This is a genomic window from Pseudomonas sp. ok266 (genome assembly GCF_900110195.1).
Lineage (GTDB): Bacteria > Pseudomonadota > Gammaproteobacteria > Pseudomonadales > Pseudomonadaceae > Aquipseudomonas > Aquipseudomonas neuropathica.
This window is the reverse complement of the sequence record NZ_FOCU01000003.1, coordinates 228,051-284,848: the sequence shown is the minus strand read 5'-3', so window position 1 is coordinate 284,848 and position 56,798 is coordinate 228,051. Positions and strand designations below refer to the sequence as shown.

Below are 56,798 nucleotides of genomic sequence, written 5' to 3'. Positions count from 1 at the left end.
CGGGTCCAGGTCTGCAGCATTTGCTGAAAGTCTGGCAGTTTGAAGAAGAAATGCTGGGAATCCTTGAGCACCGGCGTGGCGCCGGAGATCGCCGACTTCGGATCCTTCAGATCGGTTGGAGCGTAGGTTGCACCGCATTTTTCGCAGTTGTCGCCGTACTGGTCTTCAGTGCCGCATTTCGGGCAGGTGCCCTTGATGAAGCGGTCGGCCAGGAACATTTTCTTTTCCGGGTCGAAATACTGGGTGATCGAGCGCTGGGCAATGTGCCCGGCGTCACGCAGCTTGATGTAGATCTGGCTCGACAGCTCACGGTTTTCTTCGGCGTGAGTAGAGTGGAAGTTGTCGAAATCGACCAGGAACTCGGCAAAGTCGGCGCTGTGTTCAGCCTGTACATTGGCGATCAGTTGTTCCGGGGTGATGCCTTCCTTTTCCGCGCGCAGCATGATCGCCGAACCGTGGGCGTCGTCGGCGCAGACATAAATGCACTGGTTGCCGCGATGCTTCTGGAAGCGCACCCACATATCGGTCTGGATATATTCCAGCATATGGCCAAGGTGAATCGAACCGTTGGCGTAGGGCAGGGCGCTGGTGACGAGGATCTTGCGTGGTTCGGACATGTGGGGCTTCGCTACTTGATGAAACGGAGGTCGGCCACTATAAAGCGCTGGCGCATATTTTTCACCCTGTGCGCCTGTTTCATTGGATGAGCAGACGGAAAAAATCCCAGCCTGCGGCAGCTCCTGCAGATGTACGTCGATCTCCTGCAGGAGCTGCCGAAGGCTGCGATCTTTTTCAGGTACGATACCCGGCATCTATTCCCAGTCTTGTTATCGGAGTTGCCCATGAGCGCCGTCACTCGCGCAGCGGTGGAAGCCGTCCTCAGCCAATACACCGACCCTTACCTGAACCAGGATCCGGTCAGCGCCGGTTGCGTGAAGCACATCGAGATCGTCGGTGACCGCGTCAACGTGCAGCTGGAAATCGGATACGCCGCCGGTCTGTTCAAGAGCGGCTGGGCGCAATTGCTGCAACTGGCCATCGAAAACCTCGACGGCGTGGTAATCGCCAAGGTCGAGGTCAACACGGTGATTGCCGCGCACAAGGCCCAGGCGCAGATTCCCGGGCTGGCCAACGTCAAGAACGTGGTCGCCGTGGCATCCGGCAAGGGCGGTGTGGGCAAGTCGACCACCGCCGCCAACCTCGCCCTGGCCCTGGCCCGTGAAGGCGCCAAGGTCGGCATTCTCGACGCCGATATCTACGGCCCGAGCCAAGGCATCATGTTCGGCATTCCCGAGCGCACCCGCCCGGAGGTCAAGGATCAGAAGTGGTTTGTGCCGCTCAAGGCGCACGGCGTGGAAGTCATGTCGATGGCGTTCCTGACCGACGACAACACGCCGATGGTCTGGCGTGGGCCGATGGTTTCCGGGGCGTTGCTGCAATTGGTCACGCAAACCGCGTGGGGCGATCTGGATTATCTGGTCATCGACATGCCGCCCGGCACCGGCGATATCCAGCTGACCCTGGCGCAGAAAGTCCCGGTGGCTGGCGCGGTAATCGTCACCACACCACAGGATCTGGCTTTGCTCGACGCGCGCAAAGGCGTGGAAATGTTCCGCAAGGTCAACATTCCGGTGCTGGGCGTGGTGGAAAACATGGCCGTGCACATCTGCTCGAACTGCGGGCATGCCGAGCATCTGTTCGGTGAGGGCGGTGGTGAGAAGCTGGCGACTCAGTACGGCGTCGAACTGCTGGCTTCGCTGCCGCTGTCGATGCTGATTCGCGAGCAGGCCGATGGCGGCAAGCCAACGGTGATTGCTGAGCCGGACAGCCAGATTGCCATGGTCTATCAGGAACTGGCCCGCCATGTCGGCGCGCGGATTGTGTTGCAGGAAGCGGCTACCCCGGCGATGCCGAACATCACCATCAGCGACGATTAAATCTATCTGTAAACGCCGGGCAAAACTGTGGGAGCGACGGTGCGACGATTCGACCTGCTCGCGAAAGCGGAGTGTCATTCAACTCATTAGTTGGCTGATCCACCGCATTCGCGAGCAGGTCGAATCGTCGCACCGTCGCTCCCACATTTGGTTTTGTAGTGGGGGTTAGATGCGCAGCCCGCCATCCATCTCCAGAATCCGCCCGGTGTAGTAGTCGTTTTCGAAGATGTACGCCGCCGAATGGGCGATCTCTTCCGGCTTGCCCATGCGCTTGAGCGGGATCCCCGAAGTCATCTTCTCCAGCGCTTCCGGCTTCATGCCCAGGGTCATCTCGGTTTCGATGAAGCCCGGCGCGATACCCGCCACACGAATGCCATAACGCGCCAGCTCTTTGGCCCAAGTCACCGTGGCTGCTGCCACGCCAGCTTTGGCCGCCGAATAGTTGGTCTGGCCAACGTTGCCCGCACGCGAGATCGACGAGATATTGATGATCGCGCCGCTGGTCTTCAGCTCAACCATTTTTGCCGCCACTTCACGGGTGCAGAGGAACACGCCGGTCAGGTTGACGTCGATGACGGCCTGCCACTGTGCCAGGCTCATCTTGGTCATTTCGCCGTCCTTGACCTTGAGCAGCAGGCCATCACGGAGGATCCCGGCGTTGTTGATCAGGCCGTGGATCGCGCCGAAGTCGGCGGCGACCTGGGCGACCATGTGCTCGACCTGCTCTTCATTGGCCACGTTGCACAGATAGCTGCGCGCCTCGACGCCCTTGGCTTTGCAGGCCGCGACCGCGTCGTCGAGTTTTTCCTGATTGAGGTCGACCAACGCGAGCTTGGCGCCTTTGCCGGCGAAATACTCGGCCATCGAACGGCCCAAACCCTGGCAACCGCCGGTGATAATGATTACTTTGTCGTTGAGTTGCATTCGCATGCCCCGATAGCAGTCTGAGTCGTTTTTGTTTTCAGCGACTCCCGATCTGCACCGGCCGTGGCTGGGTTGCACATGAGAGTTGCCCGCCGGCGTGACTGGGACTTGATCCCGGGCGCCTGTCCGTTTTTTCGACGGATTCTATTTAAGGAGTCATAAATTGAGCGTTGAAGTGGCGAAGAATGCCCGAGAATTGCTTCTCAAGGAATACCGTGGAGTGCTGTCGACCCACTCCAAATCGATGCCCGGTTTTCCTTTTGGCTCCGTGGTGCCGTACTGCCTGGACGAGCAGGGCCGGCCGCTGATCCTGATCAGCCGCATCGCCCAGCACACCCACAACCTCCAAAAAGACCCGAAATGCTCGATGCTCGTCGGCGAGCGCGAGGCAGATGATGTGCAAGCCGTTGGTCGCCTGACCTATCTGGCGGAGGCGCAAAAGCTCGAAGACGTTGCCGCGATCGAAGCCGCCGCCGAGCGTTACTACCGTTATTTCCCCGATTCGCAGAACTATCACAAGGCCCATGATTTTGACTTCTGGGTGCTGAACCCGGTACGTCACCGCTACATCGGCGGTTTCGGCGCGATTCACTGGGTCGACCAACTGACCCTGGCCAATCCGTTTGCCGGCAAGGCTGAAATCAGCATGGTCGAACACATGAACAGCGACCACGCCAAAGCCATCGCGCACTACGTCGACCTGGCCGGTCTGCCGAAAACCGTGCCGGCGCAACTGGCCGGGATCGACACCGAGGGCATGCACCTGCGCATCGGTCAGGCGTTGTTCTGGCTGCCGTTCCCGGCACCTTGTAATACGCCGACACAAGTGCGCGAAGCCTTGGTTTCTCTGGCTCACGCCGAGGTCTGGCCAAAAAATGAGGTGGCTGGTGCTTGAATTCACGAAAGGGCGACGTCATCTAAGGCTTACTGCAAGGCATTTCTTGCGTTGAGGAAACTTTGATGCGCCCTTTTCTGTTGCTCTTTCTGCTGTTTCCGGTGCTGGAGCTGTTCGTATTCGTCAAAGTGGCAGGGGCTATCGGGTTTTTCCCGGCCCTGCTGCTGATCATTGTCGGCTCGATGTTCGGCATTTTCGTGCTGCGCGTCGCCGGTCTGGCCACTGCATTGCGTGCCCGTGAAAGCCTGAACCGCGGCGAACTGCCCGCGCAAACCATGCTGGAAGGTTTGATGCTGGCATTGGCCGGTGGCTTGTTGATTCTGCCGGGCTTCATCAGCGACGTGGTCGGTCTGGTCATGTTGTTGCCAGTCAGCCGTCGATTGCTGGCGAACAAAATGCGCCAGCGCGCTGAAGAACAGGCCATGCGCCAGCGTGCGTTCGCCGATGACCTGCAACCCCGTGGCGGTCCTGCACCGCGCCAGCCTCTGGGCCGCGAGGGTGATGTGATCGAAGGCGAGTTCGAACACCGCGACAACAAGTAACTGCTCTATCTACACGGCACCTTCGGGTGCCGTGTTCGTTTATGGGCTGCTTTTGTGCAACACATCGGTGAAAAATTTTTCGCCTCGCCCTTGTAATCAGCTTATGCGCCCTTATGTATCGGTCACCGAAAGGTTTCCGGTATTTGAACCGGACAGACTTCCGCGGTTCGCTCGACGAATCGCAACCGGCGCAGGCCGGATTTGTTAAACCCGCCGGGACTACACCGGCCGATGAAAACCACAATTAGGAGAGATCGACAATGAAGCTTCGTCCTCTGCATGACCGCGTCGTAATCCGTCGCAGCGAAGAAGAAAAGAAAACCGCTGGCGGTATCGTCCTGCCAGGTTCGGCTGCTGAAAAAGCCAACCACGGTGTGATTCTCGCTGTAGGCCCGGGCAAAGCTCTGGAAAACGGCGAAGTGCGTGCACTGTCCGTGAAAGAAGGCGACAAGGTTGTGTTCGGTCCTTACTCCGGCAGCAACACAGTGAAAGTCGACGGCGAAGACCTGCTGGTAATGAGCGAGAACGAAATCCTCGCTGTTATCGAAGGCTGATAACCCCGTTCATTTTCCCGCTACTACAAAGTATTTAAGGAATATCGATCATGGCTGCTAAAGAAGTTCTGTTTGGCGATTCCGCCCGTAAAAAAATGCTCAAGGGCGTCAACGTCCTGGCTGACGCTGTAAAAGCGACCCTGGGCCCGAAAGGCCGTAACGTGATCATCGAGAAGAGCTTCGGCGCTCCGACCATCACCAAGGACGGCGTTTCCGTCGCCAAAGAAATCGAACTCGAAGATCGCTTCGAAAACATGGGCGCGCAGCTGGTCAAAGACGTTGCCTCCCGTGCCAACGATGACGCTGGTGACGGTACTACCACCGCTACCGTTCTGGCTCAGTCGATCGTCAACGAAGGCCTGAAAGCCGTCGCTGCCGGCATGAACCCGATGGACCTGAAGCGCGGTATCGACAAAGCGACCATCGCTATCGTCAAAGAGCTGAAGAACCTGTCCAAACCATGCGCTGACACCAAGGCAATCGCTCAGGTAGGCACCATCTCCGCCAACTCCGACAACTCCATCGGCGACATCATTGCCGAAGCCATGGAAAAAGTCGGTAAAGAAGGCGTGATCACCGTTGAAGAAGGCACTGGCCTGGAAAACGAACTGTCGGTTGTTGAAGGCATGCAGTTCGACCGTGGCTACCTGTCCCCGTACTTCGTCAACAAGCCAGAGACCATGGTTGCCGAGCTGGACAGCCCGCTGATCCTGCTGGTCGACAAAAAGATCTCGAACATCCGTGAAATGCTGCCAGTGCTGGAAGCCGTTGCCAAAGCCGGCCGTCCACTGCTGATCGTTTCCGAAGACGTTGAAGGCGAAGCCCTGGCGACTCTGGTTGTGAACAACATGCGTGGCATCGTCAAAGTCGCAGCCGTCAAGGCGCCAGGCTTCGGCGACCGTCGCAAGGCCATGCTGCAGGACATCGCAGTTTTGACCGGCGGTACCGTTATCTCCGAAGAGATCGGCCTGAGCCTGGAAGCCGCTACCCTGGAAAACCTGGGCAGCGCCAAGCGTGTGACCATTTCCAAGGAAAACACCATCATCGTTGACGGTGCCGGTGCAGATTCCGACATCCAGGCGCGTATCGCTCAGATCCGTGCTCAGGTTGCTGAAACTTCCTCGGACTACGACCGTGAAAAACTGCAAGAGCGTCTGGCCAAGCTGTCCGGCGGCGTTGCAGTGATCAAGGTTGGCGCTGGTTCCGAAGTTGAAATGAAAGAGAAGAAGGCCCGCGTTGAAGACGCCCTGCACGCAACCCGTGCAGCCGTTGAAGAAGGCGTGGTACCTGGCGGTGGCGTTGCGCTGATCCGCGCTTTGCAAACCCTGGTTGACCTGAAAGGCGACAACGCTGATCAGGACGTGGGTATCGCTGTGCTGCGTCGCGCTGTTGAAGCACCGCTGCGTCAGATCGCTGCCAACAGCGGCGACGAGCCAAGCGTTGTCGTCAACGAAGTCAAGAACGGCAAAGGTAACTTCGGTTACAACGCTGCGACTGGCGAATACGGCGACATGATCGAAATGGGCATCCTGGACCCAACCAAGGTGACTCGTTCCGCTCTGCAAGCGGCATCGTCGATCGGCGGTCTGATCCTGACCACCGAAGCAGCTGTAGCTGACGCGCCGAAGAAAGACGGCGCTGCAGGCGGCGGCATGCCAGACATGGGCGGCATGGGTGGCATGGGCGGCATGATGTAAGCCAGCCTTACCCCTGTAACGCAAAACCCCGCTGGCGCAAGCCAGCGGGGTTTTTTATTGCCCAAATTTCAGCTTCACACCAATCCCCTGTGGGAGCGAGCCTGCTCGCGAAGGCGTCGGTTCAGCCAACATTAATGTTGAATGACACACCGCATTCGCGAGCAGGCTAGCTCCCACAATTGGATTTATATGTCAGGCGCTGACCGGTTGTGCCTTGACCACGGCCTCGGTTTTCACCGCCGGGCGATACAGCACCCAGTAATACGACCCCAGGCAAATCAGCCAGCAGAAAATCGCCGTCCACACGTTGTGCGAAAAGAAGTGCGCACCCTGCATCATCCGGCTGATCGAAAACACCGAACCCAGCGCAAAGGCAAAGATAAACGCCTGACGGGCCAGACGCGGACGGCGATCACGCAGGACAAAGAACAGCGCAAACAAGGTGAACCCCGTCGCCGCATGACCACCAGGCCAGCAACGGCCGGGTTTGTCGGTTTGTGGACGATGTTCCATCAGTTTGCTGTAGGTTTCATGGCCGCCAAATTGCTCCAGGCTCCATGGGCACTGCACCGCCGTTACGGCTTTGACCGGGGTGACGAACGAGGTCGCCAGGCCCAGCGACAGCACCAGACAACCCAGTTCGCGCTTGAACGGTTTCAGTCTGCCGACGAAGAACGAGCCGAGAAACCCCAGCACCGCAAACACCGAAAACGCGATCACCACCTGCTTGGCGCGATCGTGCAGGATGTCTTCCAGGAAAAAACTGTGGCGGCCAATGAAGTCGCCGGCCACCGGGTCATAGAACAACCGCGCCAGCACCATGTCCAGGTCGGTCATTTCCAGCAGAATCAGGCTTATCGCCGCGATGATTGGAATACCCAGATACAGCCACAGATTCAGCGGGCGAGGGGTAGGGCGTACAACACTTGATGACATGTCGGATCCTGAACAAAAGAAAACGCCCCGGGGCATCAGCCCGGGGCGTTTCAATTAACGTTCGCTGACTTGTGGAACACCCTCCTTGGGTGCTTTCCAGGCAAGCAGCTGTTGCTTGAAGCCATAACTGGCGGTTTGGTAATAGGTGATGGCGCGGCTGATCAACGGATCATCGCTGGAGGCCCGCGATTCGCGGCTCTCGGTCAGCGCATCGTCATGCCGACGCAAGCCTTGGCGCGGGCTGAGGATCGCCAGATCCTTGCCGTCAAACAGGCCCAGATGCTGGTAGTTGCCGACCACGACGCGTGGTGGCAGTGGGTTGTCCTGTAGCAGGTTGCGCCCGAAGAACGTCGACTCGTAATCCATGTTCAACAAGCCCAGCAGCGTCGGTGCCAGGTCGATCTGGCTCGCCAGTTGGCCATTCTCGCGAGGCTCGATCAGCTTCGGTGCATAAATGAACAGCGGAATTTGATAGTTGGCAATCGGCAAGTCTTCTTTACCGGCGCTGCCCGCCGTGTGATCGGCGACGAAGATGAAGATCGTGTTGTCGAACCACGGTTTTTGCCGCGCCTGGTCGAGGAACTGGCCAATCGCATAGTCGGTGTATTTCACCGCGCCATCGCGACCGTTACCGGATTTGATGTCGATCCGGTCGTCCGGGTAGGTGTAGGGACGATGGTTGGAGGTGGTCATCAACTGCAACAGAAACGGTTGCTGTTTGGCATAGTCGGCATCGGCCAGCTTCAGCGTCTGTTTGTACAGATCCTCGTCGGCCATGCCCCAGGCGTTCTTGAAGTGAATCTCGGTTTCATCAACGCTGCTCTGGTCGACCACCCGATAGCCGTTGCCACTGAAGAACGCGTTCATGTTGTCGAAGTAGCCGCGGCCACCGTAAACGAACACGCTGTCGTAACCCACCGCGCTGAGTTGCTGGCCAAGGCTGGCAAAACCGCTCTCGCGACCGATACGCTTGACGATCGAACGCCCCGGGGTTGGTGGGATGGCCAGTGTGATGGCTTCCAGGCCGCGGTCGGTGCGGGTGCCGGTGGCGTAGAAATTGCTGAAATACAGGCTCTGTTTACGCAGCGCATCCAGATTGGGCGTCAGGTCGCGTTTGTCGCCGTTACTGCCCAGGTATTTGGCGCTGAGGCTTTCGATGGTGACCAGGACGATGTTGGGTGTACGCGCAGTGCCGGGATTGTCGATCATCCGGCGGATGTCCTGTGGGTCCTGACCCATGAAGCGCGCGTTGGGCTCGCTCAGTTCGGCGCGAATCTGTCGGGCGACCACCTCGGGCGTGTGGCTGCTGTAGAACTGCGTGTAATCCAGTTCGTTGTTCCGGAACGCGGCGAAGAACTGATACGGGCCGTTGCTGGCCAGTTCGTTCTGATAGGCATTGCCACCTTGCGCACGTGGCGCATCCTGGCTGAGCAGTTGCAGGCTCAGACCGGCAATGATCAACAGCCCCAAGGCATTGAGCAGGCGCCCACGCAGCGGCGGCAATGGCGCATTCAGCGCGGCATTGAACGGTTTGCGCAGGGCAAAACCGAGCGCGACGGCCAGCAACGCCAGAATGCTCAGCAGCGTGCCGATCGGGTAAGACTCCAGCACGTTGTTCAGCACTTCGTCGGAATACACCAGATAGTCGACCGCGATGAAGTTGAAGCGCACACCGAACTCGTCCCAGAACAGCCACTCGGCCACCGCCACGAACAGCATGGCGAACAGGCTGACGGTCAGCAGCCCTTGCAGAAACCAGCGATGGCCACGGCGGCGCCACAGGGCCGGCGGGCAGAGCAGCAGGTACAGGCCCATCGGCAACGCCGCATAGGCAAGAAACCCCAAGTCATACAGCAAGCCGATGCCAAACAGCGAAAGCGTGCCACCGCCGGCCTCATCCAGATGAGTCAGCAACAGAACGGTTCGAGTCAGGAGAAATACCAGCAGCCACACACCGGTGACCAGCAACAGAAGGCGCACAGGCGCCGTCTTGAAAAAGTCCATTGTCTACATTTCCTTATATCTAATGGCGCGAGAGTCTCGCGTTGTCACTGTAGTCAGGTTGTGAACCAATAGTGAAAAACTCGTTAAGGTTTGAATTTGCTTGAGAGAGTTGATTTACGAGGCTTTCAGCCCTAGCTCTGAGCTGGCGATGGCCTTAAGCTGCGCGAGCCATGACGGCCGTTACTGTGTACGGAGGAGTGCCCATGCGAATTCTATTGGTTGAAGACAACCGCGATATCCTCGCCAATCTGGCCGATTATCTGGGCCTCAAAGGCTATACCGTCGATTGCGCCCAGGACGGTCTGTCGGGCCTGCACCTGGCGGCCACCGAGCATTACGACCTGATCGTGCTCGACATCATGTTGCCCGGCATCGATGGCTACACCCTGTGCAAACGTCTGCGTGAAGACGCTCGTCGGGACACGCCAGTGATCATGCTGACCGCTCGCGATCAACTGGACGATCGTCTCCAGGGTTTCAAGTCCGGGGCTGACGATTACCTGGTCAAACCCTTCGCCTTGTCCGAGCTGGCCGCGCGCGTCGAAGCAGTGATGCGTCGGACCCAGGGTGGCGGGCGCCGGGCGTTGCAGGTCGGTGATCTGAGCTATGACCTCGACACGCTTGAGGTTACCCGCGAAGGCAAACTGCTGAAACTCAATCCGGTCGGCCTCAAGCTGCTGGCGGTGTTGATGCAGAAGAGCCCGCACGTCCTGCGCCGGGAAATTCTCGAAGAAGCGCTGTGGGGCGATGATTGCCCGGACAGCGACAGCCTGCGCAGCCACGTCCACCAATTGCGTCAGGTGATCGATAAACCGTTTGCCAAGCCATTGCTGCAAACCGTGCACGGCGTCGGTTATCGCTTGGCCGAGGGCCGCGATGGAGTTTAAGCAAAGCCTTTCCCAGCGGATCATCATTGCCTTTGCGCTGATGAGCGCGCTGGTCGCGGGGGCCTTTGCCATGGGCATCGTCGCGACCGTGCACCTGGTGGAAGAAAAATTGATTTCGGCGGGGCTGGGCGGCGATCTGCAACGGCTTCTGCTGATGGACAACGTTTCGGACTGGAGCCATCGCCCGGAACCCGACCAGTTGTTCTATTTCAGTGGCGGGCCGGGCGATTTTGAGCTGCCCAAGGACCTGCGTCACCTTGATTCGGGTTTCCATGAAGTGTTCCGCGAGCAGCTGTCGTATCACGCGATGGTCGAGGTCGTCGACGGTCGGCGTTATGTGCTGCTGCAGGATCAAAGTGATTTCGAAGAGCGCGAGCGCGTGCTGTTTGCCGTGGTGCTGGTCGGCTTTGTGCTCAGCCTGGCCCTGGCGGTTTTCCTCGGTTGGGTGCTGGCGCGCAAGGTAATGGCGCCGGTGGTGCGCCTGGCCCGGCAGGTACGCCATCGCGATCAGTTGCTTGGTCTGGCGCCGCCGCTGGCACCGGATTACGCGGCAGACGAAGTAGGCGAACTGGCGGTGGCGTTCGATGCCACGCTGGGGCGTCTGCGTCAGGCGCTGACACGTGAAAGATTGTTCACCAGCGATGTCAGTCACGAGTTGCGCACGCCGTTGATGGTATTGGCCAGCTCCTGTGAGCTGCTGATGGAAAACCCGGCCATCGATCAGCGTGGGCGCAGTCAGGTCGAGCGCATTGCCCGGGCCAGTGAGGAAATGCGCGAGCTGGTGCAGACCTTCCTGATGCTCGCCCGCTCTCAACGCGAAGATGCTGGTTCGGCGCCGCAACAGAATCTCGCCCAAGTCGCGGACAGCTTGTTGTGCGTGTGGCGTGAGCCGATCGAAAGCAAAAGGCTGACCTTGCAGTTCGAACCAGGAAATCCGCCGACCACGTGCTACAACGCAACGTTGTTGACCGCGGTGATGGGCAACCTGTTGCGCAACGCTTGTCACTACACCGAGAACGGCTTCATTCGCCTGACACTCACGGCCAACGGCTTTGTGGTGGAAGACTCCGGTGTCGGCATTCCGGAAGAAAAACGCGAAGCCATGTTCGAACCTTTCGTGCGTGGCAGCGAAAAGCGTGGCGAAGGCCTGGGGTTGGGATTGTCGCTGGTGCAGCGGATCTGCGAGAACCAGGGCTGGACTGTCAGCCTGAGCACGATGGAACCCAATGGCTGCCGCTTCGAGGTGGATCTGGGCAAAATCTGACGCACGGAGTGGCTCGATGCTACTCCCTCCTTCCTGTCTAATTCCTGTATAACGCTGTAATAATTTGTCTGTTTACCGGACATTTTTTTCACAAATGGATGACCTGACGCTGACACGCCGCTCCTTAAGGTGGTGACATCAGCAATTCAGGAGTCCAGGTGATGGCCGGTCCGATCAAACTCGATTTTTCCGAGAAGTACGACGATCAACACGCGCAGAAATACCTGCGCAAGCACAAAGAAAGCCTTGGACGTCGTCTCTCCCACTGGCGTGACGAACAGCTGGCCCGCAAGGCGCTGGCGTCGGTGGGTGAACCGGGACTGGTGCTGGATCTGCCTTGCGGTGCCGGGCGTTTCTGGCCCTTGTTGGGCGAAAAGGCCAACCGGGTGATTATCGGCGCGGACAATTCCGAATCGATGATCAAGACGGCAATGCAGTCGCAACCGGCCGATGTGGTGAAACGGGTACAACCCTTGCACACCTCTGCCTTCGATATTGCCTTGCCTGACAACGCCGTCGACAGCATTTTCTGCATGCGTCTGCTCCACCACATCGGTGAAGCCGAGCATCGCCGGGCGATTCTGCGCGAATTCGAGCGCGTTACCCGGGACAGTGTGATCGTTTCGCTGTGGGTTGATGGCAATTTCAAAGCCTGGAAACGCCAGCGAGCCGAGCGCAACCGTGACAAACGCGAGTATCAGAATCGCTTTGTGTTACCGGCCGCTACGGTGGAAAAGGAGTTCGAGGAAGCAGGTTTTCGGATTCAGGAACAACTGGACTTTATTCCGCTCTACGCCATGTGGCGGGTTTACGTATTACGCAAGAGGTAACAGGATGGCAGTGCAATTTGCAGCAGAAACGGATGTCGCTCCGCAAGATCGCTTTGACTTTTACTGGAACCAGCGCGGCGAGTGGGTGGAAGAACCCAATGTTCGACGTGGCGGGGAAAGTGGCGTGCAAAGGGTCGTGGGGCGCGATGGTCAACTGCTGTATGCCAAGCGCCAGACCGGTCACATCTATCGCAGTTGGTTGCACCCTTTTGGCCGTCCTACTGTTTTGCGTGAACTTGATGCGCTGACCGGCGTGAGCAAGCTCGGTGTGCGCGTGCCGCAAATCGTTTTCTGCGGCGCTCAGCCTGATCCTCAGCACAAATGGCGCGCTCTGCTGGTCACCAAGTCCCTGGACGGTTTCCAGGAACTGGAACATTGGCTGGCGGCTGCCGGCGGTCGCGATCAGTGCGGTGATGTGGTTTATGAGCGCGTGCTCAAGGACCTCGCCGAGAACCTGGCGCGCATGCACAAGGGCCGTTGGCAGCACAGCTGCATCTACATCAAACACGTGTTTGTGCGTGTGACGGGCGAAGGCGAGTCGGCCAAGGTTGAAGTCGCGTTGATCGATCTGGAGAAATGCCGCCAGCGTCTGACCGCCTATCGCGCCGCTTCCCACGACATGAAGCAATTGCGCCGCCATTCGTCGTTCCGCGACACGGACTGGAAAAAACTCGTCTACTTTTATGAGACGGCGTTTGGCAGCGCTATCAAAGGTTTATAGCGATGAAACTAGAAATTGCACGAGGTTTGTTTTTGGTTGGAGCCTTGGCAGTTGCGTCATTGGCGGTGGCTGCCTGGGAGCAGCCCCGCATGCAGGTAGTGGGCTCGTCCGTAGACGACGCCCACTGCGCAGTCCCACGGGTGGCAAAAGCCTCCGTGGCGACCAAACCCGATCATGATCTGTTGTTGTTCATGTTCGGACTTTCTCAAGGGATGAGGCCGCAGAGTTGAACCGATTGAAGCCCACATAAAAGGCCTCGCAGATGCGAGGCCTTTTTTTATGCGCGGATTTTATGGATAAACGCCAACCAAATGTGGGAGCGAGCTTGCTCGCGAAGGCGGTGTGTCAGGCACTATAAGTATTAACTGAAAGACCGCTTTCGCGAGCAAGCTCGCTCCCACAGGGTTATGCGGTTTGTTTGGGATCGGGTTTCGCCAGCAGGGTGTAAACGCACGGCAGCACAAACAGCGTAAACAACGTGCCAATCGACATCCCCGTGGCAATCACCATGCCGATATCAAACCGACTGACCGCACCGGCGCCCGTGGCGAGAATCAACGGCACCATGCCAAACACCATCGCCGCCGTGGTCATCAACACCGGGCGTAAACGAATCGCTGCCGCTTCCTCAACGGCTTCACGCGCCGTCAGGCCTTTATCCTTGCGCAACTGGTTGGCGAACTCGACGATGAGGATGCCGTGTTTACTGATCAGCCCGATCAGCGTCACCAGCCCGACCTGGGTATAGATGTTCATGCTCGACCAGCCGAGGAATAGCGGTATCAGCGCGCCGCAGATCGACAACGGCACCGTCACCAGGATCACCAGCGGATCGCGGAAGCTTTCGAATTGCGCCGCCAGCACCAGAAAGATAATCGCCAGCGCCAGCGCGAAGGTTACCCACAGGGCACTGCCTTCCTGCACGAACTGTCGCGATGCGCCGCCGTAGTCGAAAGCAAACCCGGCCGGTGCTTCTTCGCGGGCAATCTGCAACACGGTGTCGATGGCTTCACCCATGCTCACCAACGGGAAGCCGGAGATCTTCGCGGCGTTAAGTTGCTGGAACTGATTGAGCTGGCGCGGTCGTGCGCGGTCGCTGACCTTGATCAGCGTCGACAGCGGCAATAACTCGCCCTGAGTGTTTTTCACGTAGTAGTTGTTCAGCCAGTCCGGGTTATCGCGATAGGGGCGCTCGACCTGGGCAATGACCTTATAGCTGCGCCCATCAATGGTGAAACGGTTGATTTCCGCCTCGCCCAACAGCGTCGCCAGCGTACCGCCGAGATCCTGCATCGACACGCCCATCTGCGCTGCTTTGGCGCGGTCGATATCGACTACCACCTCGGGTTTGTCGAACGCCAGATCGAGGTCGACGAAAGCGAACTTGCCCGACTCCATCGCGCGCTTCTTGATCCGGTCAGCCACTTGCAGCAGCAGTTCATAGTCGTTGGCGGTGTTGACCACAAACTCGAACGGCAAGCCTTCGCCGGTGCCGGGCAGGGAGGGCAGGTTGAAACCAAAGATCTGCAGGCCGGGGATGGCACCCAGTTTGCCTTGTACCTCGGGGAGGATCTGCATCTGCGTGCGACTGCGCTCATTCCACGGCTTGAGCAGGAAGCCGCCGATCCCCGCCTGTACACCGTTGTAGCCGTTGATCTGGAACGAGGAGTAGTACTCCGGGAACTCTTTGAAGATCTTGATGAATTCGTCGGTGTAGGTGCTCAGGTAATCGAGGTTGGTTGGCTGCGGCGCAGTGGCCATCATGAAAATGATGCCCTGATCTTCGTCCGGGGCCAGTTCCGATTTGGTGAACTTGAGGAACACCGGGATCAGGCACAACACGATCACTGCGAACACCAGCACCACCGGCCGCGTGTTCAGCGTGCCGTGCAGCATGCTCTGATAGCGGCGCTTGAGGCCGTCAAAAATGCGGTCGAGGCGATGCGCGAGGCCGCTGGGATTTTCCTCGTGGCGCAGCAAAAACGCGCACATCATCGGCGACAGGGTCAGGGCGACGATTCCGGAAATCACCACGGCGCCGGCCAGGGTCAGCGCAAACTCCTTGAACAACGCTCCGGTCAGCCCGGTGAGGAAACCGATCGGCGCATACACCGCCGCCAGGGTGATGGTCATCGACACCACCGGCATGGCGATTTCCCGTGCGCCTTCCAGCGCCGCATCAAACGGCGTCTTGCCTTCCTCGATATGCCGGTGAATGTTTTCCACCACGACAATCGCATCGTCCACCACCAGACCGATGGCGAGCACCATCGCCAGCAGCGTCAGCAGATTCATCGAGTAACCCATCATCTGCATGAAGAACATCACGCCGATCATCGACAGCGGAATGGTCACCACCGGGATTAGCACCGAGCGCAATGCGCCGAGGAACAGGAACACCACGACGATGACGATCAGCACCGCCTCGAACAGGGTTTTTACCACTTCATCGATCGAGGCCTGGATAAACAGCGTGGCGTCGTAGGCGATCTCGCTTTTCAGGTTCGGCGGCAGTTGCGCTTCCAGCTCGGGCATCAGCTTGCGCACTTCCTTGATCACATCCAGCGGGTTGGCGCCCGGGGTGGCCTTGATGCCGATGTACACCGACGGCGTGCCGCCAAACGAGCTGATCGAATCGTAGTTTTCCGCGCCCATTTCCACCCGCGCGACATCACTCAGCAACACGCGGCTGTCGCCACTGACCTTGAGCGGAATCGCCGCGAAGGCTTCAGCGGATTTCAGTTCGGTGTTGGCGTTGATGCTGGTGACCACATACTCGCCTTTCACTTCGCCGGCGGCGGAGAGGAAGTTGTACTGGCGCACGGCGTTGGTCACATCGCTGGCGCTGAGGCCGAAACCGGCGAGTTTCACCGGGTCGAGCCACAAGCGCATGGCGAACACCTGATTGCCGAGAATCTCCGCCTCGGCCATGCCCGGCAAGGTCGCCAGTTTTGGCTGGATCACCCGTGACAGGTAGTCGGTGATTTGCGGGTTGCTCAAGTCCTTGCTGAAGAAACTGATGTACATCAGCGCCGAGGCGTCGGCGGACTCCTTGCTCAGCACCGGGTCTTCGGCGTCCTGTGGCAGCTTGTTTTTCACCTCGTTGGCTTTGGCCAGCAGTTCGGTGAACAAACGGTCGGTGTTGGAGCCGATGCGCGCGTAGATCGAGATCACCGAGAAGTTCTGCCGGCTGACCGAAGTCATGTAGTCGATGCCTTCGGCGCTGGCGAGGCTCTGCTGCATCGGCTGGGTGATGTAGCCCTGAATGGTTTCGGCGTTGGCTCCGGGATAAGCGGTGGTCACCGTGATCAGGGCGTTTTCCATTTGCGGGTATTGGCGCAGCGGCAACTTGCTCCAGGCCTGAAAGCCCAGCAGCACAATCAACAGGCTGACCACGGTGGCGAGCACCGGGCGGCGAATGAACGGATCAGTAAAAGCCATGGGATTTCCTTGATCAGTCGGCGCGCGGCGGACTGTTCTGCTCGCCGAGGGTCTTGTCGTCGCTGATGGCAATGTGGGCACCGTTGTCCAGTTTGATCTGGCCAGCCGTCACCACTTGTTCGCCACTTTGCACGCCCTTTTTGATCATCACCAGGCCATCGCGGCGCTCACCGGTTTCGATGAAGCGGCGTTCGGCGATCAGCACCGGTTGGCCCTTGTCGTCCTTTTCGACGCTGCCGTCTTCGGCTTTCTTTTGCCCGACCACGTAGATCGAGTTGCCGTAGAGGGTGTAGGTGATCGCGCTCTCCGGCACGACAATGTGTTTCTGCGGATCCGGCAACAGCACCTCGAGGCTGGCGAACATGCCCGGCAGCAATTTGCCGTCGGGGTTGGCCAGCGTGGCGCGAACCAGAATGTTGCGCGTTGTGCTTTCGACGATCGGGTTGATCGCGCTGATCTTGCCGGCGAAGTTTTGCTTGGGATAGGCGGCGACAGCGATCTGCACAGGCTGACCGATGGCCAGTTTCGGCACCGATTGTTCGGGCAGGTAGAAGTCGGCGTAGAGGCTGCTCAGATCTTGCAGCGTGGCGATTTTGGTGCCGCTGGCGAGGTAGTCGCCGACGTCGACCTGACGGATGCCGATGGTGCCGCTGAACGGTGCGAGGATGCGTTTTTTCGCCAGCGAAGCGTTGAGCTGATTGACCGTGGCTTTGTTTTTTTGCAGTACAGCGGAGAGCCGGTCGTACTCGCCTTTGGAGATTGCGCGGCTGTCGACCAGTTGCGCGCCACGGCCGAAGTCCAGTTGCGCCAGCCCGAGATCAGCCTTGGCGGTTTCCAGCAGGGCGGTTTCGACGCCACTGTCGAGTTGCAGCAAGGGTTGCCCGGCCTTGACCTTCTGTCCGGACTCGAACTTGAGTTCGGTGACGGTGCCGGCCACTTCCAGGCTCAGCTCGACACCTTGCAGCGCCTTGAGCGTGCCGACGGTGGGCAAACGCATCTGCCACGGTTGCTCGGTGGCATTGGCCACGGCAACGCTGATCGGCGGTTTCGGCTTGGAAAAGCCCTGGATCATTGTGTAGATCGAAAAGGCTTTGTATCCGCCCAGCACCAGGACGATCAACAAAACAACACCCAACATGATCAGCATGCGGCGACGCAGCATATTTCCAGTTCCTTGGATAAATCAGGTGAGACAGGCGGGCACATTACTCCGAGTACAGGGGGGATTCCAACTGGCAGTTCTTACAGGGGGGCGCAAAAAGACCGCAGCCTGCGGCAGTTCCTGCAGAGGAGTGCATTCCAATGCAGGAGCTGCCGCAGGCTGCGATCTTTTAAGGCAGTTTTACGCCATCAAATGCAGATGGTTGTCCCAGAGCCCCGCCGGTAATTCCAGTGGCTTGGCCAGCAGCTCATCCTGACGGCAATCGTAGTAACGGCAACGTCCTTGCCCGGAGGTCACGACAAAACCGTCCTTCACCGCACCCACACCCGCGCAATCGGGCAACGGCGCGTCGAGGCGCACCTCGCCACTGTCCAGATCCCAGATAAAGAAGCGGTTGCCACGCGGCGCCGTCAGCGCAACCAGGCGCAAGTCGCTGTGCACCGCAACACTTGCGGTGTAATGCCCCATCGACTGCAACTGATGCTCCGGCACCGGGAACGCCACGAACGGCTGCCCCGGACGCTTGATCGCCAGCAACTCCGAACGCTCATGCGAGGCGCCCATGAACTGCTGACCGGCGACGATGGTGCCGTCGCTGGCGATGCCCAGATGGCGCACGCTGTTCATCTGCTGGGCGAGCGTTTCCTTGCTCAGCAGGGTGCCATCGCGCTGCATCAGCACCAGACTTGGCTCCATGGCGTTGAGGTTCATGTCGACGCGGCTTTCCGCCTCGGTACGAATCCCGCCATTGGCCACCACCAGCGTCTCGCCGTCAGGCATCCACGACACCTGATGCGGACCGAGACCGTGGGTGGAAATCTCGCCCGTGTGCACCAGTCGCTCGCCTTCGAACTTGTAGACGCCGAGCAGGCCACGGCCAGGATCGGTGGTGTCGTTCTCGGTGGCGTACAGGTATTCGCCGTCCTTGTGCACCACGGCGTGGCCGTAGAAGTGCCGGTTCGGCTGCGAGGTCACGGTCTGCAGCAACTTACCGTTGCGCAGGTCGATCAGGTAGCTTTCGGTGCCCGGACGCCGCGCGACGAACAGCGCAATCGGCTGCGTCGGATGGTTGATGATGTCGTGGCAACGCTGCCCGACTTCGGTGGCGAACACCCGCGTGCCATCCAGCCGATAGCCGACGGCGTAGTGTTTGCCGTCGGTGTCGTCGCGCGCCGACAGCAACAGCGGGCTCTGATCCTTGCGTTTGAACAGCGTCCAGCCGCCCAACGTCACTGCTCCCAGCAGCGCACTACCTAAAGTCAGAACCTGACGTCGCAGCATGGCACTTGCCCTCATCAGTCACCGTCGTTGGCGTTGAAGCCCAGTTGGATGCCCAGCGCCTTGGCCAGTTCGCCTTCGTGCAGGCGATGGACGACGTTGAGGCTGTCGTAGATGTCGTTCAGTTGCTGACGACCGGCGTCGTCTTCAAGCATTTCGCCGAGCGAACGCTGAGTGCTGTCGAGCAGTTTCAGCGAAGCGGCGTAGGCAGCGTCGATCTTGTCCGCCAGTGGCTTCTGCTCAGCCGGCAACAGACCGCGCAGGCCTTTGTTGTCGACACCTTCCCAGACGGTTTTGGCAGCGGCGAGGCTGGCTTCCAGTGCGGTCAGCGAGGACTGGCTGCGCCAGGCATCGGCCTGGAACGGTTGAGGCACGCCTTTGCTCTGACGGCCCATTGGCGTGCCGAGTTTTTTCTTCAGAGTGTCCAGTGCAGTGACCTGCACGCGCAGCAGATCGGCGATCGCTTCGTGGGAGTCGGCATAGCGCTGGTTGGGGAACTTGGTCATCTGCGCGAGCATGCCGTCAGTGTTGTTCCAGCCCTGCAGAATCTCTTCGGCCAGTTGCTTCTGTCGTTCGCCAATGGCGATCAGCAGTGGGCAGTACTTGGCTTTCTGCTCGGCGTTGGCCACGTCAGGCTTGGCGTCGAACAGGATGTACTCGTACGCCGACAGACCTTGAACGACTACGCTCGATTTGGCCAGGGCGGCGGCGTCGATCTGCGGCTGCGCGACGACCAGTTGCTCGACCTGACGGCCGACGAGGTTCTTCTTGTCCGGCCAGAACTGTACCTGCCACGAACGGTTGCCCTCGGCCAACGGGCCGATCAGCAGCGGTTGCAGCTCGGCCCAGGCTTTCTGCGCGTGCAGGAAATCGGCGCGGGCGGTTTCCAGGGTTTCCTTGCCCTGGCAGTAGGCGAGGGCGCTGACCGCCAGTTGCTTGTCGGCCTCGACCCAACGGGTGTAGGTCGGCAGGATCACCGATTTGGCGATGGCCGCCGACGTGACCGCTTGCGGATCCTGCGGCGAGCAGGCGCCGAGGGCGAGCGCGGCAAGGCTGGTGAACAGTAGCTTGGGACGGAACATGTCGGGCTCCCGATTCTTTTTCAGTGTTTAAAGTGAGTTCAAAAACGCCAGCAGCGCGGCACGCTGCTCGGCATTGAAAGACAAAACCTGTTGCTGCGCGGCTTGTGCTTCGCCGCCATGCCAGAGCACCGCTTCGAGCAGATTGCGCGCGCGACCGTCATGCAAAAACTGTGTGTGGCCGCTGACGGCTTGCGTCAGGCCGATCCCCCACAACGGCGGCGTGCGCCAGTCGCGGCCGGAGGCCTGGAATTCCGTACGGTTGTCGGCCAGGCCGTCGCCCATGTCATGCAGCAACAGATCGCTGTATGGACGAATCACCTGATTGGCCAGTTCAGGTTCGGCTGCGTTGGCGACGGTGGTGTATTTCGGCGTGTGGCACGAATCGCAACCGGCCTGGAAAAACAGGTTCTTGCCGGCCAGCACTTGTTCATCGTTGACGCCACGCCGCGCGGGTACGGCGAGGTTACGGCTGTAGAACAGCACCAGACGCAGGATGTTGTCGCTGACTTCCGGCTCGCCGTCCGGGCCATTGCCGTTCGGTGCCTGTTTGCAGGCAATTTGCGCCTCGGTGCAGTCATCGAAGGGGCGCAGACTGGTGGTGAGGCCCATGTCACCGGAAAACGCGTGGACGTTCTGTTGATTGAGGTTCGGTTGCCCGGCTTTCCAGCCGAATCTGCCCATGACGGTCTTCTGCAGCGCATCATCCCAGACCTGATTGGGACGGCCATTGATGCCTTTGTTGTCTTTGGCTTGCGCGGCGGCGTTGGCCAGGATCGCTTCTTCGGGGATCGCTTCGAGCAGGCCCAGACCAATCATCGGCGGCGCGACGCGGGCCGAGAAACGCGTGTCCGGGTGCATCGGGCCGTAGCCCAGTTGGGTGATCTGCAACACTGGCTTGCGCAATTCGACTTCGGTGCCGTCCTTGAAACGCACGGGCACTGGCGTGTAATCGACGCGCACTTTGCCTTCCGGGGCGACGCCGGGCACGGCCATGTCCTGGAACTGACCGCCGTAGACCGGCTCCGGCACTACGCCAGCCTGCTCGATGAGCCGGGCATATTCCGGCGCGTCGGGGATCGACAGCCTGACCAGCATCGACACCGCGTTGGCCGCATCCGGCGTCGGTGGGTGGCCGCGACCGTCCTTGATGTGGCAGTTCTGGCAGGCGTTGGTGTTGAACAATGGGCCGAGGCCATCGCGCGCCGTGGTGGTCGACGGTGCAATCACCCAGGGGCTGCGGAAGAAACTGTTGCCGACACTGAAATCCACTCGCCGTGACGGTGGCAGGTTGGCCGAGGGCAGGGAGAATGCGTTCTGATCGGTCTTGCGCACGGTCGCTGCACCGCCCGAACGTGCTTCACCCGGCTCAGCCTTGGTGAAACGCGGGGCGTCATCGCAGGCACTCAGGCCCAGGGCCAGCAACAGTGCGGACAAGCGAAGAGGCAGCGAGGGCATCAGACATCCTGCGGACGGGCGAAAATAAAGGCGCAAAGTCTAACAGGGCGAAGGAGTTTGAATAAGAGGAATTATCGTTTGCTTGATATGAAGCAAACCTAAAGGCCAATGCAAACCTTGTGGGAGCGAGCTTGCTCGCGAAAGCGGAGTTCGTCGCTCTGCTGGTGTTGCGCCAGATGCCGCCTTCGCGAGCAAGCTCGCTCCCACAGGGATTGGTGGTGCACTTGATATTGGGTACACCTTGAAGCAGGGGGTTGTGTTTGGCATGCATGAAAAAGGCGACCCGAAGGTCGCCTTTTTTTGAATCGGACGCAGTGATCAGAACTCGTGATCAGCGTTGTCCGGGTTCAGGTCGCTGATGCCCAGTTTGCCGGCAGCGGCTTCGATCGAACCGGTCTGCTTGACCAAGGACGCGATGGCGTCGCGAACGATCTGGTTGCCCGCAGTGTTGCCGGCAGCGATCAGTTGGTCGTAGTGCTCACCCTTGTTGGCGTGATCGACCATGACCTGGATCTTCGCTTCGGTAGCGGCCAGATCGGCTTTCAGTGCGGTGTCGGCAGCCGGGTCGGCCTTGGCCACCAGCGACGACAGGCTGGCGCCGGTCATTTTGGTGCCGTCAACACGGGTGTACTCGCCCAGGTAGACGTTACGAATGCCTTTGGCATCGTAGAAGTGCGAGTTGTGGGTGTTGTCGCTGAAGCAATCCTGCTCGTCTTCAGGGGAGTTGGCTTCGAGGGAAACCTTCATACGCTCGCCCGCCAGTTCACCCAGGGACAGGCTGCCCATGCCGAAGAGCATTTTGCGCAGACCGGTTTCGCCCGGCTCGGCTTCCAGGGTGGCACGGTAGTTGTCAGCCACGTTCGGCTTCCAGTTACCGACCATTTCTTCCAGGTCGCTGACCAGCAGTTGGGTCACGGACTTCAGGTAGGCACGACGACGATCGTTGTGACCGCCAGTGGCGCCGGCGCCTTCCAGGTAGTCGGAGGCCGGACGGTTGCCAGCGCCAGGGCCGGTGCCGTTGAGGTCCTGGCCCCACAGCAGGAATTCGATCGCGTGGTAGCCGGTGGCGACGTTGGCTTCGGAACCGCCCAGCTCGTTGAGGCTGGCGAGTTTTTCCGGGGTTATGTCTTTGACGTCGACCTTGTCTTCGCCGACCTGAACTTCGGTGTTGGCGATGATGTTGGCGGTGGCGCCCGGGTTACCCAGAGCGTGCTCGTAGGATTTGTCGACGTAGTCGATCAGACCCTCGTCCAGTGGCCAGGCGTTAACCTGACCTTCCCAATCGTCGATGATGGTGTTGCCGAAGCGGAACACTTCGCTCTGCAGGTACGGAACGCGCGCGGCGACCCAGGCAGCCTTGGCGGCTTTCAGGGTGTCGGCGTTCGGCTTGGCGAGGAAGGCGTCGACGGCGGTCTGCAGGGTTTTCGCGGTGGATTCGGCATCGCTGTAAACGGCGAAGACCATGTCGGCGTAGTGCGCGACCACAGCCTTGGCGGCGGCTTCGTCGACTTTACCGGCAGCGGCAGGCGCCGCAGGTGCGCTGGTGCTGGCGGCTGGGGTCGGTGCGGCCGGAGCGGCGGCCTTGTCTTTGCCTTCGCCGCAACCGGCGAGGGAAATAGCGATGGCCAGCAGACTGGCGGTAGCCAGAGGCATACGAATCATGGCGAACATCCTGCTTCGATAGTTGAGTGGACTCGCGCTGGGGGTGCGCAAAACTGCGACATAATGCAAATCTTTCGCATTATGTGTAAAGGGTTGTGGCTGGAAATATTTCTTATTTACGCAGATCAAAAGATCGCAGCCTGCGGCAGCTCCTACAGTGGGAACGCATTCCAAATGTAGGCGCTGCCGCAGGCTGCGATCTTTTGATCTTCTAGAGAATGGCCGCGTTACTGCGTTGCGCCTGTTTGAGATAGGCGCCCAGTTCCCGGGCCGGCAGCGGTTTGCTGTAGTGGTAACCCTGACCTTCGTGGCAGCCTTCGGAGATGATGTAGCTTTCCTGTTCGGCGGTTTCCACGCCCTCGGCAATTACCTGCATGCCCAGGCTCTTGCCCAGTTGAATGATCGCGCGAACGATGGTCGCATCGTCGTCGTCATCGAGCAGGTCCTGAACGAAGCTCTTGTCGATCTTGATCTTGTCCAGCGGCAGGCTTTTCAGATAGCTCAGGGATGAATAGCCGGTGCCGAAGTCATCGATGGCGATCAAAGCGCCAGAGCGGCGCAGGCTGAGCAAGTGCTGGGCGGCGGTGCTGATGTCTTCCATCAGGCCGGTTTCGGTGACCTCCAGTTCCAGACTGCGCGGTGGCAGGCGGTACATCTGCAGCAGGTTGTTGACCACGCGCGGCAATTCGGCGTGGTGCAGTTGCACGGTCGATAGATTCACTGCCATGCGCAGGTCGGCGAAACCCATATCGTGCCATTCGCGCAATTGCTTGCAGGCCTGATCGAGCACCCATTCGCCAATGGCGATGATCGTGCCGTTCTGCTCGGCCAGCGGAATGAACAGGTCCGGCGGCACCAGACCGTGTTCCGGATGCTGCCAGCGAATCAGCGCTTCGACGCCGACCACGCGGTGATCGCGATAGCTGATCTGCGGTTGATAAACCAGATAGAACTGATCGCGCAACAGTGCATCGCGCAAGTCTTTTTCCAGCTCGCGGCGGCGGCGCATCTCGCTGTCGACGCTAGCGATATAGAACTGATAACGGTTGCGCGAGCGGGTCTTGGCCAGGGTCATGGTCTGCTCGGCCTTCTGCAACAGCTTCTCGGTGCTGTCGCCGTCCTCCGGGAACAGGGTGATGCCAATGGTCGCGCGCAGGCGGATTTCCTGATGGTCGAGGGCGAACGGCGCCTCCAGATCATCAAGGATGCTTTGCGCCAGTTCGGCCGCTTCGTAAGGTTGCTCGATATCCGCTTGTACCAGTGCGAACTGGTCGCCGCCGAGGCGGGCGAGGGCGCCGAGGCGGCCGCTGTGGGCGCGCAGACGATCGGCCAGGGCCAACAACAATTGGTCGCCGGTCTGGTAGCTGAATTGCTCGTTGATGCCTTTGAAATCATCCAGCCCCACGCACAACACCGCGACCCGGCGTTGCAGCTTGCCGGCGTCGACCAGAATCTTGTCCAGTTGCTGCTGGAGTTGCTGGCGATTCGGCAGGCCGGTGAGGAAGTCGTACTGGGCCATGCGCAGCAGGCTGTTTTCCGCTTCATGACGCAGATGGGTGTTGCGTTCGATCGACTCAAGCAACTGATTGGCGGTGTTGATCCAGATCCCCAGCTCGTTTTTTTCGTGGCCCTTGAGCTGCGGAATCTTGTGTTCGCTGGGGCGATCGGGGTTGATCTCGGTGAGGTGCTCGATGATCCGCGACAACGGCTTGGTCAGCAGCCAGTGATAGACCAGATACAACACCAGGCCCATGGCCAGTGCGCGCAAAACCCCGGAAATAAAGATGATCACCGAACTGACGATAAAGCCCTCGCCATAGGTGGCGGTGTCGAGGGTGATGCTCAGGTCGCCGTAGTACTCGCTGTACGGACCACGCCCTACCAGTTGCGTGGTGAAGGTGCGTTCCTGGCCGAGAATCAGGTCGGTCAGCCAGCGGCTGTTGGACTGCTGCAATTCGCGGGACTTCTGCGCGAGCATGGCTTCGTTGGGATGGCCGATAGAAGCCTGACGCACGGCATCGTCCTGGAACAGGCCTTCGATCACCTGCATGCCCATTTCCCGGTCGAGGCTGTAAACCGCCTGGGTCGAGGGATCGCGGAACATGTCGAGGATGCGTTCGGCGTCGCCGGCAACGGCCTGGCGGGTTTTGTAAGCATCGAAAACGATCTGTGCGCAGCTCAAGACTACGCCGACGATCAATGCCGACAGGAGCACGACCCGGAGCAACTTCACCGACAAGCTGTTCTTGAGTTCCAGCTTCAAAGGGTTATTCCTTGTTCCGTGCGGGTAGCGTCAAGTTGCCATGAGTATTGGCAATCCCGAGTTTGCAGTCAAAGGGACAATCAGACCGGGGACGATTCGCCCATAGCCTTGGCCGAAATGCTGCTGTCTGGAGTATTAGCCCTAATTTGTACTATGTCGGTAGTTTCGCACCTCAACTTGAGCGGTTCGCAGCATTTTTTCCTCTTTTTGATGTTAGCCCGCTGTGGCATGGCGGCAAGCAGCGGCAGACAGCTTTCAGCGTGAGAAAAACGCTATTTAAATGCAGGCATAAAAAACCCGGCAAAAGCCGGGTTTTTTTGACTGGCGCGCAGCTTAAGCGGTGAAGGTTTTGCCTTCGAACTGCTCAGCAACGAACTTCCAGTTGACCAGGTTCCAGAACGCTTCGACATACTTCGGACGAACGTTGCGGTAGTCGATGTAGTAAGCGTGTTCCCAGACGTCGCAGGTCAGCAGCGGGGTGTCGCCGCTGGTCAGCGGGTTGCCGGCGCCGATGGTGCTGGCCAGAGCCAGGGAACCGTCAGCCTTTTTCACCAGCCAGCCCCAGCCGGAACCGAAGGTGCCGATCGAGGTTTTGCTGAACTCTTCCTTGAACTTGTCGAACGAACCGAAAGCAGCATTGATGGCTTCAGCCAGCGCGCCGGTTGGTTGACCGCCGGCGTTTGGCGCCAGGCAGTTCCAGTAGAAAGTGTGGTTCCAGACCTGAGCGGCGTTGTTGAAGATACCGCCCGAGGAAGTCTTGACGATTTCTTCCAGGGTCTTGCCTTCGAACTCGGTGCCTGGCACCAGGTTGTTCAGGTTCACGACATAGGTGTTGTGGTGCTTGTCGTGGTGGTATTCCAGGGTTTCCTTGGAAATGTGCGGCTGCAGGGCATCGTGTGCGTAAGGCAGCGGCGGCAATTCGAAAGCCATGATGATTCTCCTAATCAGGTCTGTTGCGGTGAGCGCAAGGCCGATCACGGGCGGCCAGAAATGCACCGGCGAGTTTTTACTCTTTGCGGCGCAGGGTTTCGATCATAGCACCGGGGTTGCGCCATAACCACGCAACAACTGTGTGGGATAGAGGTTCCAGAGCGGTTTGGAATAAATCAGCTCGCCAATATCAACTGCCCGGCGACCGTGAACATCATCAGCGCCACCACCAGATCAAGAATCCGCCAGGTACTCGGACGTGCCAGATATGGCGCCAACCACGCAGCACCCAGTGCCAACGTGAAAAACCACAGCAACGAAGCACTCGCCGCGCCCACTACATAAGCGCCCGGCACCGATTGCTGCGCGCCGAGCGAGCCGATCAGCAACACCGTATCCAGGTAAACGTGCGGGTTGAGCAGCGTCACCGCCAAAGCGCTGAGCATTACCGCACGCAGCGAACGCACGGTCTGATTCTCGCCTTGCCCCATGCTCTGTTTCGAACACGCCCGGCGCAGCGCCTGGCTGCCGTACCAGATCAGAAACGTCGCGCCGCCCCAACGGGCAATCGCCAGCAGCATCGGGTTCTGCGCCAGAATCGTCGCCAGCCCGAATACTCCGGCCGCCACCAGCAGCGCATCGCAAACCACGCACAACGCCGCCACGGGCAGGTGATGTTCACGACGCAGGCTCTGCGCCAATACAAAAGCGTTCTGCGTGCCGATCGCCATGATCAGCCCGAACGCCACCAGCAGGCCGTTCACATAGCTTTGCCACATAACAATTACTCCGCGTTGGCTGCGAGATCGCGCAGCACTTGCATGGCGCGTTCGGCGTCGGCCTGGCCGACGAACAAATGGTCGTGGTAATAGCCGGCAATCACGTTGCAACTGATCCCGGCCTTGCCCAGTGCCGTGGCGAATGCGGCGGTGAGGCCCACGGCTTCCAGCGCCGAGTGCACGTTGAGGGTGATCCACGCGGCGATGTAGTCGAAACTGAAACCGGCCTGTTCAGCTTGGGAGCGTTCGAGAATCACGGTCAGGCCTTCCTGTTCGCGGAAGCTGCCGACGATCTCCAGATCCTTCGGTAACACGCCATCGGGCAGGGTGCAGAATACGTATTCGCCGGCGTTCAATTGCGGGCTCATGCTGCGCAACAAGGTTGTGAGTGAGGTTTCGCCAGCCATTGCAGTGATCCTTGATAAAGAGTGCTTGCTGGCTATTCTCCGGGCGAAACCTGTATAAGAAAAACCAATAGTGCTGATCGCTCATTAGGAAAACTGATGTTCGACTACAAATTGCTTTCTGCTCTGGCCGCTGTGGTCGAGCAGGCCGGCTTCGAACGGGCCGCGCAGGTGCTGGGTTTGTCGCAATCGGCGATTTCGCAGCGGATCAAACTGCTCGAAGCGCGGGTCGGCCAACCGGTGTTGATTCGCGGCACGCCACCGTCGCCGACCGAGATAGGCCGGCGTCTGCTCAACCATGTGCAGCAGGTGCGTCTGCTCGAGCGTGACCTGCAAACCCTTGTGCCCGCGCTGGACGAGGAGGGGGTGCCGGAACGTTTGCGCATCGCTCTTAATGCCGACAGCCTCGCCACGTGGTGGGCCAAAGCGGTGGGAGATTTTTGCGCCGAACAACATTTGCTGCTCGATCTGATTGTCGAAGACCAGACCGTCGGCCTCAAACGCATGCGCGCCGGTGAAGTGGCCGCGTGCCTCTGCGCCAGTGAACGGCCGGTGGCCGGGGCACGCAGTGTGTTGCTCGGGGCGATGCGTTATCGCGCGCTGGCCAGCCCGGCGTTCATCGCACGGCATTTCCCCGACGGCGTGCGCGCCGAGCAACTGCCACGCACCCCGGCGCTGGTGTTCGGCCCGGACGACTTCCTCCAGCATCGTTACCTCGCCTCGTTGGGCGTCGATGGCGGATTCGAACACCATTTATGTCCTTCCTCGGAAGGTTTTATCCGCCTGATCGAAGCCGGACTGGGCTGGGGCCTGGTGCCGGAACTGCAAGTGCGCGATCAATTGCAACGCGGGTTATTGCGTGAACTGCTGCCAGATAAACCGATCGACGTGCCGTTGTACTGGCATCATTGGCGTAATGGCGGTCAGTTGCTGGGCTTGCTGACCGAGCAATTGCTGCGTTCTTCGGCGCAATGGCTAGTGCCGTTGGACTGAGGGCCAGCGTCAAGACACTCGAATCAGGCAAAACGAAAGACATCGGAGCTTTACATGAAAATTCTGGTCACCGGCGCAAGCGGCTTCATTGGCGGACGCTTTGCGCGTTTCGCCCTGGAGCAGGGCCTGGACGTGCGGGTTAACGGTCGCCGGGCCGAGAGCGTCGAACATCTGGTGCGCCGTGGCGCCGAGTTTGTCCCCGGCGACCTGACCGATCCCGATCTGGTCCGCGAGCTGTGTTCCGATGTTGAAGCCGTGGTGCATTGCGCGGGCGCCGTCGGGCTGTGGGGCCGCTATCAGGACTTTCATCAAGGCAACGTGCAGGTCACCGAAAACGTTGTCGAAGCCTGTCTGAAACAGCGCGTCCGCCGTTTGGTGCATCTGTCGTCGCCATCGATCTATTTCGATGGCCGCGATCATTTCAACCTGACGGAAGAGCAAGTACCCAAGCGCTTCAAGCATCACTACGCCGCGACCAAATATCTGGCTGAGCAAAAGGTTTTCGGTGCGCAGGAGTTCGGCCTGGAAACCATTGCCCTGCGCCCGCGTTTCGTCACCGGCGCCGGTGATATGAGCATCTTCCCGCGCCTGCTTAATATGCAGCGCAAGGGCCGCCTGGCGATCATCGGCAATGGCCTGAACAAAGTCGATTTCACCAGCGTGCAGAACCTCAACGAAGCGATGCTCAGCAGCTTGCTGGCCGCCGGTTCCGCACTGGGCAAGGCCTACAACATCAGCAACGGTGTGCCGGTACCGTTGTGGGATGTGGTCAATTACGTGATGCGCAAGATGGAAGTGCCGCAGGTCACCAAGTACCGATCGTATGGTCTGGCCTACAGCGTCGCGGCGCTCAACGAAGGTGCATGCAAGCTCTGGCCCGGGCGTCCGGAGCCAACCCTATCGCGGCTCGGCATGCAGGTAATGAAAAAAAATTTCACCCTCGACATCAGCCGCGCCCGGCATTATCTCGACTACGATCCGAAAGTCAGCCTGTGGTCGGCGCTGGATGAGTTCTGCGGCTGGTGGAAAGCTCAGGACATCCGTTGAAACGATTCGGCCGGGCGGCAATGAACCGTGTAGCCGCTTGGGGGTCAATCCCTGCGGCTGCGGCGGTTATACTTCGCAGCATTTAGCCATCACCGCGTTTCACAAAGGTTGCCTCAATGTCCATGCGTAATGATGCCCACGACGATTTCGATGATGTCCCGAGCCTGCGTGCCGACACCTTCGACGACGATGACATTCCGACCACCGCTCGCACCTCCGTGCATTCGCGCACGCCGCCCGTGGTCAAGGTCAAGGCGGCCAGCACCGGCCCGTTGTGGGCGTTGGTCGGCGCACTGTTTTTCGCCTTCGTCGGTCTGGCCTGGTGGAGTTTCCAGCAAATCTCGTTGATGGAGCAGCAACTGGTTGCGACTCAGGAAAGCTTCGCGCGCATCAGTGAAGAAGCGGCGGGGCGCTTGCAGGACATTTCCGGCAAGGTCGTGGCCAGCCAGTCCAACGTCACCAGCGACAGCGAAGCCCTCAAGCTGCAGATCAAACAGCTCGAAGGCAAGCTGCTCGATCAGAGCAAACAGCAGCAAGGCGTCGCGGGGCAGGCCAGTGATCTGGACAAACGACTGGCACAGATGACCGCGCAGACCACTGAACAGCAGAACGCCAATACCCAGTTGCAGGCGCAGGTCAAAGCCTTGACTGCGGAACTGGCGACGGTGAAAAGCACGCCGGCCGACACCAGCAAGGTCGACGCTCAGTTGAAGGCCTTCGATGCGCAATTCAAAAGCCTTGGCGCCGATATCGCTGCATTGAAGAAACAGGGCAACCCGAGTGCGGCGATCGATCGACTTGAGCAGGAAATCGTCGTGCTCAAAAGCGAGCAGGACAACCGCCCGGCAGCCCCGCAAGGCGGCGGCAATACCGCCGAGTTCGACGCTTTCCGCGGGCAGATGACCCGCAACATCAATACCCTTCAGGCGCAGATTCAGAACCTGCAGCAGCAGATCAATTCCCGCCCGTAAGACTTGCTCAACGGTGGTGAGGCTCGCCTCACCACTCAAGCCGCGAAACGTTCAGAAACCCTCTGAATATCCATGCATCAGCCCAAGCCGTCTACGCTCTTGAAACACCAACAAGAACGAGGGATGCGCTATGGGGTTTTTGCATAAAGTGGCCTGGCTCAGCGTGATGTTACTGGCCGGTTTCGGCCAGGCCAGCGCCGCCACGACCGCCAAGGATGACAGTCAGGCCGCCATCGCCTTGCTGGAAAAAGCCCTGGCCTATTACCACGACAATGGCGACAAGGCGTTCGCCGCGTTCAGCCGGCAGGGCGAGTTCGTCGACAAGGATCGCTACGTGTTCGTGGTCGACACCAAAGGCGTGATGCTCGCCAGCGGCGGGCCTTCATCAGCGTTGATCGGTCGTGACGTCAGTGAAGTGCTCGGCCCGGATTTGCAGAAAACCTTCAAGGAAGCGTTGAAAGTGCCGGAAGGCAACGGCATCCAGCAGGCCGAATACCGTTGGCAGAACTGGTCGGACGGCAAGGTCGAGCGCAAGCATGTGTATTACCAGCGCATCGGTCAGCGGATTCTGGCGGTGGGTTACTACTTGCCGCGAGCCTCGGCCGAGCAGGCCAAAGCGTTGCTCGATAAAGCGGCGACTGATTTGGGCAAAGACGAGAAGGCCACGCTGACGGCGATCAACTCACTCAAGGGTGGCTACTTGCAGGACGACTTGTATGTGTTTGTGGTTGATCTGAACACCCAGCGCTACGTTGCCCACGGCACCAACCTGCGCTTGATCAACACCGACTTCGGCAAGATCAAGGATCCGGATGGCAAACCGGTGGGCGAGCCGATTCTGGCGCTGATCGGCAAGCAGGATGACGGTGAGTATGAATACCGCTGGAAGAACCCGGTGACCGGCAAGGTCGAGGACAAACATGCTTACCTGAAGAAGGCCGGGCATTTCCTTGTAGCCGTCGGTTACTACAGCCCCTGAGTGAAACACCGGCTTCCTGTAGGAGTGAGCCTGCTCGCGATGCGGTGTGTCATTTAACGATGATGTCAACTGACATACCGCATCGCGAGCAGGCTCACTCCTACAAGGGGTCTGCGTTGTTTGAATTATTTGGCGCCGTGCTCGCGTCCGCGCAGCAGGTTGTTCGGCATCGCAATCGCTGCCGCCAATCCCAGCAACGACACCGCCGCACTTACCCACAGCAAATGCCGGAATGTCACCAGCAATTCCGCGCGCAAGGCGTTCTGCGCATCACCCGGCGCGGCGTTCAGACCATCGAGCAGGACGTTGCCCGAATGCCCTTCGCTCATCAGTGAGCTGCTTGCCAGATGGGCGAAGCTGGAGTCCTGTAACAACGCCAGCAACAGCGCCGACATCAACGCCACGCCCACTGCGCCGCCGAGGGAGCGAAACAGGTTGGTGGTGCTGGTCGCTACGCCGATGTCGCGTTGTTCCACCGAGTTTTGCGTGCCGACCAGCGAAGTCGGGAATTGCATGCCGCTGGAGATACCGCAGAGCAACATGAACAGACCACTGACCAGCGTCGCCTCGGGCGGGCTGAGCGCCATGCCGACAATCGCGACCGGCATCAGCATCGCACCGGTCAGAATCTGCGGTTTGTAGCGCCCGGTGATCGACGTGCGACGCCCGGCGAAAAACGCACCAATCGGCAGCCCCATCGCCAGCGGCAGCAAGTGCAACGCGGCACTGTCGGCCCCGGCCCCAGTAACGCTTTGAAAGCGCAGCGGCATCAGCACAATCAAGGAAATCGCCTGGAAACTGGTGAAGAAAATCGTGCACCAGCACAGCAGGGCGTTGCGATTGGCGAACAGGTGCATCGGCAGCAACGGCTCCCGCGCCCGGCGTTCGTGCCAGACAAACAGCGCCAACACCACCACCGCACATGCAAACAGAGCGATCACTTCGCTGCTGCGCCACGAATGACCCTGGCCAACCTGAGTGATGCCCAGCAGCAGGGCAGTGAGGCCGATGATCATCAGCAGCGTGCCGAGGTAATCGATGACCGGTTTGCGCTGGGGAATCGGCAGGCCACGCAGATTGCGCCGCGCCACCCACCAGGCACCGAGGCCCAGCGGCAGGTTGATCAGAAATACCCAGCGCCACGACAGGTATTCGGTCATGTAACCACCGAGTACCGGGCCGGCGACACTGGCCACCGCGTACATGCTGCTGAAGTAACCCTGATAACGCCCGCGTTCACGCGGCGGCACGATGTCACCGATGATTGCCTGACTTACCGAGATCATCCCGCCGGCGCCGATGCCCTGAAGGATCCGCGCCAGCACCAGTTGCTCCATGCTCTGCGCCATGCCGCAAAAGAGTGAGGCGAGGGTGAACAGGCCCATGCCGAACAGCATCAGTTTGCGCCGCCCGTACAAGTCGCCGAGCTTGCCGTAGATCGGCACGGCCACCGTCATCGCGACCATGTACCCGGAAATCACCCAGGCCAGCAGGCTGACGTCCTTGAACTGCGCAGAAATGGCCGGCATCGACACGGCGACAATGGTTTGGTCCAGCGCGCCGAGAAAGATCGCCATCATCAGCGCGACCAGCACGCTGCGAATGGCCGGTTTGGGCGTTTCGGGGTGATTGAGATTGGTCACGGGCAAAACCTGCGGGCAGTGAGAGTCCCGCAGATCATCAGGCGAGCGGGGATGCTCGCCAGTGTAAGTCGGTAGCAGGCTATTCGATAGCCTCATAAGGAAGTCCGACGTAATTTTCTGCAATGGTTTTTCGCCCTGCTTCTGAACTGACAAAGTAGTCCAGTTCCGAAGCGCTGATGCGCTGGCTGAACGCATCGTGGTCATCGAAGCGATGCAGCATCGAGGTCATCCACCAGGAAAAGCGCTCGGCTTTCCACACGCGGCGCAGGCAGATTTCCGAGTATTTCTCCAGCAGATCGGTGCGGTCGTCGCGATAAACCTTCAGCAGAATATTGAACAACGTGCTGACGTCGCTGGCGGCCAGATTCAAACCCTTGGCGCCAGTGGGCGGGACGATATGCGCCGCGTCGCCGACGAGAAACATCCGTCCGTACTGCATCGGCTCGATGACAAAACTGCGCAGCGGCGCGATGCTTTTTTCGATCGAAGGGCCTGTGACCAGTTTCTCCGCGAGCGCCACCGGCAGGCGATTTTTCAGTTCATCCCAAAAGCGCTGATCGCTCCAGTCATCGACATTTTCATCCGCCGGCACTTGCAGGTAATAGCGGGTGCGGGTGGCCGAACGCATGCTGCACAGGGCGAAGCCACGTTCATGGCGGGCGTAGACCAATTCGTCATGCACCGGCGGTGTGTCCGCCAGAATCCCCAGCCAGCCAAACGGATAAACCCGCTCGAAGACCTTCAGGCTATCGGCCGGAATCGACTGCCGCGCGACACCGTGGAAACCGTCGCAACCGGCGATGTAATCACAATCGACGCGAAAGGTTTCGCCGTCCTTTTCGAAGGTGACAAATGCCTCGTCGCTTTTCATGCCGTGAGGAACGACATCCCTCGCCTGGTAAATGGTCGGCGCACCAGCCTCCCGACGAGCGGCCATCAGGTCGCGGGTGACTTCGGTCTGGCCGTAGATCATCACGCTCTTGCCACCGGTCAGCGCGTGCAGATCGATGTGCACCTGACGTCCGTCCAGGGCCAGATCGAAACCGCCATGCACCAGACCTTCGGCGTCCATGCGCTGACTCACGCCAGCCTGACGCAACAGCTCTACCATGCCCTGTTCAAGTACCCCGGCGCGAATGCGTCCGAGCACGTAATCAGGTGTCTGGCGTTCAAGGATGAGGGTGTCGATACCAGCGTTGTGCAGCAACTGGCCGAGGAGCAATCCGGACGGACCGGCGCCGATAATGGCGACTTGGGTTTTCAGCGTTTTCATTGTTTTTATGGCTCGCAAGCTTCACGCGACAAGCGCCGGTGAATATTTTTTATGGATCGAGTGCTTGCATTTTTCCCTTGCGGGTCTGTCAATTGAAGGTGAAAACTGAGCTGATACCTGTACATTCTGCCAATCGGTGCGATTATCGCCCACAACCCCGAGGCCTGGATTGAAGTGATGAACAAGCCTGAGCTGCCTTCGATTCCAGTGTTCAAGCTCTACGGTGAAAGCCTGGACTGGCCGACCCCTGACTTGCTGCACTGTGAAACCATTTCCTCCCGCAGTCGCGAACATGAGTGGGAAATCAAACCCCACCGCCATGCTGATTTGTGCCAGTTGCTCTTCGTCTTCAAAGGTCAGGCAGAGCTTGAGATCGAAGGGCAGCGCACGCAACTCCAAACCCCGGCGATTCAAGTGCTGCCACCGTTATCGGTGCACGGCTTTCGCTTTTCCGAAGACGTCGAAGGGTTCATCGTTACCCTCGCCACACCGCTGATCAATCACTTGCAGGCGCAACTGGGCGATTCGGTGCACGCACTGGCCAGTGCAGAGAACTACCCGGCAGGCACCGACGGTGATTACCTCAACAGCCTGTTCTCGGCATTGCAGGCCGAATACAACGGTCATCAACCGGCGCGGGAAATGCTCATGCATTCGCTGGTCAGCGTGATCATGGTCTGGGTCAGCCGGCAGGCGATCGTGCGGCACAAAGCCAGTCAGCGGCCGCAACGTCAGCGCGAATACCTCAATGGCTTTATTCAATTGGTCGAGGAAACTTATCGCCAGCATGTGAAGGTTGAAGACCTGGCGCATCGGCTGGGGATTTCGGTATCGCACCTTAACGGCACTTGCCGTGAACTGGCGGGGCAACCGGCGTTGCAGATCATGCACGAGCGTCAGTTGCTGGAAGCCAAGCGCTTGCTGACCTACACCAGCATGACGATTTACGAGATGTCGGAGTTGTTGGGATTTTCCGATCCGACCAACTTCACGCGCCTGTTTCGGCGCCGGGTGGGGATTTCACCAAAGGCTTTCCGCGACCGATTGAAAGCCGAACAATAATTTCATAACCACACTAAACACTGTGGGAGCGAGCTTGCTCGCGAAGCGGTGTATCAGCCGCCAGTAATGGTGATTGACACACTGCATTCGCGAGCAAGCTCGCTCCCACAGGGGCGCATTCCAGCTCAATTACCTCAGCGCAATGCGTTCAGAGTGGCATTGTGCGGAATGCAGCGCTCGAAGTTGCAGCTCGCATACTCGCGCGGCAGTTGTCGCAGCTGTTCGACCCGCCAGGCGGCGGTGCCGTACAGCGCCAGCGTGGCGGCGCAGGTGATGAAAATCGCGACGTACCTTCTTGTTTTGATGTTCATGGCGTAGACCTCTGAACGACATACCTTGCGGTATTACTTTCAGCATAGGTCAGCGCTGGGGAGTTGCCAGCGAGTGTGCTTGAGGATTTAACCGGCCATTCAGCACGCTGATGGACGCTTTGTGGGAGCGAGCTTGCTCGCGAAGAGGGCGTGTCAGCCAATGCAGATTTCGAATGAAATTCCCTCTTCGCGAGCAAGCTCGCTCCCACAGTGGATTGGGTTTACAGGCCGATATCCCATTCGGGGTTTTCGGGGAACCTGAGCACCAGAAAATCCAGCATGCTGCGCAGCGCCGCCGGCATGTGTTTGCGTGAGGCGTACACCGCGTAGATGCTCATCTGTCGCGGCTCGGCATGGGGCAGCAGGCGGACCAGTTCGCCGCTGTGAATATGCACCCCGGCCTGATAGGTCGGCAGCATCGCCACCCCCGCGCCAGCCAGTGTCGCGCGCAATAACGTGCTGGCCTCGTTGGCGCTGATATTGCCCTGCACCGGCACTGAAACCGGTTCGCCATCCTCCTCGAAATGCCATAGGCTTTTGCCGAAATACGAGTGCGTCAGGCAATTGTGTCGGCTCAACTCCTCGACCCGCAATGGCGCCGCTTGCTCCTGCAGATAAGCGGGCGCGGCGCAGACTACCGAACGACAAACGGTCAGGCGTCGGGCGATCAGGTTGGGGTCGAGATCGTTACTGGTGCGAATCGCCAGGTCGATGCGCTCATCGACCAGATTCACCGTGCGATCGAGCATTTGCAGATCGATGCTCACACCTGGGTAGCGTTTGACGTAGGCGGCCATCGCATCCGCCAGTTGGGCCTGGCCGAACGAAGTACTGACGCTGATCCGCAATAGCCCGCGCGGGGCATCGTGGGGTTCGCTGACGGCGGCCTGCATGTCGCTCGACAACTCCAGCATCTGCCGGCAGCGCGGCAGAATCTCACTGCCGGCGGCGGTCAGGCTCAGCTTGCGCGTGGTGCGGTGCATCAGGCGCGCGCCGACCCAGTCCTCCAGCTCTGCCAGATAACGTGAAACCACCGGCCGCGAAAGGTCCAGATGATCGGCTGCGGCCGACTGGCTGCCCAGGTCCACCACGGTGACAAACACCCGCATTGCTTGGAGACGATCCATGATTTGCCCGCTTTCAGAAACAAACTATGTTCAAGCATCGCATTTTTTGTACTGAGTCAGGCAACTAAGCTCTGTTCCATCGCCAAATACGGCATTCGGACATCGGAGCAACAGATGATCGGCTTCACCACACTCAAACGCGTTCTGCTCGCCACTGCTTCCCTGGGTTTCGCCGCGCATGCAGCGGCTGCCAATCTGACCCTGGATGTCTACAACCCAGGGACAAACGCGATTTTTCCGGTGACCTCGGTGCTGGTCAGCGGTGAGAAAGACGCGATCCTCGTTGATGCGCAATTCGGCAAATCCCAGGCCGAGCAAGTCGTGGAAAAGATCCGCGCCAGCGGCAAGCACCTGACCACCATCTACATCAGCCATGGCGACCCGGATTATTACTTCGGCCTTGATACCCTGACCAAGGCATTCCCGGAGGCCAAGGTATTGGCCTCGCAGCCGACGGTTGATCACATCAACAAAACCGTCGCCGGCAAACTGGCCTTCTGGGGCCCGAAAATGGGCGCCGACGTGCCGGCGAAAACCATCGTGCCGGGCGTGCTCAAGGGTGACAGCCTGATGCTCGAAGGGCAGAAATTGCAGGTCATCGGCCTCGACGGAAAACAACCGGATCGCAGTTTTGTGTGGATCCCGTCGCTCAAAGCCGTGGTCGGTGGTGTGGTTGTCGCCGAAAACATCCACGTATGGATGGCCGATACCCAGAGCGCGCAATCCCACGCCGACTGGCTGGAAACGTTGCACTCGATCGAAACCCTCAAACCGAACACCGTGGTACCGGGTCACTACCTGGGTGACAGCAGCCGCTCGCTGGCCAGCGTGAAATTCACCGCCGACTACATTAAGGCTTTCGACGCGGAAACCGCCAAGGCCAAAGATTCCGCCGCACTGATCGCCGCGATGAAAAAGCGCTACCCGACACTCGGCGAAGAAAGTTCGCTGGAGCTGAGCGCGAAAGTCGCCAAGGGCGAAATGCAGTGGTAAGCCGATTCTGAAAACGCAGCACTCTCAAGCCAACTGGAGAATGTCATGAGCAAGATCGCAATCATTGGTGCCACCGGCCGCGCCGGTAGCCAACTGCTGGAAGAAGCCCTGCGTCGCGGCCATAGCGTTACCGCTATTGCCCGCGACACCTCGAAGATCGGCGCCCGTAGCGGTGTGGTCAGCAAGAAAGTCGATGTGCTGGATTCGGCCGCGTTGCAGGACGCCGTGGCCGGTCATGATGTGGTGATCACCGCCGCGCATTTTGCCACCGTGCCTGCGGCGGCGATTGTCGGGCCGGTGAAGCAGGCAGGCGTTCAGCGTTTGCTGGTAGTGGGCGGTGCCGGTTCGTTGTTGCTGCCGGACGACACGCGAGTGATCGACAGTGCGGGGTTTCCGGCCGAGTACAAAACTGAAGCCAGTGCGGGTGCGGCGTTTCTTGAGGCGTTGCGTCAGGAGCAGGAGCTGGACTGGACCTTCCTGTCGCCGTCGGCGGAGTTTGTTGAAGGTGAGCGTACGGGTAGTTTCCGTGTCGGCCAGGATCACTTGCTGGTGAGCGCTGAAGGGCGTAGCTGGATCACCTTTGCCGATTACGCGATTGCGCTGATCGACGAAGTGGAAACGCCGAAGCATTCGCGTCAGCGGTTTACTGTCGGGTACTGAGTGAATCCTTGCCCCTCACCCCAGCCCTCTCCCGAGGGAGAGGGAGCCGACCGAGGTGTCTGGCGTTGTACATCGACCTGAGTGTTCGAGTCGATTATGGATTCAACGCAGTAATTTCACGTCGGCGTATCTCCAGAGCATCCCCCAATCAGTCCCCTCTCCCTCTGGGAGAGGGTTAGGGTGAGGGGAAATAGCCTCACCGCAAATGCGCCTGCTCAACCAGCCAGATCATCAATTCTTCCAGCTGCGGCGAAGGCTCGGTTCCCGCAGGCACCACCACGTAATACGCCAGCCCTGTCTTCACCTTCAACTCAAACGGCATCACCAGCCGTCCGGCACGCAAGTCGTCGCCGATCAACGACCAGTCGCCAATCGCCACCCCCGTCCCATGCGACGCCATCGACATCGCCTGATCCAGCGTCTCGAAATGCTGGCCCATGTTGACGTTATTCAACTGCAGTTCGGCCGCCGTCAGCCACACCGTCCAGTCCTGAGTGTCGCGGGTCGGATGCAACAACAGATGCTGTTGCAGATCGGCCGGGTCGGACAGTTCCGGTGGGCCTTTCAAAAGTGCCGGTGAGCAAACCGGGGTCAGTTGTTCATCGAACAGATGCAGCGCGGTCGAGGAGTTGTCCGGCGGCGTTCCGTAGATCACCGCCGCGTCGAACTGCTCGCGCTGAAAGTCCACGCCATGGGCCAACGTCGTGGTCAGTTTGACCGGCACATCCGGGCGTTCCTTTTGCCATTGCAGCAGGCGCGGCACCAGCCAGCGCATCACACAACTGGGCGCCTTGAGTTGCAGGGTTTCGCGCTTGAGACCGATCTGCTCGGTGGCCTCAGTGATCAGTCCGAAGACCTTCTCCACCCGTGGCAACCACTCCCGGCCTTCGGCCGTCAACTCCAGGCCACGGGCCAGACGGATGAACAGTTCATACCCCAGATGATCTTCCAGCCCGGCGATCTGCCGGCTCACCGCGCCTTGTGTGATGTGCAATTGCTCGGCGGCCCGGGTGAAGTTGCAGCACTGCGCGGTGATCAGAAACGTGTGCAGGGCGGGCAGGGGAGGCAGTCGTTTCATGGGGATCCAAGGTATGACGTGAGGACATGGCTAGTATGACTTTTAATCGATTGTTGCCGCTACCTGCCGACCGTTCAATGAGCCCATGTTCAGGTCATGTGGGAGCGAGCCTGCTCGCGAAGGCTGTTTCACATTCAGCATTGATGTTGGCTGATCCAGCGCTTTCGCGAGCAGGCTCGCTCCCACAAGGGATCTGTGTTTTTAGCTGACAAAAGGGCAATGACATGGCGACGTGTGGCGAAGTACTGGTCAAGTTACTCGAAGGTTATGGGGTCGAGCAGGTGTTCGGCATTCCCGGCGTGCACACCGTTGAGCTGTATCGCGGGCTGGCCCGTTCGAGCATCAACCACGTCACCCCACGGCATGAACAGGGCGCCGGTTTCATGGCCGACGGTTATGCGCGCACCAGCGGCAAACCGGGTGTGTGCTTCATCATTACCGGCCCGGGCATGACCAACATCACCACCGCCATGGGCCAGGCTTACGCCGACTCGATCCCGATGCTGGTGATCTCCAGCGTGCAGAGCCGCAACCAGTTGGGCGGCGGGCGCGGCAAGCTGCACGAGTTGCCGAACCAGAGCGCACTGGTCGCTGGCGTCGCAGCGTTCTCTCACACCCTGATGTCGGCTTCGGAATTGCCCGGCGTGCTCGCTCGCGCATTCGCCTTGTTCCAAGCCGGGCGTCCGCGTCCGGTGCACATTGAAATTCCGCTGGACGTGCTGGTGGAAGAGGCCGATGAGCTGCTTGCCAGTGTCCCGGTCAACATCGACCGCGCCGGTGCCGCGCCCGCTGCCGTAAGCCGTATGAGCGCGTTGCTGGCCAGCGCCCAACGTCCGTTGATTCTCGCCGGTGGCGGTGCGATCGATGCGGCAGCCGAACTCACTGAGCTGGCCGAACTGCTCGACGCACCGGTGGCGCTGACCATCAACGCCAAAGGCATGTTGCCGTCGACGCATCCGCTGCTGATCGGCTCGACGCAAAGCCTGGTTGCCACCCGCGCACTGGTCGCCGATGCCGATGTGGTACTGGCGATCGGCACCGAACTGGCCGAAACCGATTACGACGTGACCTTCGCCGGTGGTTTCGAGATTCCCGGCAAGCTGCTGCGCATCGACATCGACGCCGATCAGACCGTGCGTAACTATCCGCCACACGTCGCCCTGGTTGCCGATTCGCGCAATGCCGCGCAGGCATTGCTCAGCGCCTTGTCGCACAAAACGCTGGCCGAGCGCCGCAACGATTGGGGCCAGGTACGCGCGGCGCGTCTGCGTGATGATCTGGCCGCGACCTGGGATGCAGCGACGCTGGCGCAAACCCGTTTCCTCGAAACCGTGCTGCACGAATTGCCCGACGCGGTGTTCGTCGGCGACTCCACGCAACCGGTGTACACCGGCAACCTGACCTTCAACCCGGAGCGTCCGCGTCGCTGGTTCAACTCGTCGACCGGCTACGGCACCCTCGGCTATGCGTTGCCGGCAGCGATTGGCGCATGGCTCGGTGGACAACCCGATAAAGGTGCACGGCCACCGGTGGTGTGCCTGATCGGCGACGGCGGTCTGCAGTTCACCCTGCCGGAACTGGCCAGCGCCGTCGAAGCGCGCACCCCGGTGATCGTCCTGCTGTGGAATAACCAGGGCTACGAAGAGATCAAGAAATACATGGTCAACCGCGCCATCGAACCGGTCGGCGTCGACATCTACACCCCGGATTTCGTCGGAGTGGCCAAGGCCCTCGGTTGTGCCGCCGAAGCGATCAACTCGGTGGAACAACTGCGCAGTGCGCTGCGTGCCGCCACCGATCGCCAAGGCCCTACCGTGATCGAAATCGACCAGAACCAGTGGATGCAGGCGGTGGCCCAATGATCAATTTTCCAACCACACTCGACGGCCTCTACATCTACGGCCAATGGTCGGCCGGCCGCGAACATCTGCGCGTGATCAATCCGGCCACCGAGGCGTTGCTGACCACGGTCAATGGCGGTGACGAACACGCGGTGAGCCAGGCCGTGAGCGCTGCGACTGAAGCATTCAAGGACTGGTCGCAAACCAGCGGTGCCGAGCGCGGCGCGATTCTGCGCAACATCGCCAATGGCGTGCGCAACGGTCGCGATCACTTGATGAAACTGCAATCGAGCAACAACGGCAAACCGCAGTTCGAAGCGGCCATCGACGTCGACGATGTGATCGCCACCTTCGAGTACTACGCCGAACTCGCTGAAGGCCTCGACGCCAGACAGGACAGCCATGTGCCGCTGCCCAGCGATGATTTCAGCGCACGCTTGCGCCGCGAGCCCTGCGGCGTGGTCGGGCTGATCGTGCCGTGGAATTTCCCCATGGTCACCACCGCATGGAAACTCGCGCCGGCCCTCGCCGCCGGGTGCTGCGTGGTGCTGAAACCGTCGGAAGTCACGCCGCTGCCGGAGCTGGAGCTGGCGGCGATCATCGCCGAAGCCGGCCTGCCCAACGGCGTGTTCAACGTCGTCTGCGGTACCGGTCTGGCGGTGGGTGCGCCGCTGTCGGCGGATCCGCGTGTCGCCAAGATTTCTTTCACCGGCAGCAACGCCGTCGGTGTCCAGGTGATGCAGCGTGCCGCCGAAACGGTGAAGGGCGTGAGCCTGGAACTGGGCGGCAAATCTTCGCTGCTGGTGCTCGAAGATGCTGATCTGCAATTAGCGGTCGAGCTGGCTTGCGGTGGCGGTTTCTTCAATGCCGGGCAGATGTGCTCGGCCACCAGCCGTGTGTTGGTTGCCGATGAATTGGCGGATGAATTCCTTGAACGTTTGCACAAGCGTGCGCAAGCGATTCGCGTGGCGGATCCGTTCGACCCGGACGTGGAGATGGGCGCACTGGTCAATCAGGCGCAATACCAGCGCGTGCTTGGTCACATCGACCGGGGGCTGAGCGCTGGCGCGAAGCTGGTGTGCGGCGGTAATCGTCCGGCAGATCTGCCACGCGGTTATTTTTTGCAGCCGACGGTGTTCACCGACGTGCCCCTCGACAGTGCGCTGTGGTGCGAAGAGATTTTCGGCCCGGTGCTGTGTGTGCGCCGTTTCAGCAGCGAAGCCGAGGCAATTGCCCTGGCCAACGACAGCCAATTCGGCCTGGTCGCCAGTGTGGTGACGCGTAACGCCGAGACCGCCGAGCGGGTCGCCAACGCCCTGCAGGCGGGGCTGGTGTGGCTCAACGCGCCGCAAGTGATCTTCCCGCAGGCGGCGTGGGGCGGTTACAAGCAGAGCAGCATCGGCCGCGAATTGGGGCCGTGGGGCCTGGCCGCGTTTCAGGAAATCAAACACGTGATCCGGGCGCTCTGAACGCCCGAAAAAGGTCAGCGCATGCCTCGCAACGAGGCATGCGTCGGCGTCATGGCTTCAATGAGTTTTTATCGATAGTCAGGTGTTTTGCACGACCTCAGGATGAACCCGTCGGCAGCGCTGCAGGCCTTTGAAAACAAGGCTTTCAGCGGACCCGGCCGCGCGGATGCAACGGTTGCGACCAACCTCATACTTAAAAGAACAAAGGGAGTCCGTCATGGGCGAGCACGATCTGAACAGGCGTCAATTCATTAAAACCGTCGGCGTCGCCTCGGTGGCGGCGGCTGCCCTGAGCATGCCCTTCATCCGGGCGAGCGCCAGCGACACCCGCTTCGCCGGCAAGACCCTGCGTTTGCTGACCTGGTCGGATGACACCGGCCTCGCGGCACTGCGCAACATCGCCGCCACGTTCGAAGCCAAGACTGGCGCCAAGGTCATCGCCGACCGCACCGGCAGCACTTCGGAAATGGTCGCCAAACTCAAGGCCGGCGGTGATCGTCCGCAGTACGACATCATCACGTTGGCAGGCGTCGGCGCCGAAGGTCTGGCGGCCGCCGGGCTGCTGGAAAAACCCGACCTCAACCGCATTCCCAACCTGGTCGACGTCCCGGAAAAATACCGTACCGGCGCCAACGGGCACGGCATCGGTTACCTGTTGTGGTGCAACAGTCTGGTCTACAGCACTCGCACCCAGAAAGAGGCGCCGAGCAGTTATGCCGCGTTGTGGGATGCCGATCTGGCGCCGAATATTTTTCTGCCACCGCCGAACTGGACCGAGGCGATGGACCTGATCATCATCGCCGCGAAACTGGCCGGCGGTGACGAACACAACATTGAGCCGGGCTTCAAGAAGCTCGCCGAACTCAAGGATCGCGTGGTGACGTTGGGCGAAAACCCGAACCAGATTGCCGAGCTGTTCCGCACCGGTTCGCTGGACATGGGCGGCCTCTATGCCCCGGCATTTTTCCCCAAACAGATTCGCGATCCGAACTACGGCCTCGGCGCTACGTTCGGCATGAAGGAAGGGTTCTACACCGACCTGATGCTCTCGGTGATGCCGAAGAATCGGCCGGGCGACACCGACCTGGCCTACGCCTTCATCGACCACTCCCTCGACCCGCTGGTGCAGGGCAAGATGGCCGAGGACATCTTCAACGGCCCGGTCAACGCCAAGGCGATCATCTCCGCCGAAGCGCGCAAGAGCCCGTTCATCCTCACGCCGGAGCAGATTGCCGAGAAGGCGATCATGCACGACAACGCCTTCCTGGCCACCGTGCATGACCAATGGATTCGTCGCTATACGGAAATTTTTTCTTCCTGAGCCGAACACAAACCTTCAGAACACCACAAATCCCCTGTAGGAGTGAGCCTGCTCGCGATAGCGTCATACCAGTCAACCTATTAGGTGGCTGACACACCGCTATCGCGAGCAGGCTCACTCCTACAAGGGGGCGGGGGTGGTTTGGAGAGTTGTGTTCGTCAGTTGTTTTTCCATTGACGAGATTATTGCTATGGAACATCAATCCCTGACCCAAGCGGTCGGCGCTGCTGCCGTGCGCCCGGTGCGCGGTGTTTCGCCCACCGCGCGGGCGTGGTTTTTCCTCACGCCGTCGATGCTGTTTCTCGGCGTGCTGATCGCCGCCAGCCTGCTGGTGCTGCGCATGAGCGTCGGCACCAAAGGCGCGGAGTGGAGCGGTTTCAGCCTGGCCAGTTATGCCCAGTTGCTCGAACCGTACTACCTGAAATCCTTGCTGCTGACCTTGCGTCTGGCGCTGATCAGCGCGGTGATTGCCGTGCTGCTGGCGATCCCGGTGGCGTACACCATGTCGCGGCTGACCTCGCCGTTTCTGCGGCGGATTTTCCTCGCAGCGGTGCTGTTGCCGTTGCTGGTCAATCTGCTGCTGCAAAGCTACGGCTGGCTGGTGATTCTCGGTCCCGGCGGCATGCTCAATCAGGCGCTGATGGGCCTCGGCCTGATCAAGCGCCCGATCATGTTGCTGTACAACCAGAACGGCGTCCTGATGGGCCTGGTGCAAACAGCGTTTCCACTCGCCGTGTTGCCGATCGCCAGTGCCATGCGCGGCGTCGCCCGCACCTATGAGGAAGCGGCTGCGACCCTCGGCGCTAGCCGTTTTCAAGTGTTCCGCCAAGTGGTTCTGCCGATGAGTTTGCCGGGGATCATCACCGGTGCAACGTTGGTGTTCGCCTACAACGCCAGCAGTTTTGTCGTGCCGTTGCTGCTCGGTGGCCGGCGCGTGCCGATGCTGGCGGTGATGGTGCATGACCAGATCGCACCGCTGATGAACTGGCCTGCCGCGTCGGCAGCCGGGGTGGTGCTGATCGTCACCACGCTGGCGATCATGACTCTCTCTGAATACATCACTGGCCGTCGTCGGCGTCTGCTGGAGGCTTCGCAATGAGTGCCCTGACCAAGAAGCGCATGGCGCTGTTGCCCGGCGAAACCGGCAAGTTCGCCGGCATCCTCTCCGGCTTCATTCTGCTGCTGGCGGTGTTGCCGATCCTGACCATGATCGTCATGTCGTTCAGCGGTGCGTCGAACCTCGACTTCCCACCGAGCAGCTACAGCCTGCAATGGTACAAAGCCGCCTGGCACACCTTCGTGTCGCCGGACGCCAGCGACGTGCTCAGCCTCGGTCAGGCCATGGCCACCAGCCTGTTGGTGTCGTGTCTGACGATGGTTTTCGCCACGCTGATCGCCGTACCCGCCGCGTATGCGCTGACCCGCTGCGAATTCCGTGGCAAGGCCGTGGCGCTGCAACTGATGTCACTGCCGCTGGTGTTTCCGATGGTCGTGTTAGGCCTGGCCTTGTTGTTGGTGTTCGACAGCCTGCCGTTCCACCTGACCACTTCGCGGCTGGTGATTGCCCACGTGATTCTGGCCTTGCCGTTTGTGGTGAAGAACTGCACCGCAGCGATGCTTTCCATCGGCAGCGAAGTCGAGGAAGCGGCACGAATGCTTGGCGCCTCACCGCTGCGCGCGATTGTCGATGTGGTGGTGCCGTTGATGAAGTCGGGGATTCTGGCGGGCATGCTGCTGGCGTTCATCGTCTCGTTCAACGAATTCACCGTGACCTATTTCCTCTACACCATCGACGTCATGACCGTGCCGATCTGGATGTACAGCCGCACCGTGTCATCGCTCGACCCTACCGTGTTCTCGTTTGCCGTGCTGATCGTGCTGATCGACTTCGTCCTGATCTGGGCGCTGGAGAAGCTGGTGGGCGAGGGCGGCGTTTCCTTTTGATTTGAGGTGCAACATGACTGGTCTGATTCTGGAAAACGTCGAGAAATTCTACGGCTCGGCGTGCGCGGTACAAGACGTCAACCTGCATTTGCCGGAAGGCAAACTGGTGTGTTTCCTCGGCCCGTCCGGCTGCGGCAAAACCACCTTGCTGCGGATGATCGCCGGGCTGGAAACCTTGAGTGGTGGCGAGATTCGTCTGGACGGCGAAGACATCGGCCAGACCCCGGCGCACTTGCGCAACTTCGGCATGGTGTTCCAGTCGCTGGCGCTGTTCCCGCACATGACCGTCGGCGAGAACATCGCCTACCCGCTGAAACTGCGCGGCGTCAGCAAGGCTGATCAGCACAAGCGCGTGGTCGAGTTGCTGGAGCTGATCCAGTTGCAGGCGATGATCGATCGCCCGGTGGCGAAACTTTCCGGCGGCCAGCGGCAGCGCGTGGCGATTGCCCGGGCGATTGCCTCGCACCCGAAAATCCTCCTGCTCGATGAGCCGCTGTCGGCGCTCGACGCCAAGCTGCGCGAATCGATGCAGGTGGAAATCCGCCAACTGCAGCAGCGCCTGAACATCACCACGATCATGGTCACCCACGATCAGCGCGAAGCGATGACCATGGCCGATATCGTCGTCGTGCTGGGCGAACACAAGGTGCAGCAGGTCGGTACGCCGATCGAAATCTATCGGCATCCGGCCAATGAGTTTGTCGCGGACTTCATCGGCTCGGGCAATATTTTCCCGGCCACGGCGCTGGGCGATGGCAAGGTCAGCCTGCCGGGTGGTGACGCGCTGCAAGTGCCGATCTGTAGCAGCATTGTCGTCGGGCAGAAAGTGAAGATGCTGATTCGTCCGGAAGACCTGCAACTGTCGGCAGCGCAGGCGACGGCGGGGAATCGCTTGCTCGGTAAGGTGACGTTTGTGCGTGATATCGGCGCGACCATCGAGACCACGGTGGAGTGTTCCGGGGTGACGTTTACGGCGTTGAGTACGCCGTGTCAGGGGATCGGATTGGCGATCGGGCATCCGGTGTCGGTGACGTTGCCGGTGGAGGCTTGTCGGGTGTTGGGAGCTTAGATTGGGGGCTGACTCCAAATCGCCCCTCACCCCAGCCCTCCCGAAACGTCGGACCGCCCGGAGGGAGAGGGGGCCGACCGAGGTGTCTGGCGCTATCCATCGACCTGAGATATCGAGTCGATTATGGATTCGGCAAAGTACTTTCAGGTCAGCGTACTTCTTCAATATCCCCCATTCAGTCCCCTCTCCCTCGGGGAGAGGGCTAGGGTGAGGGGCTTCTAACGGTCACACCGAAAGCCGCAACCGCGCCAAATCCCTTAACGGCGGTGCACCAAACAGCCGGCTGTACTCACGGCTGAACTGCGACGGACTTTCATACCCGACGCGATACCCCGCCGCCGACGCTTCCAGCCCCTCCGCCAACATCAACCGCCGCGCCTCTTGCAGGCGCAACTGCTTCTGATACTGCAACGGGCTCATCGCCGTCATCGCCTTGAAACGGTGATGCAAGGTCGAGACGCTGAGGTTCACTTCTTTCGCCAAATCATCAATGCGCAGCGGCTGTTCGAAGTTGCCGTTCAACCATTTGATCGCCTGACTGATGCGATGGCTCTGGCTATTGGCGATCGCGATTTCATACAAACGATGGCCCTGCGGGCTGCGCAACAGGCGATAAAGAATCTCCCGGCGAATCAGCGGCGCGAGCATGGCGATGTCTTTCGGTGCATCGAGCAATCGGGCCAGACGCAGCACGGCATCGAGCATCGAACTGTCGATCTGCTCGACATACAAACCCCGCCCGGTCGGCCGCGTCGGCACGCCCATCGGACCGGCGTCGGCGATCAGCGCGGTGATTTCGGTCGGGTCGATATCCAGGCGCACGGCGAGGATCGGTTCTTCTGGCGAGACATTCACCACGCGCCCGCTCAACGGCATCGAAACCGACACCACCAGGTAATTCAGCGGATCGTAATTGAAGAACTCGTCGGCTAGCCGCACCTCTTTGCGTCCCTGCGCCATGATGCACAGCGCCGGTTGCGCGAGCACCGGGGCAAAGTCGTGGGATCGGGTGTGACGCGACATGAACAGCGAGCCGATGGCGGTCTCGTAGCTGCCATCGTCGGTGGTGTTGCGGCGGATGATCGCCGCCAGTTCCGCGCGCTGTTTTTCCATGTCAGCGGTGGGTTCGGCTTGAAAACGATCGAATGACGTCATGCACGGCATCCTCGGCAGGGGAGGTGGAATGGAGCAGAGCATATGTTTGTGCAAGCGCCAGCGGTAGACACATCCTGCGAAATGCTTGCCTGATCCTGCATGGGATTGTGGGCGGGCTCAGCCATAGCAGGTTGTAGGGCGGCAAAGTTGCTTGATACGCCGTATGACAACCGTGTGACGCAGTTTTACAGGTTGTTACAGGTCTTCTGCGCAGTCTCGCAGGATTGTGCAACGCAGCGACAGGAATCGACTAACGGCGGCTGGCGTGCGGCCCTTAACCTTTGATCCTGTCGCAGCCCGTCCCCCGGCTGCCACGCGACTCCCTGGGAGGGTTGAACATGTCCAAGCAGATTCCCGTCAGTCATATGGCCTTCGTTCGAGCGCGCGCCGGGCGTTCGGCGGAACTCGGTGTACGCCTGAGCGCGTTGATCGAGCCGTCCCGCGCCGCCCCCGGTTGCCTGAGCTTTGCCTTGCAGCATTCGCAGTGTGATCCCGAGTTGTGGCTGGTCTCCGGCTTCTGGAGCAGCCAGCAAATGATGACCAACTATTTCAACAGCCCATCGATGGAAATCTTCGCCGAGCTGGTGCAGGAACTGGTGGTCAACAGCCTCGACTTCCACACGTTCAAGGACGTGTCGGCGGCGCAAGCCCTCGGTCAATGCCCGGCGCCGGTACACAAACTCGTCGGTTGAGGGTTTAATGTCCGGCTTGTTTGTCTGAGCCGGGATATGTGACATGGCACGTAAAGAGTTCGAACACTTCGAAGCAGTTTCCGCAGTCGTCCCCGTCGAGTTGGGCGGCAACAAGGGCTATCACGCGGCAATCGCGGTCAAGGCCCTGGTCGATGGCGGTGCACCACGCTTTCACAAACTGTTGAATGACCAGATCTTCCCCGGCGCCATTGCCGCTGATGAAGCGGCCATCAAGGAGCTGGATAACCTCAAAGGCGTCACTGAAGACGCCGAGTTGATCTGGTAACGCGTTACTTGTTGGCGCCCGGACGCCACATCTTGAACAGGGCCTCAGGCCCCAACTGGAAATAATCCGCCGGCCCGCCGCCGCGCAGAATCGGTTCTGCCGCGGCGGTATCGTAAATGCCATCCTTCAACAGCCACTTGGCGATATGCACGGCGACCACTTCGCCGAGGATCAGCCAGCTCGGCACCGTCTCGCCATCAGCGCGCTGCAATTGAATGATCTGCGTGACCTTGCATTCGAAGGACACCGGACTTTCTGCGACCCGTGGTACTGAAATCACTTTTGACGCCACTGTCGTCAAACCCGCCAATTCAAACTCGTTGACCTCAGGCGCGACCATCGCGCAGCTCTGGTTCATCTGCTCGGCCAGCGGCCGGGTGGCGAGGTTCCAGACGAACTCGCCGGTCTGCTCGATGTTGTTCAGGCTGTCTTTGCGCCCGACGCTGGAAAAACCAATGATCGGCGGAATGTAGTTGAAGGCATTGAAGAAGCTGTACGGCGCCAGGTTCAAGCGGCCGTTGGCATCCTGTGAAGAAATCCAGCCGATCGGGCGTGGGCCGACGATGGCGTTGAACGGATCGTGGGGCAGACCGTGGCCGTTGGCGGGTTCGTAGAAGTGGATGTCATCGGGCATGGCGGGTGGTCCTGGAGAGTGCTGAGTCAGGTGGCCAATAGTGCAAGCAAGCAACGCATATTTCCAGCAGACACCGGAATTCCAGGCTATGAAATTCCCCTGTGGGAGCGAGCTTGCTCGCGAAAGCGTCGGGTCAGTTGCATTGATATCGCCTGATACAACGCCTTCGCGAGCAAGCTCGCTCCCACAGGGTTTGGTGTGAACTCATGAAATTATCATGCCCCAGAAATGACTAAGCCCGGCCAAGGCCGGGCTGTGGGAGGACTGCTGATACTTAGCTGATGGCAGCGGCGGTGCCGGTTTTATCGAAACCGTCAGCAGCGACCGTTTTACCCAGGTTGGTTTTATCGAAGCCATCGGCAGCAACAGCTTTGCCGATGTTGGTTTTATCAAATCCATCAGCAGCATAAGTGCCGGTGTGGCTGGTTTCGATGGCGGCGCTGGCGCCGTTGATGAAGTCGGCGGATTTGGTGCGATCCGAGCCGTCGGCAGCGAAGGTATTGGCAGCCAGTACGGACAGGGTCAGGGCGAGGATCAGTTTGGTTTTCATGTCGGTTACTCCAGATTCGTTGGCGATGTGTGTTGCATGGGTCTAATGCTACGCCAAATAAATTGATTAAAAAGCGCAAAATAATGCTAAAAACAATCGATTAACTTGATGTTAAGGGCGGCACGTTGAATTCGCTTTCGTCGTCGCAGCGAGCGTCGCGCAGGTCATCGATCAGGTGATTGCAGAATGAGGGGGCAGCATTAATTAGCGATTAATCGCTGTTTTGTGCGGCATGACAGATTTTTCATACTTTGCCGACCGCTTTTTCACCGTTGCAACGCCAGTCTGCCCGTGGCCAGAAAACCAAGAACCGGCCGTCACACACTGGAGCGTTGCCTGCGATGAATAAACTGCCTCAAATCACCTTGGCCTTCTGGGTCATGAAAATCTGCGCGACGACCCTGGGGGAAACCGCGGGCGATTTGTTGTCGATGACCCTCAACGTCGGCTACGCCATGAGCTCGCTGATCCTGATCAGCGTGTTTGTGCTGACGCTGATCACGCAGTTGATGGCCAAGACCTACAAGCCGCTGCTGTACTGGATCGTGATCCTGTCCACCAGCACCGCCGGCACGACCATGTCGGACTTCATGGACCGCACCCTCGGACTCGGTTACGCCACCGGCTCGATGATCCTTATCGCGATCCTGCTGGCGATCTTCGCCGCTTGGCGCCTGAGCGGTGATTCGCTCAACGTCAGCAAGGTGCAGACCTTCCGTGGCGAGATGTTCTACTGGATGGCGATTCTGTTCTCCAACACCCTCGGCACCGCGCTGGGCGATTACCTGGCCGACGACTCGGGCCTGGGATTTGCCGGTGGTGCGTTACTGATCGGCTCGACGATTGCCGTGGTCGTGCTGCTGAAATACTTCACGAAGATTTCCACGGTGGTGCTGTTCTGGGTGGCGTTCGTGCTGACCCGGCCGTTTGGCGCGACGTTGGGTGACTTGATGACCAAGCCCCATGAGAAGGGCGGGCTGGACTTTGGCACCATCGGTTCGTCGGCGGTGCTGGCGGGGATTCTGCTGGTGATGATTGTCGGCGCTTCGTATGCGCAGAAACGTTATGGCAAGCCGCAGGTTGCCGAGTTGACTTAATACCGAGTTGACCTCATTCGCGAGCAAGCTCGCTCCCACAGGGTAATGGGGTGCCCACAGAATATGTGAACACCACCGACCACTGTGGGAGCGAGCTTGCTCGCGAAGGGGCCAGAACAATCACCACAATGGTGACTGAATCTACACCGGTCAGTCAGTCACAATGCGCGAATGCTTCTGGGTGTCTTTCATGGTGATGTACACCAGCAACGACACCGCGATGCACGCCGTCACATACCAGTAGTAACCGGTTTCCATGCCGATGCTCTTGAACCACAGCGCGATGTATTCAGCGGTGCCGCCGAAGATCGACACGGTCAGTGCGTATGGCAGGCCAACGCCCAGCGCGCGGATCTCGGTCGGGAACAGTTCGGCTTTCACCACCGCGTTGATCGAGGTGTAGCCGCTGACGATGATCAGCGCTGCCATGATCAGGAAGAACGCGCCCCACCAGGTTTGAATGGTGTGCAGGGTCATCAGGATTGGCACGGTGAAGATCGTCCCCAGCACGCCGAAGGCGATCAGGATCGGACGACGACCGATCTTGTCCGAGAGGCCGCCGATGATCGGTTGCAGGCACATGAACAGGAACAGCGTGGCGGCAGAAATGGTGGTCGAGTCGGAGATGCTCATGCCGACGGTGTTCACCAGGTATTTCTGCATGTAGGTGGTGTAGGTGTAGAACGCCAGGGTGCCGCCCATGGTCAGGCCGACTACGGTCAACAGTTCTTTGGGATGGCGCATCAAGGTGCGCATGGCGCTTTCCTTGGACTTCTCTTTCTTGGTGAACGACTCGGTTTCTTCCATGCCGCGACGCAGGTACAGCGCCACGACCGCACACAGCGCGCCGATGGCGAACGGAATACGCCAGCCCCACGCGTACAGTTGTTCAGTGGTCAGCACGTTCTGCAGCACGATCAGCACGCCCAGCGCGATGAGCTGGCCGGAGATCAGGGTCACGTACTGGAAGCTGGAGAAGAAGCCGCGACGTTCCTTGGTCGCCATCTCCGACAGATAGGTCGCCGAGGTGCCGTATTCGCCGCCGACCGACAGGCCTTGCAGCAAGCGCGCGAACACCAGCAGGATCGGCGCGCCGATGCCGATGGTTTCGTAGTTCGGGCTGAGGGCGATCAGCAGCGAGCCGAAGCACATCAGGTAGACCGAGGCCATCAGGGCTTTTTTACGGCCGACCTTGTCGGCGTACATGCCCATCAGCCAGCCACCAATCGGACGCATCAGAAAGCCGACGGCGAAGATCGCGGCGGTGTTCATCAGTTGGGCGGTGGTGGAACCGGCGGGGAAGAAGGTTTTCGCGAAATACAGGGAGAAGGCGGCATACACGTACCAGTCGTACCACTCGACCATGTTGCCAACGGAACCGCTGAAGATCGATTTGATCCGGCTGGCGGTGGTTCTTTCTTTGGCCGGCGCAGCAGCCGACCCAAGTGGCAGGGCGTTGGAGTTATCCATTGAAGGATCCTTCGTTTAATTGTTTTTGTGGAGCGCGTCGAAACGCAGCCTGCGAGGGCTATAGCAGGAGGTGTGCCAACGGGGTGAGGGCCGGGCTAGAGGGGGTGGCGGGATTGGGTGAGCGGGATATTGCCGAAGGATTTGGTTCGATGAGCGGATTTCCGCTTATTGGGGCGAAGATCAAAAGCCCCTCACCCTAGCCCTCTCCCGGGGGGAGAGGGGACTGACCGCGGTGTTCTTGAGGGTTACGCCGACCTGGAATATCGAGTCGAACTCAGGTTTGAAAAGCATGAAGATCGGCTCCCTTCCCCCTCTACCCCTTGGGGGAGAGGGCTGGGGTGAGGGGGAAAAGATCTCAGCCACACAGAAGATCCCAAGCCCGACTCACTCGCTCAGAAACATCTCCCGACTCAACCCATGCCGCTGCATCTTTTCATTGAACGTGCGGCGCGGCAGTTGCAACTCTTCAAGCACCGCTTTCACATCGCCCTTGTGCCGGGTCAGCGCCGCGCGCAGACACTGCGCTTCAAACGCTTCCTGCTGCGCCGCCAGCGATTGCCCCGGATCAATCCCCGGCGCCGGTTCATCCAGGCCCAACACCTGGCGTTCGGCAACGTTCGCCAGTTCGCGCACGTTGCCCGGCCAGTCGTGGCTGAGCAGATGGCTCAATTGCGCGCCACTCAAAGGTGGAAAGGTGCGGCCCAAGCGTTCAGCGGCATTGTGGGCGAAGGTTTCGAACAGCAACGGGATGTCTTCGCGGCGATCGCGCAAGGGCGGCAAGCGCAGTTCGGCAACGTTCAGGCGATACGCCAGGTCCTCGCGAAAACGTCCGGCCCGGGCTTCATCGAGCAGGTCGGGTTTGGTCGCTGCGACAATGCGCAGGTCAACACGAATGCTCTGGTTCGAGCCCAGCCGTTCAAGCTTCTGCTCCTGCAATACGCGCAGCAGTTTCACCTGTTGTGCCAGCGGCATGCTTTCGATTTCATCGAGAAACAAGGTGCCGCCATCGGCGTATTCCAGCTTGCCGATGCGCTTGCCCGAGGCGCCGGTAAATGCACCGCTCTCGTGACCGAACAACTCCGCCTCGAACAACTGCTCAGGAATCGCCGCGCAGTTCAGCGCCACAAACGGCTTGGCCGCGCGCGGGCCGAAATCATGCAGGCAGCGCGCGACCAGTTCCTTGCCGCTGCCGGTTTCGCCACGGATCAACACATTGACCGGCAACGCCGCCAGGTCCAGCACTTGCCGACGCAACGTCTGCAAACCACGGGACACACCAAGCAACGTCGCATCGAGTTTCGCGCGGTTGTCGGCCTGCTCGTGCAGTGCGCGGTTTTCCAGAATCAGCCGGCGTTTGTCCAGCGCCCGGCGCAAGCTGCCGAGCAGGGTTTCCGGGCTGAACGGTTTTTCCAGAAAGTCATAGGCACCGTCGCGCATCGCCTCGACGGCCATCGGTACATCGCCATGACCGGTGAGCAGAATGACCGGCAGGTCAGCGTCGCGTTTCTGCACTTCGGCCAACAACGCCAGGCCGCCCATGCCGGGCATGCGCACGTCGCTGAGGATCACCCCGGCAAAGTGCGCGGGCAGGGCGGCGAGGCATTCTTCGGCGCGGCTGAACAACTGCACCGCGAACCCCGACAGGCTCAGCCACTGCTCGACAGCACTGCGAATGCTGCTTTCGTCATCAACCACCATCACCGAGTTGAGCATCAGATGTGTGCCTCCAGATCGATCGGCAAAGTCAGGCTGAACACCGCGCCGTTGTCGCCATTTTCGGCGCTCAGGCGCCCGCCGGATTCATGCACGATGGCGAAGGATACCGCCAGGCCGAGACCCAGACCGTCGCCCACCGGTTTGGTGGTGAAGAACGGGTCGAACACCTGGCCCAAATGGTCTTCGGCAATCCCGCCGCCGTTGTCGCTGACGCTCAGCCGCCACAGTTGCTCATCGGCTTCCAGACGGATCTCCAGACGCTTGCACGGTTTGCCCTGCATCGCATCGAGGGCGTTGCGCAGCAGGTTGATCAGCACCTGTTCGAGACGAATCGCATCGCCGCGTACCCATGCCGGACGCGTCAGGTGCAACACCAGACTGACCTGTTCGTCACGCAACCGTGCATCGAGTAACTGCAATGACTGATCGACCACCGTCGCCAGATCCAGCCGCTCACGCAAGCCGCTGGGGCTTTTGCGCGCGAAGGTCTTGAGGTGGCCGGTGAGGGCAGCCATGCGCGTGAGCATCTCGTCTACCGGTTTCAAGGCTTTATAAGCATCGTCGACCCGGCCATGTTCGAGCAGCAGGCGCAGCGTCGCCAGTTGCATGCGCTGAGCGGTCAGCGGTTGATTGATTTCGTGGGCCAGCGCGGCGGACATCTGCCCGAGCGCGGCGAGTTTGGCCGATTGCACCAGGCCGTCCTGCGCGGTGCGCAAATCGCGGGTGCGCTCTTCCACTAACTGTTCCAGTTCCTCACGGTTGCGCTGGCGGATTTTCGACAGGCGCCAGCGCTGGTTGAGAAACAGCAACAGAAACACCAGCGCCAGCCACACCCCGGCGGCGGCCAGCCCGGCGTTGCGCAGGTCTTCGAACGCCACTTGCGGATGGCGCAGCAGGTGCAGGGTCCAGCCTTCGGCGCTGAGGGGCAGTGATTCCCACAGGTAATCGGCCGTGCCTTGCGGGCCTTCGACGCGGCGCAGGTCGCTGTTGTCATCGAAGCGGCGCAGCGATAAATGAGTCAAGGGCTGCAGCGACTGCTTGTCGTACTGTCGGGTGGCTTTGATCTCATCCATGTCGCGGGCGCTCAATGGCCGCAGCGCGCGATAGCGCCAGCCGGGCTGGTTGGCGATGAAGATGATCCCGCGCGCATCGCTGACCAGCAGGGTGTCATTGCCCTGACTCCACTCGCGTTCCAGTTCGGGGAATTCAAGCTTGACCACCATCGCGCCAAGGAACTCGTCGTTGTCGCCGAGCACCGCGCTCGAGAGGAAATAGCCGGGAATTCCGCTGGTCACGCCCACCGCGTAAAAACGTCCGGTGCCTTGGGTGCGGGTCTGGCTGAAGTAGGGGCGGAAACCGTAATTGTGGCCGACGTAACTGCTCGGCAAGCGCCAGTTGCTCGCCGCTACGGCGAGGCCCGTATGATCAAGCAGTTCAAGGGTCGAGGATTGCGCCGCGCCGTTGATCTTTTCCAGCTTGAGATTCAGCGCCGCCTGCTCGTCGGCATCGACCGGCCCGGCCAGCGCCGAACGCAATTGCGGATCGAGCGCCAGCACGGCGGGCAGGGCGCGGTAGCGGTCGATCAGGGTGTGCAGGGAATTGGCGTACAACGCCAGTTGCTGGTTGGCGCGGGCGGCGTCTTCCTCCAGCGCCTGGCGTTCGGCGTGGCGGATCGCAAGCGTGGCGGCAAGCGCTGCGCCGGCAATGATCAGCAGGGTATACAACGACAGACGCAAGGTACGGGAAGTCGGCAGCATGCTGGGCGAAGGG

The 56,798-nt window shown here is 60.0% G+C and carries 51 protein-coding genes and 2 pseudogenes (1 of these 53 only partly in view); 27 read left to right on the top strand and 26 right to left on the bottom strand.

Annotated elements, in window-relative coordinates; translation table 11 throughout:
* A protein-coding gene (metG, locus tag BMY54_RS07030; RefSeq protein WP_093430567.1) for a methionine--tRNA ligase crosses the window boundary here: on the bottom strand, window positions 1-617 show its beginning. 1,435 nt of this gene lie to the left of the window's left edge; only the first 617 of its 2,052 coding nucleotides appear in the window; its start codon is at window positions 615-617; its stop codon lies beyond the left edge, outside the window.
* A 225-nt stretch (window positions 618-842) separates the two neighbouring features.
* Between metG and apbC the strand changes: the two genes are divergently transcribed.
* Entirely contained in the window at window positions 843-1,937 is a 1,095-nt protein-coding gene (gene apbC, locus BMY54_RS07025) for an iron-sulfur cluster carrier protein ApbC (protein ID WP_093430566.1), read from the top strand.
* 165 nt (window positions 1,938-2,102) lie between these two features.
* On the opposite strand, the gene BMY54_RS07020 is transcribed toward apbC, so the two are convergent.
* On the bottom strand, window positions 2,103-2,861 hold the full coding sequence (locus BMY54_RS07020; RefSeq protein ID WP_064391936.1) for an SDR family oxidoreductase: 759 nt from the start codon (window positions 2,859-2,861) through the stop codon (window positions 2,103-2,105).
* Between the two features lie 163 nt (window positions 2,862-3,024).
* Here BMY54_RS07020 and BMY54_RS07015 point away from each other — a divergent pair, with 163 nt between their 5' ends.
* The 5 genes and pseudogenes from BMY54_RS07015 to BMY54_RS31275 form a co-directional block, all read left to right on the top strand.
* The gene (locus BMY54_RS07015; protein WP_093430565.1) at window positions 3,025-3,756 is read left to right on the top strand and encodes a HugZ family pyridoxamine 5'-phosphate oxidase; all 732 of its coding nucleotides are present in this window, start codon (window positions 3,025-3,027) and stop codon (window positions 3,754-3,756) included.
* A 65-nt stretch (window positions 3,757-3,821) separates the two neighbouring features.
* On the top strand, window positions 3,822-4,298 hold the full coding sequence (locus BMY54_RS07010) for an FxsA family protein (RefSeq protein ID WP_093430564.1): 477 nt from the start codon (window positions 3,822-3,824) through the stop codon (window positions 4,296-4,298).
* Window positions 4,299-4,558: 260 nt separating this feature from the next.
* On the top strand, window positions 4,559-4,852 hold the full coding sequence (locus BMY54_RS07005) for a co-chaperone GroES (protein WP_007916610.1): 294 nt from the start codon (window positions 4,559-4,561) through the stop codon (window positions 4,850-4,852).
* Between the two features lie 50 nt (window positions 4,853-4,902).
* Complete coding sequence (gene groL, locus BMY54_RS07000) at window positions 4,903-6,549, top strand: chaperonin GroEL (protein ID WP_093430563.1); 1,647 nt, start codon at window positions 4,903-4,905, stop codon at window positions 6,547-6,549.
* Between the two features lie 56 nt (window positions 6,550-6,605).
* A pseudogene (locus BMY54_RS31275) lies at window positions 6,606-6,713 on the top strand (metal ABC transporter ATP-binding protein); the annotation flags it as partial.
* A gap of 28 nt (window positions 6,714-6,741) precedes the next feature.
* Here the strand turns inward: BMY54_RS31275 and BMY54_RS06995 are convergent.
* Both BMY54_RS06995 and BMY54_RS06990 read right to left on the bottom strand, forming a co-directional pair.
* Window positions 6,742-7,485, bottom strand: a complete 744-nt coding sequence (locus BMY54_RS06995) for a phosphatase PAP2 family protein (protein ID WP_093430562.1) — start codon at window positions 7,483-7,485, stop codon at window positions 6,742-6,744.
* Between the two features lie 54 nt (window positions 7,486-7,539).
* Complete coding sequence (locus tag BMY54_RS06990; protein ID WP_093430561.1) at window positions 7,540-9,489, bottom strand: LTA synthase family protein; 1,950 nt, start codon at window positions 9,487-9,489, stop codon at window positions 7,540-7,542.
* 203 nt (window positions 9,490-9,692) lie between these two features.
* Here BMY54_RS06990 and colR point away from each other — a divergent pair, with 203 nt between their 5' ends.
* The 5 genes from colR to BMY54_RS06965 all read left to right on the top strand — a co-directional run bounded on the left by colR (window position 9,693) and on the right by BMY54_RS06965 (window position 13,421).
* Window positions 9,693-10,376, top strand: a complete 684-nt coding sequence (gene colR, locus BMY54_RS06985; RefSeq protein WP_041068401.1) for a two-component system response regulator ColR — start codon at window positions 9,693-9,695, stop codon at window positions 10,374-10,376.
* Window positions 10,366-11,640: a sensor histidine kinase gene (locus BMY54_RS06980; RefSeq protein ID WP_093430560.1), complete on the top strand. Its 1,275-nt coding sequence runs from the start codon at window positions 10,366-10,368 to the stop codon at window positions 11,638-11,640. Before colR ends, BMY54_RS06980 begins: the two co-directional genes overlap by 11 nt.
* 161 nt (window positions 11,641-11,801) lie before the next feature.
* Window positions 11,802-12,470 (top strand): class I SAM-dependent methyltransferase, encoded by a 669-nt coding sequence (locus BMY54_RS06975; protein WP_093430559.1) that lies wholly within the window; start codon window positions 11,802-11,804, stop codon window positions 12,468-12,470.
* Window positions 12,471-12,474: 4 nt separating this feature from the next.
* Entirely contained in the window at window positions 12,475-13,191 is a 717-nt protein-coding gene (locus tag BMY54_RS06970) for a lipopolysaccharide kinase InaA family protein (RefSeq protein WP_093430558.1), read from the top strand.
* Between the two features lie 2 nt (window positions 13,192-13,193).
* Window positions 13,194-13,421, top strand: coding sequence for a hypothetical protein (locus BMY54_RS06965; RefSeq protein WP_093430557.1), 228 nt, complete (start codon window positions 13,194-13,196; stop codon window positions 13,419-13,421).
* A gap of 175 nt (window positions 13,422-13,596) precedes the next feature.
* Here BMY54_RS06965 and BMY54_RS06960 read toward each other — a convergent pair whose 3' ends face one another.
* From BMY54_RS06960 to BMY54_RS06915, 10 genes are all read right to left on the bottom strand, one after another.
* Window positions 13,597-16,632, bottom strand: a complete 3,036-nt coding sequence (locus tag BMY54_RS06960; protein WP_093430556.1) for a multidrug efflux RND transporter permease subunit — start codon at window positions 16,630-16,632, stop codon at window positions 13,597-13,599.
* 13 nt (window positions 16,633-16,645) lie between these two features.
* On the bottom strand, window positions 16,646-17,794 hold the full coding sequence (locus BMY54_RS06955; RefSeq protein ID WP_093430555.1) for an efflux RND transporter periplasmic adaptor subunit: 1,149 nt from the start codon (window positions 17,792-17,794) through the stop codon (window positions 16,646-16,648).
* Window positions 17,795-17,974: 180 nt separating this feature from the next.
* Window positions 17,975-19,075, bottom strand: a complete 1,101-nt coding sequence (locus tag BMY54_RS06950; RefSeq protein ID WP_093430554.1) for a DUF1513 domain-containing protein — start codon at window positions 19,073-19,075, stop codon at window positions 17,975-17,977.
* 14 nt (window positions 19,076-19,089) lie between these two features.
* Window positions 19,090-20,154 (bottom strand): imelysin family protein, encoded by a 1,065-nt coding sequence (locus BMY54_RS06945; RefSeq protein ID WP_093430553.1) that lies wholly within the window; start codon window positions 20,152-20,154, stop codon window positions 19,090-19,092.
* Window positions 20,155-20,181: 27 nt separating this feature from the next.
* Window positions 20,182-21,609: a di-heme oxidoreductase family protein gene (locus tag BMY54_RS06940; protein WP_093430552.1), complete on the bottom strand. Its 1,428-nt coding sequence runs from the start codon at window positions 21,607-21,609 to the stop codon at window positions 20,182-20,184.
* A gap of 318 nt (window positions 21,610-21,927) precedes the next feature.
* Complete coding sequence (locus tag BMY54_RS06935; protein WP_093430551.1) at window positions 21,928-23,271, bottom strand: imelysin family protein; 1,344 nt, start codon at window positions 23,269-23,271, stop codon at window positions 21,928-21,930.
* Between the two features lie 211 nt (window positions 23,272-23,482).
* Window positions 23,483-25,534, bottom strand: coding sequence for a putative bifunctional diguanylate cyclase/phosphodiesterase (locus BMY54_RS06930; RefSeq protein WP_093430550.1), 2,052 nt, complete (start codon window positions 25,532-25,534; stop codon window positions 23,483-23,485).
* Window positions 25,535-25,867: 333 nt separating this feature from the next.
* Complete coding sequence (locus tag BMY54_RS06925) at window positions 25,868-26,464, bottom strand: superoxide dismutase (protein ID WP_007918933.1); 597 nt, start codon at window positions 26,462-26,464, stop codon at window positions 25,868-25,870.
* A 176-nt stretch (window positions 26,465-26,640) separates the two neighbouring features.
* Complete coding sequence (locus BMY54_RS06920; RefSeq protein WP_093430549.1) at window positions 26,641-27,243, bottom strand: LysE/ArgO family amino acid transporter; 603 nt, start codon at window positions 27,241-27,243, stop codon at window positions 26,641-26,643.
* Between the two features lie 5 nt (window positions 27,244-27,248).
* Window positions 27,249-27,650, bottom strand: a complete 402-nt coding sequence (locus BMY54_RS06915; protein WP_093430548.1) for an ACT domain-containing protein — start codon at window positions 27,648-27,650, stop codon at window positions 27,249-27,251.
* A 96-nt stretch (window positions 27,651-27,746) separates the two neighbouring features.
* Here BMY54_RS06915 and BMY54_RS06910 point away from each other — a divergent pair, with 96 nt between their 5' ends.
* The 4 genes from BMY54_RS06910 (at window position 27,747) to BMY54_RS06895 (ending at window position 31,637) form a co-directional block, all read left to right on the top strand.
* Entirely contained in the window at window positions 27,747-28,640 is an 894-nt protein-coding gene (locus tag BMY54_RS06910; RefSeq protein WP_093430547.1) for a LysR family transcriptional regulator ArgP, read from the top strand.
* Between the two features lie 54 nt (window positions 28,641-28,694).
* Window positions 28,695-29,687 (top strand): NAD-dependent epimerase/dehydratase family protein, encoded by a 993-nt coding sequence (locus tag BMY54_RS06905; RefSeq protein WP_093430546.1) that lies wholly within the window; start codon window positions 28,695-28,697, stop codon window positions 29,685-29,687.
* 116 nt (window positions 29,688-29,803) lie between these two features.
* On the top strand, window positions 29,804-30,658 hold the full coding sequence (locus BMY54_RS06900) for an ATPase (protein WP_093430545.1): 855 nt from the start codon (window positions 29,804-29,806) through the stop codon (window positions 30,656-30,658).
* Between the two features lie 130 nt (window positions 30,659-30,788).
* Window positions 30,789-31,637, top strand: a complete 849-nt coding sequence (locus BMY54_RS06895) for a cache domain-containing protein (protein ID WP_093430544.1) — start codon at window positions 30,789-30,791, stop codon at window positions 31,635-31,637.
* 125 nt (window positions 31,638-31,762) lie between these two features.
* Here the strand turns inward: BMY54_RS06895 and BMY54_RS06890 are convergent, their stop codons facing one another.
* A complete protein-coding gene (locus BMY54_RS06890; RefSeq protein WP_093430543.1) occupies window positions 31,763-33,280 on the bottom strand; it encodes an MDR family MFS transporter in 1,518 nt (505 codons plus the stop codon).
* A 79-nt stretch (window positions 33,281-33,359) separates the two neighbouring features.
* Window positions 33,360-34,553 (bottom strand): 4-hydroxybenzoate 3-monooxygenase, encoded by a 1,194-nt coding sequence (pobA, locus tag BMY54_RS06885; RefSeq protein WP_093430542.1) that lies wholly within the window; start codon window positions 34,551-34,553, stop codon window positions 33,360-33,362.
* A 177-nt stretch (window positions 34,554-34,730) separates the two neighbouring features.
* Here pobA and BMY54_RS06880 point away from each other — a divergent pair, with 177 nt between their 5' ends.
* On the top strand, window positions 34,731-35,615 hold the full coding sequence (locus BMY54_RS06880; protein ID WP_093430541.1) for a helix-turn-helix domain-containing protein: 885 nt from the start codon (window positions 34,731-34,733) through the stop codon (window positions 35,613-35,615).
* A 134-nt stretch (window positions 35,616-35,749) separates the two neighbouring features.
* On the opposite strand, the gene BMY54_RS30560 is transcribed toward BMY54_RS06880, so the two are convergent.
* Complete coding sequence (locus BMY54_RS30560; protein ID WP_007912636.1) at window positions 35,750-35,926, bottom strand: hypothetical protein; 177 nt, start codon at window positions 35,924-35,926, stop codon at window positions 35,750-35,752.
* A gap of 221 nt (window positions 35,927-36,147) precedes the next feature.
* Complete coding sequence (locus tag BMY54_RS06875) at window positions 36,148-37,053, bottom strand: LysR family transcriptional regulator (protein WP_218189342.1); 906 nt, start codon at window positions 37,051-37,053, stop codon at window positions 36,148-36,150.
* A 114-nt stretch (window positions 37,054-37,167) separates the two neighbouring features.
* On the opposite strand from BMY54_RS06875, the gene BMY54_RS06870 reads away from it, so the two are divergent.
* Together BMY54_RS06870 and BMY54_RS06865 are read left to right on the top strand one after the other, a co-directional pair.
* Window positions 37,168-38,046 carry an MBL fold metallo-hydrolase gene (locus tag BMY54_RS06870; protein WP_093430539.1) on the top strand — a complete coding sequence of 293 codons (879 nt, stop codon included), beginning with the start codon at window positions 37,168-37,170 and terminating at the stop codon, window positions 38,044-38,046.
* Window positions 38,047-38,091: 45 nt separating this feature from the next.
* Window positions 38,092-38,706: an NAD(P)-dependent oxidoreductase gene (locus BMY54_RS06865; protein ID WP_093430538.1), complete on the top strand. Its 615-nt coding sequence runs from the start codon at window positions 38,092-38,094 to the stop codon at window positions 38,704-38,706.
* 196 nt (window positions 38,707-38,902) lie between these two features.
* Here BMY54_RS06865 and BMY54_RS06860 read toward each other — a convergent pair whose 3' ends face one another.
* Complete coding sequence (locus tag BMY54_RS06860; RefSeq protein ID WP_093430537.1) at window positions 38,903-39,784, bottom strand: LysR substrate-binding domain-containing protein; 882 nt, start codon at window positions 39,782-39,784, stop codon at window positions 38,903-38,905.
* Between the two features lie 224 nt (window positions 39,785-40,008).
* On the opposite strand from BMY54_RS06860, the gene BMY54_RS06855 reads away from it, so the two are divergent.
* The 6 genes from BMY54_RS06855 to BMY54_RS06830 all read left to right on the top strand — a co-directional run bounded on the left by BMY54_RS06855 (window position 40,009) and on the right by BMY54_RS06830 (window position 47,428).
* Window positions 40,009-41,646: a 5-guanidino-2-oxopentanoate decarboxylase gene (locus tag BMY54_RS06855; protein ID WP_093430536.1), complete on the top strand. Its 1,638-nt coding sequence runs from the start codon at window positions 40,009-40,011 to the stop codon at window positions 41,644-41,646.
* A complete protein-coding gene (locus BMY54_RS06850) occupies window positions 41,643-43,094 on the top strand; it encodes an aldehyde dehydrogenase family protein (RefSeq protein WP_093430535.1) in 1,452 nt (483 codons plus the stop codon). Before BMY54_RS06855 ends, BMY54_RS06850 begins: the two co-directional genes overlap by 4 nt.
* A 217-nt stretch (window positions 43,095-43,311) precedes the next feature.
* Window positions 43,312-44,415 carry an ABC transporter substrate-binding protein gene (locus BMY54_RS06845; protein ID WP_093430534.1) on the top strand — a complete coding sequence of 368 codons (1,104 nt, stop codon included), beginning with the start codon at window positions 43,312-43,314 and terminating at the stop codon, window positions 44,413-44,415.
* Window positions 44,416-44,605: 190 nt separating this feature from the next.
* Window positions 44,606-45,514 (top strand): ABC transporter permease, encoded by a 909-nt coding sequence (locus tag BMY54_RS06840; RefSeq protein ID WP_093430533.1) that lies wholly within the window; start codon window positions 44,606-44,608, stop codon window positions 45,512-45,514.
* On the top strand, window positions 45,511-46,359 hold the full coding sequence (locus tag BMY54_RS06835) for an ABC transporter permease (protein WP_093430532.1): 849 nt from the start codon (window positions 45,511-45,513) through the stop codon (window positions 46,357-46,359). The genes BMY54_RS06840 and BMY54_RS06835 overlap by 4 nt, the downstream gene beginning before the upstream one ends.
* 13 nt (window positions 46,360-46,372) lie before the next feature.
* The gene (locus BMY54_RS06830; protein WP_093430531.1) at window positions 46,373-47,428 is read left to right on the top strand and encodes an ABC transporter ATP-binding protein; all 1,056 of its coding nucleotides are present in this window, start codon (window positions 46,373-46,375) and stop codon (window positions 47,426-47,428) included.
* Window positions 47,429-47,653: 225 nt separating this feature from the next.
* Here BMY54_RS06830 and BMY54_RS06825 read toward each other — a convergent pair whose 3' ends face one another.
* Window positions 47,654-48,583, bottom strand: coding sequence for an AraC family transcriptional regulator (locus tag BMY54_RS06825; protein ID WP_093430530.1), 930 nt, complete (start codon window positions 48,581-48,583; stop codon window positions 47,654-47,656).
* A gap of 338 nt (window positions 48,584-48,921) precedes the next feature.
* Here BMY54_RS06825 and BMY54_RS06820 point away from each other — a divergent pair, with 338 nt between their 5' ends.
* Entirely contained in the window at window positions 48,922-49,275 is a 354-nt protein-coding gene (locus BMY54_RS06820; protein ID WP_093430529.1) for a putative quinol monooxygenase, read from the top strand.
* A gap of 43 nt (window positions 49,276-49,318) precedes the next feature.
* Window positions 49,319-49,561, top strand: a complete 243-nt coding sequence (locus tag BMY54_RS06815; RefSeq protein ID WP_093430528.1) for a hypothetical protein — start codon at window positions 49,319-49,321, stop codon at window positions 49,559-49,561.
* A gap of 4 nt (window positions 49,562-49,565) precedes the next feature.
* On the opposite strand, the gene BMY54_RS06810 is transcribed toward BMY54_RS06815, so the two are convergent.
* The 3 genes and pseudogenes from BMY54_RS06810 to BMY54_RS06805 form a co-directional block, all read right to left on the bottom strand.
* Complete coding sequence (locus tag BMY54_RS06810) at window positions 49,566-50,195, bottom strand: flavin reductase family protein (protein ID WP_007912610.1); 630 nt, start codon at window positions 50,193-50,195, stop codon at window positions 49,566-49,568.
* Between the two features lie 48 nt (window positions 50,196-50,243).
* Window positions 50,244-50,345, bottom strand: a pseudogene (locus BMY54_RS31270) (hypothetical protein); the annotation flags it as partial.
* A 124-nt stretch (window positions 50,346-50,469) separates the two neighbouring features.
* On the bottom strand, window positions 50,470-50,745 hold the full coding sequence (locus BMY54_RS06805; RefSeq protein WP_034153461.1) for a hypothetical protein: 276 nt from the start codon (window positions 50,743-50,745) through the stop codon (window positions 50,470-50,472).
* A 341-nt stretch (window positions 50,746-51,086) separates the two neighbouring features.
* Between BMY54_RS06805 and BMY54_RS06800 the strand changes: the two genes are divergently transcribed.
* A complete protein-coding gene (locus tag BMY54_RS06800; RefSeq protein WP_093430527.1) occupies window positions 51,087-51,842 on the top strand; it encodes a COG4705 family protein in 756 nt (251 codons plus the stop codon).
* 150 nt (window positions 51,843-51,992) lie between these two features.
* Here BMY54_RS06800 and BMY54_RS06795 read toward each other — a convergent pair whose 3' ends face one another.
* The 3 genes from BMY54_RS06795 to BMY54_RS06785 form a co-directional block, all read right to left on the bottom strand.
* A complete protein-coding gene (locus BMY54_RS06795) occupies window positions 51,993-53,312 on the bottom strand; it encodes an MFS transporter (protein ID WP_093430526.1) in 1,320 nt (439 codons plus the stop codon).
* Window positions 53,313-53,696: 384 nt separating this feature from the next.
* Complete coding sequence (locus tag BMY54_RS06790) at window positions 53,697-55,025, bottom strand: sigma-54-dependent transcriptional regulator (RefSeq protein WP_093430525.1); 1,329 nt, start codon at window positions 55,023-55,025, stop codon at window positions 53,697-53,699.
* A complete protein-coding gene (locus tag BMY54_RS06785; protein WP_093430524.1) occupies window positions 55,025-56,785 on the bottom strand; it encodes an ATP-binding protein in 1,761 nt (586 codons plus the stop codon). The genes BMY54_RS06790 and BMY54_RS06785 overlap by 1 nt, the downstream gene beginning before the upstream one ends.
* Window positions 56,786-56,798: the final 13 nt, after the last annotated feature.

Excerpts from the sequence above, each read along its gene's own strand:
- BMY54_RS06820 (WP_093430529.1), top strand. The coding sequence starts at position 48,922 with ATGTCCAAGCAGATTCCCGTCAGTCATATGGCCTTCGTTCGAGCGCGC.
- BMY54_RS06840 (WP_093430533.1), top strand. The coding sequence starts at position 44,606 with ATGGAACATCAATCCCTGACCCAAGCGGTCGGCGCTGCTGCCGTGCGC.
- BMY54_RS06870 (WP_093430539.1), top strand. The coding sequence starts at position 37,168 with ATGATCGGCTTCACCACACTCAAACGCGTTCTGCTCGCCACTGCTTCC.
- BMY54_RS06915 (WP_093430548.1), bottom strand. The coding sequence starts at position 27,650 with ATGGCTGGCGAAACCTCACTCACAACCTTGTTGCGCAGCATGAGCCCG.
- BMY54_RS06950 (WP_093430554.1), bottom strand. The coding sequence starts at position 19,075 with ATGCTGCGACGTCAGGTTCTGACTTTAGGTAGTGCGCTGCTGGGAGCA.
- BMY54_RS06960 (WP_093430556.1), bottom strand. The coding sequence starts at position 16,632 with ATGGCTTTTACTGATCCGTTCATTCGCCGCCCGGTGCTCGCCACCGTG.
- BMY54_RS06830 (WP_093430531.1), top strand. The coding sequence starts at position 46,373 with ATGACTGGTCTGATTCTGGAAAACGTCGAGAAATTCTACGGCTCGGCG.
- BMY54_RS06900 (WP_093430545.1), top strand. The coding sequence starts at position 29,804 with ATGTCCATGCGTAATGATGCCCACGACGATTTCGATGATGTCCCGAGC.
- BMY54_RS06925 (WP_007918933.1), bottom strand. The coding sequence starts at position 26,464 with ATGGCTTTCGAATTGCCGCCGCTGCCTTACGCACACGATGCCCTGCAG.
- BMY54_RS06855 (WP_093430536.1), top strand. The coding sequence starts at position 40,009 with ATGGCGACGTGTGGCGAAGTACTGGTCAAGTTACTCGAAGGTTATGGG.
- BMY54_RS06845 (WP_093430534.1), top strand. The coding sequence starts at position 43,312 with ATGGGCGAGCACGATCTGAACAGGCGTCAATTCATTAAAACCGTCGGC.
- BMY54_RS07010 (WP_093430564.1), top strand. The coding sequence starts at position 3,822 with ATGCGCCCTTTTCTGTTGCTCTTTCTGCTGTTTCCGGTGCTGGAGCTG.
- BMY54_RS07005 (WP_007916610.1), top strand. The coding sequence starts at position 4,559 with ATGAAGCTTCGTCCTCTGCATGACCGCGTCGTAATCCGTCGCAGCGAA.
- BMY54_RS06935 (WP_093430551.1), bottom strand. The coding sequence starts at position 23,271 with ATGATTCGTATGCCTCTGGCTACCGCCAGTCTGCTGGCCATCGCTATT.
- BMY54_RS06995 (WP_093430562.1), bottom strand. The coding sequence starts at position 7,485 with ATGTCATCAAGTGTTGTACGCCCTACCCCTCGCCCGCTGAATCTGTGG.
- BMY54_RS06785 (WP_093430524.1), bottom strand. The coding sequence starts at position 56,785 with ATGCTGCCGACTTCCCGTACCTTGCGTCTGTCGTTGTATACCCTGCTG.
- BMY54_RS06790 (WP_093430525.1), bottom strand. The coding sequence starts at position 55,025 with ATGCTCAACTCGGTGATGGTGGTTGATGACGAAAGCAGCATTCGCAGT.
- BMY54_RS06805 (WP_034153461.1), bottom strand. The coding sequence starts at position 50,745 with ATGAAAACCAAACTGATCCTCGCCCTGACCCTGTCCGTACTGGCTGCC.
- BMY54_RS06825 (WP_093430530.1), bottom strand. The coding sequence starts at position 48,583 with ATGACGTCATTCGATCGTTTTCAAGCCGAACCCACCGCTGACATGGAA.
- BMY54_RS06940 (WP_093430552.1), bottom strand. The coding sequence starts at position 21,609 with ATGCCCTCGCTGCCTCTTCGCTTGTCCGCACTGTTGCTGGCCCTGGGC.
- BMY54_RS06990 (WP_093430561.1), bottom strand. The coding sequence starts at position 9,489 with ATGGACTTTTTCAAGACGGCGCCTGTGCGCCTTCTGTTGCTGGTCACC.
- BMY54_RS07020 (WP_064391936.1), bottom strand. The coding sequence starts at position 2,861 with ATGCAACTCAACGACAAAGTAATCATTATCACCGGCGGTTGCCAGGGT.
- pobA (WP_093430542.1), bottom strand. The coding sequence starts at position 34,553 with ATGAAAACGCTGAAAACCCAAGTCGCCATTATCGGCGCCGGTCCGTCC.
- BMY54_RS06945 (WP_093430553.1), bottom strand. The coding sequence starts at position 20,154 with ATGTTCCGTCCCAAGCTACTGTTCACCAGCCTTGCCGCGCTCGCCCTC.
- BMY54_RS06880 (WP_093430541.1), top strand. The coding sequence starts at position 34,731 with ATGAACAAGCCTGAGCTGCCTTCGATTCCAGTGTTCAAGCTCTACGGT.
- BMY54_RS06910 (WP_093430547.1), top strand. The coding sequence starts at position 27,747 with ATGTTCGACTACAAATTGCTTTCTGCTCTGGCCGCTGTGGTCGAGCAG.
- BMY54_RS06835 (WP_093430532.1), top strand. The coding sequence starts at position 45,511 with ATGAGTGCCCTGACCAAGAAGCGCATGGCGCTGTTGCCCGGCGAAACC.
- BMY54_RS06815 (WP_093430528.1), top strand. The coding sequence starts at position 49,319 with ATGGCACGTAAAGAGTTCGAACACTTCGAAGCAGTTTCCGCAGTCGTC.
- BMY54_RS06865 (WP_093430538.1), top strand. The coding sequence starts at position 38,092 with ATGAGCAAGATCGCAATCATTGGTGCCACCGGCCGCGCCGGTAGCCAA.
- BMY54_RS06905 (WP_093430546.1), top strand. The coding sequence starts at position 28,695 with ATGAAAATTCTGGTCACCGGCGCAAGCGGCTTCATTGGCGGACGCTTT.
- BMY54_RS06965 (WP_093430557.1), top strand. The coding sequence starts at position 13,194 with ATGAAACTAGAAATTGCACGAGGTTTGTTTTTGGTTGGAGCCTTGGCA.
- BMY54_RS06795 (WP_093430526.1), bottom strand. The coding sequence starts at position 53,312 with ATGGATAACTCCAACGCCCTGCCACTTGGGTCGGCTGCTGCGCCGGCC.
- colR (WP_041068401.1), top strand. The coding sequence starts at position 9,693 with ATGCGAATTCTATTGGTTGAAGACAACCGCGATATCCTCGCCAATCTG.
- BMY54_RS06850 (WP_093430535.1), top strand. The coding sequence starts at position 41,643 with ATGATCAATTTTCCAACCACACTCGACGGCCTCTACATCTACGGCCAA.
- BMY54_RS06810 (WP_007912610.1), bottom strand. The coding sequence starts at position 50,195 with ATGCCCGATGACATCCACTTCTACGAACCCGCCAACGGCCACGGTCTG.
- BMY54_RS06860 (WP_093430537.1), bottom strand. The coding sequence starts at position 39,784 with ATGAAACGACTGCCTCCCCTGCCCGCCCTGCACACGTTTCTGATCACC.
- BMY54_RS30560 (WP_007912636.1), bottom strand. The coding sequence starts at position 35,926 with ATGAACATCAAAACAAGAAGGTACGTCGCGATTTTCATCACCTGCGCC.
- BMY54_RS06800 (WP_093430527.1), top strand. The coding sequence starts at position 51,087 with ATGAATAAACTGCCTCAAATCACCTTGGCCTTCTGGGTCATGAAAATC.
- apbC (WP_093430566.1), top strand. The coding sequence starts at position 843 with ATGAGCGCCGTCACTCGCGCAGCGGTGGAAGCCGTCCTCAGCCAATAC.
- BMY54_RS06895 (WP_093430544.1), top strand. The coding sequence starts at position 30,789 with ATGGGGTTTTTGCATAAAGTGGCCTGGCTCAGCGTGATGTTACTGGCC.
- BMY54_RS06970 (WP_093430558.1), top strand. The coding sequence starts at position 12,475 with ATGGCAGTGCAATTTGCAGCAGAAACGGATGTCGCTCCGCAAGATCGC.
- BMY54_RS06920 (WP_093430549.1), bottom strand. The coding sequence starts at position 27,243 with ATGTGGCAAAGCTATGTGAACGGCCTGCTGGTGGCGTTCGGGCTGATC.
- BMY54_RS06975 (WP_093430559.1), top strand. The coding sequence starts at position 11,802 with ATGGCCGGTCCGATCAAACTCGATTTTTCCGAGAAGTACGACGATCAA.
- BMY54_RS06980 (WP_093430560.1), top strand. The coding sequence starts at position 10,366 with ATGGAGTTTAAGCAAAGCCTTTCCCAGCGGATCATCATTGCCTTTGCG.
- BMY54_RS06955 (WP_093430555.1), bottom strand. The coding sequence starts at position 17,794 with ATGCTGCGTCGCCGCATGCTGATCATGTTGGGTGTTGTTTTGTTGATC.
- groL (WP_093430563.1), top strand. The coding sequence starts at position 4,903 with ATGGCTGCTAAAGAAGTTCTGTTTGGCGATTCCGCCCGTAAAAAAATG.
- BMY54_RS06875 (WP_218189342.1), bottom strand. The coding sequence starts at position 37,053 with ATGGATCGTCTCCAAGCAATGCGGGTGTTTGTCACCGTGGTGGACCTG.